General features: G+C 50.0%; 49 protein-coding genes and 1 other annotated feature (2 of these 50 cut by a window edge). Of the genes, 30 read left to right on the top strand and 19 right to left on the bottom strand.

Annotated features, from left to right (window positions below; translation table 11 throughout):
- The 3 genes from DUT67_RS12505 to DUT67_RS12495 form a co-directional block, all read left to right on the top strand.
- Positions 1 to 1,077, top strand: the 3' portion of a protein-coding gene (locus DUT67_RS12505; protein ID WP_113625784.1) for a replication-associated recombination protein A. It extends 267 nt beyond the left edge of the window; 1,077 of the gene's 1,344 nt are visible here — the last part of the coding sequence; the start codon falls outside the window, past its left edge; its stop codon occupies positions 1,075 to 1,077.
- Positions 1,078 to 1,180: 103 nt separating this feature from the next.
- Positions 1,181 to 2,476, top strand: a complete 1,296-nt coding sequence (serS, locus tag DUT67_RS12500; RefSeq protein WP_113625785.1) for a serine--tRNA ligase — start codon at positions 1,181 to 1,183, stop codon at positions 2,474 to 2,476.
- Between the two features lie 314 nt (positions 2,477 to 2,790).
- Complete coding sequence (locus DUT67_RS12495) at positions 2,791 to 3,945, top strand: MFS transporter (protein WP_113625921.1); 1,155 nt, start codon at positions 2,791 to 2,793, stop codon at positions 3,943 to 3,945.
- Here the strand turns inward: DUT67_RS12495 and DUT67_RS12490 are convergent.
- On the bottom strand, positions 3,931 to 4,872 hold the full coding sequence (locus DUT67_RS12490) for a LysR family transcriptional regulator (protein ID WP_113625786.1): 942 nt from the start codon (positions 4,870 to 4,872) through the stop codon (positions 3,931 to 3,933). The genes DUT67_RS12495 and DUT67_RS12490 overlap by 15 nt on opposite strands.
- A gap of 273 nt (positions 4,873 to 5,145) precedes the next feature.
- On the opposite strand from DUT67_RS12490, the gene DUT67_RS12485 reads away from it, so the two are divergent.
- Genes DUT67_RS12485 through DUT67_RS12475 form a run of 3 tightly spaced genes read left to right on the top strand, consistent with a single transcriptional unit; the run spans position 5,146 to position 9,194 of the window.
- Entirely contained in the window at positions 5,146 to 6,453 is a 1,308-nt protein-coding gene (locus DUT67_RS12485; protein ID WP_048260619.1) for a cytosine permease, read from the top strand.
- Positions 6,454 to 6,505: 52 nt separating this feature from the next.
- Positions 6,506 to 7,615 carry a DUF917 domain-containing protein gene (locus DUT67_RS12480; protein ID WP_113625787.1) on the top strand — a complete coding sequence of 370 codons (1,110 nt, stop codon included), beginning with the start codon at positions 6,506 to 6,508 and terminating at the stop codon, positions 7,613 to 7,615.
- 10 nt (positions 7,616 to 7,625) lie between these two features.
- Complete coding sequence (locus DUT67_RS12475) at positions 7,626 to 9,194, top strand: hydantoinase/oxoprolinase N-terminal domain-containing protein (protein WP_113631883.1); 1,569 nt, start codon at positions 7,626 to 7,628, stop codon at positions 9,192 to 9,194.
- Positions 9,195 to 9,304: 110 nt separating this feature from the next.
- Here DUT67_RS12475 and pflA read toward each other — a convergent pair whose 3' ends face one another.
- The 4 genes from pflA to ycaO form a co-directional block, all read right to left on the bottom strand.
- A complete protein-coding gene (pflA, locus tag DUT67_RS12470) occupies positions 9,305 to 10,045 on the bottom strand; it encodes a pyruvate formate lyase 1-activating protein (RefSeq protein ID WP_048259796.1) in 741 nt (246 codons plus the stop codon).
- 269 nt (positions 10,046 to 10,314) lie between these two features.
- Positions 10,315 to 12,597: a formate C-acetyltransferase gene (pflB, locus tag DUT67_RS12465; protein WP_113631884.1), complete on the bottom strand. Its 2,283-nt coding sequence runs from the start codon at positions 12,595 to 12,597 to the stop codon at positions 10,315 to 10,317.
- Between the two features lie 57 nt (positions 12,598 to 12,654).
- On the bottom strand, positions 12,655 to 13,515 hold the full coding sequence (gene focA / locus DUT67_RS12460) for a formate transporter FocA (protein ID WP_113631885.1): 861 nt from the start codon (positions 13,513 to 13,515) through the stop codon (positions 12,655 to 12,657).
- A gap of 452 nt (positions 13,516 to 13,967) precedes the next feature.
- The gene (gene ycaO / locus DUT67_RS12455) at positions 13,968 to 15,731 is read right to left on the bottom strand and encodes a 30S ribosomal protein S12 methylthiotransferase accessory factor YcaO (RefSeq protein ID WP_113631886.1); all 1,764 of its coding nucleotides are present in this window, start codon (positions 15,729 to 15,731) and stop codon (positions 13,968 to 13,970) included.
- A gap of 329 nt (positions 15,732 to 16,060) precedes the next feature.
- Here ycaO and serC point away from each other — a divergent pair, with 329 nt between their 5' ends.
- The 6 genes from serC (at position 16,061) to DUT67_RS12425 (ending at position 23,743) form a co-directional block, all read left to right on the top strand.
- Positions 16,061 to 17,146 carry a 3-phosphoserine/phosphohydroxythreonine transaminase gene (serC, locus tag DUT67_RS12450; RefSeq protein WP_048259800.1) on the top strand — a complete coding sequence of 362 codons (1,086 nt, stop codon included), beginning with the start codon at positions 16,061 to 16,063 and terminating at the stop codon, positions 17,144 to 17,146.
- A gap of 82 nt (positions 17,147 to 17,228) precedes the next feature.
- Positions 17,229 to 18,518 (top strand): 3-phosphoshikimate 1-carboxyvinyltransferase, encoded by a 1,290-nt coding sequence (aroA, locus tag DUT67_RS12445; RefSeq protein ID WP_113631887.1) that lies wholly within the window; start codon positions 17,229 to 17,231, stop codon positions 18,516 to 18,518.
- A gap of 220 nt (positions 18,519 to 18,738) precedes the next feature.
- On the top strand, positions 18,739 to 19,416 hold the full coding sequence (gene cmk, locus DUT67_RS12440) for a (d)CMP kinase (RefSeq protein ID WP_113631888.1): 678 nt from the start codon (positions 18,739 to 18,741) through the stop codon (positions 19,414 to 19,416).
- A 116-nt stretch (positions 19,417 to 19,532) separates the two neighbouring features.
- Complete coding sequence (gene rpsA, locus DUT67_RS12435) at positions 19,533 to 21,206, top strand: 30S ribosomal protein S1 (RefSeq protein WP_039357911.1); 1,674 nt, start codon at positions 19,533 to 19,535, stop codon at positions 21,204 to 21,206.
- Between the two features lie 91 nt (positions 21,207 to 21,297).
- Positions 21,298 to 21,582, top strand: a complete 285-nt coding sequence (gene ihfB, locus DUT67_RS12430; protein WP_005967571.1) for an integration host factor subunit beta — start codon at positions 21,298 to 21,300, stop codon at positions 21,580 to 21,582.
- A gap of 295 nt (positions 21,583 to 21,877) precedes the next feature.
- A complete protein-coding gene (locus DUT67_RS12425; RefSeq protein ID WP_113631889.1) occupies positions 21,878 to 23,743 on the top strand; it encodes an amidohydrolase in 1,866 nt (621 codons plus the stop codon).
- A 61-nt stretch (positions 23,744 to 23,804) separates the two neighbouring features.
- Here DUT67_RS12425 and hisIE read toward each other — a convergent pair whose 3' ends face one another.
- The 9 genes from hisIE to hisL all read right to left on the bottom strand — a co-directional run bounded on the left by hisIE (position 23,805) and on the right by hisL (position 31,102).
- A complete protein-coding gene (hisIE, locus tag DUT67_RS12420) occupies positions 23,805 to 24,368 on the bottom strand; it encodes a bifunctional phosphoribosyl-AMP cyclohydrolase/phosphoribosyl-ATP diphosphatase HisIE (protein WP_043878173.1) in 564 nt (187 codons plus the stop codon).
- A gap of 62 nt (positions 24,369 to 24,430) precedes the next feature.
- Positions 24,431 to 25,207, bottom strand: coding sequence for an imidazole glycerol phosphate synthase subunit HisF (hisF, locus tag DUT67_RS12415; RefSeq protein WP_048259803.1), 777 nt, complete (start codon positions 25,205 to 25,207; stop codon positions 24,431 to 24,433).
- On the bottom strand, positions 25,189 to 25,926 hold the full coding sequence (gene hisA, locus DUT67_RS12410) for a 1-(5-phosphoribosyl)-5-[(5-phosphoribosylamino)methylideneamino]imidazole-4-carboxamide isomerase (RefSeq protein WP_113631890.1): 738 nt from the start codon (positions 25,924 to 25,926) through the stop codon (positions 25,189 to 25,191). Before hisA ends, hisF begins: the two co-directional genes overlap by 19 nt.
- A gap of 6 nt (positions 25,927 to 25,932) precedes the next feature.
- A complete protein-coding gene (hisH, locus tag DUT67_RS12405) occupies positions 25,933 to 26,523 on the bottom strand; it encodes an imidazole glycerol phosphate synthase subunit HisH (protein ID WP_113625796.1) in 591 nt (196 codons plus the stop codon).
- Positions 26,523 to 27,590 (bottom strand): bifunctional histidinol-phosphatase/imidazoleglycerol-phosphate dehydratase HisB, encoded by a 1,068-nt coding sequence (gene hisB / locus DUT67_RS12400; protein WP_113631891.1) that lies wholly within the window; start codon positions 27,588 to 27,590, stop codon positions 26,523 to 26,525. Before hisB ends, hisH begins: the two co-directional genes overlap by 1 nt.
- A 15-nt stretch (positions 27,591 to 27,605) precedes the next feature.
- Positions 27,606 to 28,679: a histidinol-phosphate transaminase gene (gene hisC / locus DUT67_RS12395; protein ID WP_113631892.1), complete on the bottom strand. Its 1,074-nt coding sequence runs from the start codon at positions 28,677 to 28,679 to the stop codon at positions 27,606 to 27,608.
- Positions 28,676 to 30,004, bottom strand: coding sequence for a histidinol dehydrogenase (hisD, locus tag DUT67_RS12390; RefSeq protein ID WP_113632004.1), 1,329 nt, complete (start codon positions 30,002 to 30,004; stop codon positions 28,676 to 28,678). The genes hisC and hisD overlap by 4 nt, the downstream gene beginning before the upstream one ends.
- Before the next feature lie 5 nt (positions 30,005 to 30,009).
- The gene (gene hisG, locus DUT67_RS12385; RefSeq protein WP_039300620.1) at positions 30,010 to 30,909 is read right to left on the bottom strand and encodes an ATP phosphoribosyltransferase; all 900 of its coding nucleotides are present in this window, start codon (positions 30,907 to 30,909) and stop codon (positions 30,010 to 30,012) included.
- Between the two features lie 49 nt (positions 30,910 to 30,958).
- Positions 30,959 to 31,079, bottom strand: a sequence feature (His leader region).
- Positions 31,055 to 31,102 carry a his operon leader peptide gene (hisL, locus tag DUT67_RS12380; protein ID WP_106389040.1) on the bottom strand — a complete coding sequence of 16 codons (48 nt, stop codon included), beginning with the start codon at positions 31,100 to 31,102 and terminating at the stop codon, positions 31,055 to 31,057. Its footprint overlaps the feature before it by 25 nt.
- 278 nt (positions 31,103 to 31,380) lie before the next feature.
- Here hisL and DUT67_RS12375 point away from each other — a divergent pair, with 278 nt between their 5' ends.
- Entirely contained in the window at positions 31,381 to 32,217 is an 837-nt protein-coding gene (locus DUT67_RS12375) for an SDR family oxidoreductase (RefSeq protein ID WP_113631893.1), read from the top strand.
- Between the two features lie 91 nt (positions 32,218 to 32,308).
- Here DUT67_RS12375 and DUT67_RS12370 read toward each other — a convergent pair whose 3' ends face one another.
- From DUT67_RS12370 to DUT67_RS12355, 4 genes are all read right to left on the bottom strand, one after another.
- Positions 32,309 to 34,258, bottom strand: coding sequence for a methyl-accepting chemotaxis protein (locus DUT67_RS12370; protein ID WP_113631894.1), 1,950 nt, complete (start codon positions 34,256 to 34,258; stop codon positions 32,309 to 32,311).
- 303 nt (positions 34,259 to 34,561) lie between these two features.
- Complete coding sequence (locus DUT67_RS12365) at positions 34,562 to 36,496, bottom strand: methyl-accepting chemotaxis protein (protein WP_113631895.1); 1,935 nt, start codon at positions 36,494 to 36,496, stop codon at positions 34,562 to 34,564.
- A 466-nt stretch (positions 36,497 to 36,962) separates the two neighbouring features.
- Positions 36,963 to 37,664, bottom strand: coding sequence for a response regulator (locus tag DUT67_RS12360; protein WP_113631896.1), 702 nt, complete (start codon positions 37,662 to 37,664; stop codon positions 36,963 to 36,965).
- 106 nt (positions 37,665 to 37,770) lie between these two features.
- Positions 37,771 to 39,375, bottom strand: coding sequence for a sensor histidine kinase (locus tag DUT67_RS12355; protein ID WP_113625803.1), 1,605 nt, complete (start codon positions 39,373 to 39,375; stop codon positions 37,771 to 37,773).
- Between the two features lie 418 nt (positions 39,376 to 39,793).
- On the opposite strand from DUT67_RS12355, the gene DUT67_RS12350 reads away from it, so the two are divergent.
- The 11 genes from DUT67_RS12350 (at position 39,794) to DUT67_RS12300 (ending at position 50,688) form a co-directional block, all read left to right on the top strand.
- Positions 39,794 to 41,164: a 2-hydroxycarboxylate transporter family protein gene (locus DUT67_RS12350; protein WP_048259814.1), complete on the top strand. Its 1,371-nt coding sequence runs from the start codon at positions 39,794 to 39,796 to the stop codon at positions 41,162 to 41,164.
- Positions 41,165 to 41,296: 132 nt separating this feature from the next.
- The gene (locus DUT67_RS12345) at positions 41,297 to 42,181 is read left to right on the top strand and encodes a fumarylacetoacetate hydrolase family protein (protein ID WP_113625804.1); all 885 of its coding nucleotides are present in this window, start codon (positions 41,297 to 41,299) and stop codon (positions 42,179 to 42,181) included.
- 88 nt (positions 42,182 to 42,269) lie between these two features.
- Positions 42,270 to 43,334 (top strand): [citrate (pro-3S)-lyase] ligase, encoded by a 1,065-nt coding sequence (gene citC, locus DUT67_RS12340; RefSeq protein ID WP_113631897.1) that lies wholly within the window; start codon positions 42,270 to 42,272, stop codon positions 43,332 to 43,334.
- A gap of 23 nt (positions 43,335 to 43,357) precedes the next feature.
- Positions 43,358 to 43,648: a citrate lyase acyl carrier protein gene (citD, locus tag DUT67_RS12335; RefSeq protein ID WP_113631898.1), complete on the top strand. Its 291-nt coding sequence runs from the start codon at positions 43,358 to 43,360 to the stop codon at positions 43,646 to 43,648.
- Positions 43,648 to 44,523 carry a citrate (pro-3S)-lyase subunit beta gene (gene citE, locus DUT67_RS12330; protein WP_011094117.1) on the top strand — a complete coding sequence of 292 codons (876 nt, stop codon included), beginning with the start codon at positions 43,648 to 43,650 and terminating at the stop codon, positions 44,521 to 44,523. The genes citD and citE overlap by 1 nt, the downstream gene beginning before the upstream one ends.
- Positions 44,524 to 44,576: 53 nt before the next feature.
- Positions 44,577 to 46,106: a citrate lyase subunit alpha gene (citF, locus tag DUT67_RS12325; RefSeq protein WP_113631899.1), complete on the top strand. Its 1,530-nt coding sequence runs from the start codon at positions 44,577 to 44,579 to the stop codon at positions 46,104 to 46,106.
- Positions 46,107 to 46,132: 26 nt separating this feature from the next.
- On the top strand, positions 46,133 to 46,660 hold the full coding sequence (gene citX / locus DUT67_RS12320; protein WP_113631900.1) for a citrate lyase holo-[acyl-carrier protein] synthase: 528 nt from the start codon (positions 46,133 to 46,135) through the stop codon (positions 46,658 to 46,660).
- Entirely contained in the window at positions 46,638 to 47,543 is a 906-nt protein-coding gene (gene citG, locus DUT67_RS12315) for a triphosphoribosyl-dephospho-CoA synthase CitG (protein WP_113631901.1), read from the top strand. Before citX ends, citG begins: the two co-directional genes overlap by 23 nt.
- A 397-nt stretch (positions 47,544 to 47,940) precedes the next feature.
- A complete protein-coding gene (locus DUT67_RS12310; protein ID WP_048259847.1) occupies positions 47,941 to 48,696 on the top strand; it encodes a flagellar brake protein in 756 nt (251 codons plus the stop codon).
- A gap of 410 nt (positions 48,697 to 49,106) precedes the next feature.
- Positions 49,107 to 49,328, top strand: coding sequence for a hypothetical protein (locus tag DUT67_RS12305; RefSeq protein WP_113625809.1), 222 nt, complete (start codon positions 49,107 to 49,109; stop codon positions 49,326 to 49,328).
- The gene (locus DUT67_RS12300) at positions 49,318 to 50,688 is read left to right on the top strand and encodes an APC family permease (RefSeq protein WP_113625810.1); all 1,371 of its coding nucleotides are present in this window, start codon (positions 49,318 to 49,320) and stop codon (positions 50,686 to 50,688) included. The genes DUT67_RS12305 and DUT67_RS12300 overlap by 11 nt, the downstream gene beginning before the upstream one ends.
- A gap of 63 nt (positions 50,689 to 50,751) precedes the next feature.
- Here DUT67_RS12300 and sbcB read toward each other — a convergent pair whose 3' ends face one another.
- A complete protein-coding gene (gene sbcB / locus DUT67_RS12295) occupies positions 50,752 to 52,179 on the bottom strand; it encodes an exodeoxyribonuclease I (protein WP_113625811.1) in 1,428 nt (475 codons plus the stop codon).
- A 281-nt stretch (positions 52,180 to 52,460) separates the two neighbouring features.
- On the opposite strand from sbcB, the gene DUT67_RS12290 reads away from it, so the two are divergent.
- From DUT67_RS12290 to DUT67_RS12265, 6 genes are all read left to right on the top strand, one after another.
- A complete protein-coding gene (locus tag DUT67_RS12290) occupies positions 52,461 to 53,411 on the top strand; it encodes a siderophore ABC transporter substrate-binding protein (RefSeq protein WP_189315136.1) in 951 nt (316 codons plus the stop codon).
- A gap of 21 nt (positions 53,412 to 53,432) precedes the next feature.
- Positions 53,433 to 54,395 (top strand): ABC transporter permease, encoded by a 963-nt coding sequence (locus DUT67_RS12285; protein ID WP_113625812.1) that lies wholly within the window; start codon positions 53,433 to 53,435, stop codon positions 54,393 to 54,395.
- On the top strand, positions 54,382 to 55,389 hold the full coding sequence (locus tag DUT67_RS12280; protein ID WP_113625813.1) for an iron chelate uptake ABC transporter family permease subunit: 1,008 nt from the start codon (positions 54,382 to 54,384) through the stop codon (positions 55,387 to 55,389). The genes DUT67_RS12285 and DUT67_RS12280 overlap by 14 nt, the downstream gene beginning before the upstream one ends.
- Positions 55,386 to 56,144 (top strand): ABC transporter ATP-binding protein, encoded by a 759-nt coding sequence (locus DUT67_RS12275; protein WP_048260530.1) that lies wholly within the window; start codon positions 55,386 to 55,388, stop codon positions 56,142 to 56,144. The genes DUT67_RS12280 and DUT67_RS12275 overlap by 4 nt, the downstream gene beginning before the upstream one ends.
- 329 nt (positions 56,145 to 56,473) lie before the next feature.
- Positions 56,474 to 56,791 carry a PTS system regulator TmaR gene (tmaR, locus tag DUT67_RS12270; protein WP_005967626.1) on the top strand — a complete coding sequence of 106 codons (318 nt, stop codon included), beginning with the start codon at positions 56,474 to 56,476 and terminating at the stop codon, positions 56,789 to 56,791.
- 298 nt (positions 56,792 to 57,089) lie between these two features.
- Positions 57,090 to 57,671 carry the 5' end (the start) of a ComEC family protein gene (locus DUT67_RS12265; protein ID WP_113631902.1) on the top strand. 1,692 nt of this gene lie beyond the right edge of the window, so 582 of the gene's 2,274 nt are visible here — the first part of the coding sequence; the start codon lies at positions 57,090 to 57,092; the stop codon falls past the right edge of the window.

Raw genomic sequence — 57,671 nt, 5'->3', positions numbered from 1 at the left:
GAAATTCGCGAAGCGATTGAGCGTGCCCGACAAAATCGTAATGCAGGACGACGCACCATTTTGTTTGTCGATGAAGTTCATCGTTTCAACAAAAGTCAGCAGGATGCGTTTTTGCCGCATATCGAAGATGGAACGATCACCTTCATTGGTGCGACAACGGAAAATCCTTCTTTTGAGCTTAACTCAGCCTTGTTATCTCGCGCCCGTGTCTATTTGCTGAAAGCGCTGACGGCGGAAGATATCGAGCAGGTTTTACTGCAAGCGATGAGCGACAGCGAGCGTGGCTATGGTGGGCAGAATATTGTTCTGCCTGTCGATACTGGGCGGATGCTAGCTGAATTGGTCAATGGCGATGCCAGACGTGCATTGAATAGCCTGGAAATGATGGCGGATATGGCGGAAATTGACGCGCAGGGCATGCGCATCTTGACGCCAGCACTCCTCAATGAAATTGCTGGCGAACGCAGTGCCCGCTTTGATAACAAGGGCGACCGCTATTACGACCTGATTTCAGCTTTGCATAAATCGGTAAGAGGCTCCGCGCCGGATGCGGCGCTCTATTGGTACGCCCGAATCATCACCGCCGGTGGCGATCCGTTATATGTTGCTCGACGGCTGTTGGCAATTGCTTCGGAAGATGTCGGTAACGCCGATCCGCGAGCGATGCAGGTGGCTATCTCTGCCTGGGATTGTTTCACTCGCGTCGGCCCCGCAGAAGGGGAACGCGCCATCGCACAGGCGATTGTTTATCTGGCCTGCGCGCCAAAAAGCAATGCGGTATATAGTGCTTTCAAAGCGGCGATACAAGATGCCCGCGAAAAGCCGGACTATGATGTTCCCGAACATTTGCGTAACGCACCTACCCGTTTGATGAAAGAAATGGGGCTTGGGGCAGAGTATCGGTACGCACACAATGAACCCAATGCCTATGCGGCTGGCGAGAGTTACTTTCCATCTGAAATGGCGGATACGCACTATTATGCACCTACCTCGCGTGGCCTTGAGGGCAAAATTGGTGAAAAGCTCGCCTGGCTTGCTGCTCAGGATCAAAATAGCCCGACAAAACGCTACCGTTGAACTAAGCGTTGCGGTAAGGTTATTCAGGTATTTTCTGAAACCGGCCGCGTAGCGCGCCGTGTACGCCACTATTTCATTTGATAATCATAAGCACAGGATTAGCATGCTCGATCCCAATTTACTGCGTAATGAGCTAGACGCAGTCGCCGAAAAGTTACTGGCTCGCAGAGGCTTTAAGCTGGATGTTGAGACCCTGCGTAAGCAGGAAGAACGTCGTAAAGTATTGCAGGTAGAAACTGAAAACCTGCAGGCAGAGCGTAACTCCCGATCGAAAGAGATTGGTGCAGCGAAAGCACGCGGTGAAGATATCGAGCCTTTGCGTCGTGAAGTTAATACATTAGGCGAAAAACTGGATGCCGCGAAAGCCGAGCTGGATCAGTTGCAGAATGACATTCGCGATCTGGCGTTAACGATCCCGAACCTGCCGGATGATTCTGTGCCGCTAGGTAAGGACGAGACACAAAATCAGGAAATTACCCGTTGGGGTGAGCCGCGTAAGTATGATTTTGCCGTGCGCGATCATGTTGAACTTGGCGAGATGGCTGCCGGACTGGATTTTGCCGCTGCGGTGAAATTAACCGGTGCGCGTTTTGTCGTGATGAAAGGACAGATTGCTCGTCTGCACCGTGCACTTGCCCAGTTCATGCTGGATTTGCATACACAACAGCACGGTTATCAGGAAGCGTATGTGCCTTATCTGGTAAACCACGCCACGTTATACGGTACGGGTCAGTTGCCTAAGTTTGGTGAAGATCTATTCCATACCAATCCATTAAGCGAAGAAGCGGAAAGCAGCCAATACGCACTGATTCCGACAGCTGAAGTCCCGCTAACGAATCTGGTTCGTGACGAAATTCTGGATGAAGAATCTTTACCGTTGAAAATGACCGCACACACACCTTGCTTCCGTTCAGAAGCAGGTTCGTACGGTCGTGATACGCGCGGGTTGATTCGTATGCACCAGTTTGACAAGGTTGAACTGGTACAAATCGTCCGTCCTGAGGATTCCATGCAGGCGCTGGAAGCGTTGACGACCCACGCCGAAACGGTGTTGCAACTGCTGAACTTGCCTTACCGTAAAGTATTGCTCTGCACGGGTGATATGGGCTTTGGTTCTATCAAAACCTACGATCTGGAAGTTTGGTTACCAGCGCAGGACACGTACCGCGAAATCTCTTCCTGCTCAAACTGTGGGGATTTCCAGGCGCGTCGTATGCAGGCTCGCTGCCGCAGCAAGTCCGATAAAAAGACTCGACTGGTTCATACGCTGAACGGTTCTGGTCTGGCAGTTGGTCGCACACTGGTGGCTGTTCTGGAGAACTATCAGCAGGCCGATGGCCGCATTGAAATTCCTGAAGTACTGCGCCCCTATATGGGCGGACTGGAATTCATTGGCTAATCGCTGCTATTTGAATAAAGCGCCTAAGGGCGCTTTTTTTACGCCTTATCTTCGGTAATATTTTTTCATCGTAAAAGTAATTTATCGACCTAATACCGCTCGTATTGCTTGGTTTTTACGTTTAAAGTGTTTTAAAACCAGTTGGTTATAAGAATTCCTTGCTTAACGGTGACGGCCCTTCTGCGAGTATTGATTAATTCTTTCAATCCATAATTTAAGAAAGGCGTTTTAGCACTTTTTGCCCGGATTGACTTTTATATATGCAGTGGCATGATGCGCTCACTCTTCTCCGGTTGCTTGGTTATCCACTCGCTATGTCTGCTTATTCCCGCCCAGTGCTGTTACTGCTCTGCGGACTTTTGCTGCTGACGGTTTGTATTGCGGTATTAAATACGTTGGTCCCACTTTGGCTAAGTTATCAGTCTCTCCCTGTCTGGCAGGTTGGCCTCGTTGGTTCCTCCTATTTCGGTGGTAATTTGGTTGGAACGCTATTAGCCGGTAAATTAATCAAACTGTATGGGTTTAACCGCAGCTATTATTTTGCGGCTTTATTATTTGGCATCGCGATTGTTGGCCTCGGTATTTCTGCGGATATCGGCAGTTGGCTGTTCTGGCGTTTTTTGGCTGGGATAGGTTGCGCATTAATCTGGGTTGTGGTCGAAAGCGCCTTGTTATGTAGTGGAACCTCGACGCAGAGAGGGCAACTGCTCGCTGCTTATATGATTGCTTACTACCTCGGTAGCGTGGTCGGACAGCTGTTGCTTGGCGTGTTGCCTGCGTCATTATTGGGCGTACTGCCGTGGATGGTCGCATTAGTTATTTTGGCCGTACTACCTCTGTTGTTTACTCGCCTTCCTACGCCGCCAGAACAGTACGAAAAGCATGTCAATATGTGGAAAATGCTGACGTATCGCAGTGCGCGTTTAGGCGTGCATGGTTGTATTATTTCCGGCGCAATTTTAGGTTCGTTGTATGGTCTGATGCCACTGTATCTCTCCCATCAGGGGATGAATGATGCGCAAGTAGGCTACTGGATGGCGCTGTTGATCAGCTCAGGGATTGTTGGCCAATGGCCTGTTGGGCGTATGGCTGACCGTTATGGTCGGTTGTTAGTTCTTCGAGTATTAGTCTTTGTGGTGATTATTGGTTGTGCTGCGATGCTCAGCATTAGTCACTATGCTATGGCACCGTCGCTATTCTTATTGGGGTGCGCAGGGTTTACGTTGTACCCCGTCGCTATGTCGTGGGCATGTGAAAAGGTACGTCCTGAAGAACTGGTGGCGATGAATCAGGCGCTGCTCCTCAGCTACACGCTTGGCAGTCTTTGTGGACCAAGCGTTGCTGCGGTGTTGATGCAGAGTTATTCCGATCGATTACTGTTCGTACTCATCGCCGTTATTGCGATGATCTACCTGATGATGTTGCTCAGAAAAGCCGATCATCATTCAACGCCATTAGCTGCTGCTTGAGTCAGTGGTATCAAGGCCGGCCAATGAACTTTGTCCCGCGTCTACCATATTATTCCACAGCGCCTCGGCTACCGGACTGAGACGTTGTTTTGCGTTTCGCACCAGATAAAATATGCTGGTTAGCTTTAAACGATCTGGAGCAATTGCTGCAAGTTTCCCTTTTTCCACCCAAGAGGCTGCATAATGGTCGGGAAGAAAACCAATATGAGTTCCTGCTAGCAGAAGTAACAAACTTCCTTCTAGATGCCAGGCTGTCTGGTGATAACCTTGCTTTGATACAGACCCTAGCTGTTTAGATATCTCGTTTACGGCATGCCCGCCAATTAGCAGCCTGCGAGGATTTAACTCACCAGCAAGCCATTCACGTTCGATCATTGCAGCATTTTCTGCTAGAGAATAAAAGTAGCTATGTTCAACAAAGACAGGCTGATAGAAAATGTCTGCGGGAATGTCATCGGGCAGGGCGCTTAGAACAACATCGAGGTGCCCATTTTTTAACCGCTCCATGAGCGGAAGATATTCCATAATTTCGATTTCGACGTTGACGTCTGGGCTTTGGTCATAAAGATGAGATATCGCTTGTGATACAACGTTGTTGGGGTGAGTGGCGATATTATCCAAGCAGCCTAGTTTTACTTTACCTATAAGTTGATGTTTGATGCGGGCTAGCCTGTTAGCGAAGTCATCGAGTGTGGAAATGACAGATTTTGCTTCCTGGTAGACAACTTCTCCTTCAGTTGTTAAGGCAAAGCCCCCACGGCCACGTTCACACAAAACAAGTCCAAGTGTATCTTCAAGTCTAGACAGATAGTGGCTTAGGACGGGCTGACTCAATCCAGTTGCAGTTTGTGCGTTAGTAATTCCTTGTTTTTCAACGATTTTACAAAAAAGTTTTAACCAGCGAATCTCCAGTTTATCTAAGCGCATAGCATTTCCTTCGCATACATTACATATCTGAATGTTAACATCAAAATATATCTGTATTAATCGATATGAAACCAATTTATCTTGTTGTCACACCACATTATTGATGTGGTCGCCACAAAAATCGTGGTTTATGCGTCACATCAGGGTTTCTCATAAAGCATAATGGTGTTGTTAGCTTGCTGACAACACCATTGTTCTATACGTCGCCAGACAACCTCTATAAAATATCACAACGATACAATAATTATTTGCTGCTTATTTAATGGAGGAGTTATGTCTCAAGGGAATGCTGTACCTGAAAAAGAAAAACAGGAGCGGCAAATCTATGATTACGAATACGAACCTGTCCCTGCTGAAGCTCGAAAGCGCTGGTATGTAATTACGTTAATATGGCTGGCAATTGGGATTGATATTTCAGGTTTATTCCTTGGTACTTTTTTGAGCGGTGGGTTGCCATTTTCTCAGGCCGTTAGTGCCACGCTTATTGGTTCTGCTTTGCTCGGTGTGCTTGCCGCGCTATGCGCTAATGTGGGTTATGGCTGTGGGCTATCAACGACTCTATTAAGTATCTCGGTGTTTGGCAAATTTGGCGGCAAAGTTATCGGCATATTCTCTGCGATTTCTTTGGTCGGTTGGTTCGCTTTCCAGCTTGATTTCTTTGGTGCCATGCTACAAAAGGCATTGCTTCATTATCATTTTGAACCTGGCCGTTTTCCTATCTTACTATTCGGCATGATACTGATGGCATTAACCGCTATTTGGGGGGTCAGATCATTAGGAAGGCTCAGCATGTTTAGCGTCCCTTTAATGCTGATTCTGATAGTAACAGGGATTTATTTGGCTGCAGTTGATCATTCTACACCACCAATAATAGCTATCAAAAACCCCATTAGCATGGGAAGCGCAATCTCTTATGTTGTTTCTATCTGGATTGTTGCGGCCAGTATTATGTCGCCTGATATTGCACGCTACGCCAAAACACGCAAAGACGCTATCTTGGGAGCTGGATTAGGCTTTTGCTTCGGTAATAGCGCGACAATTTTAGTTGCGCTTTTACTAACCCATCTGGTCGGTAGCGATGATCTTGTCGAAATATTCTTTAGTATTGGACTGGGTATGTCAGCCATTGTGATTTTAATCTTTGCACAATGGACAACAAATAGTTCAAATCTAATCTCCGCATCGTTAGGACTCTCTGTGGTCATTCGGGCATTGTCCCGTCCTAAATTAGTGATTTTGATGGCTTTTGTTGGGTTGTTTTTCGCCTACAATGGGATGATTAATAATTTTACCCAATTTCTCTCATTATTGGGGGTGATAGTCTCACCAATCGCTGGTGTATATCTGGCTGAATATTACTTTTTTGATTTATCACCCTCAAAGATCGATATATCAGAACCGAAGAATCTGAACATTGGCGCAGCTGTAGCCTGGATATGCGGAAGTTTGGTTAGCCTTTTGACATCGACAGATTTTTTCAATGTTCTTACTATTAGCTCGATTTCTGCTTTAGATGGAATCATGGTGAGTATGGCGATATATGTCGCATTGCGTAAGGTATTCCCACGAGTTGGGATGTAATTGCTTGGTCCCCTATTTTTAAATAGGGGTTCTTCGTCTTTCTGGACAAATAATGACCCGCTATATTGATTCTGAAACAATAGATGATATTGCTCTGGGAGCATCGGTTCTTGGCACTGGGGGCGGGGGAGATCCCTATCTTGGCTCATTAATTGCCAAGAATGCATTACGTAACACCCAGCCTATTGTTCTGATGAATCTCGATGATATCGAAGATGATTCGCTTTTTGTCCCATGCAGCACTATGGGGGCACCGACGGTTTCTGTGGAAAAAATTATTTCACAGCGCCAGATTGTTTTGGCTTTTGACACAATGGAAACAGTGCTGGCGGAATCAGCCTCGGGTACGTTTTCAATTGAAGTCGGTGGTATTAACTCGCTGATCCCCTTTGTTGTTGCGGCTAAGAAAGGGTTGCCGGTTATCGATTGTGATGCAATGGGGCGTGCATTCCCCGAAGCACAAATGGTGACCTTTTTCCTTGATGGTTTATCTTCGGCACCAAACACGTTAGCTGATGAGAAAGGTAACTCGGTTATCCTTAATCCTATTGATGGTGTGTGGTCTGAACGGCTAGCCAGAGCGATTACGGAGCAGATGGGTGCTGCCTGTGCGATGTGTGATTATCCACTTCGTGGACATGAGCTCAAACGTAGCGCCATTAAGGGAACGCTAACCCTGGCGCAAAATATTGGAAAAACGCTGCGTGAAGCGCATCAGTCGGGCAGTCATCCTGTGCAGTCTCTACTTACTGTGCTCAATGGCCACGTCATTGCATCGGGTAAAATTGTCGATGTTGATCGGCGCACAACCGGTGGTTTTGCTCGGGGTAAAGTGGTACTGGATGGTATGGGGAGTGATAAAGGCGAATCGTTTACGGTGCTTTTCCAGAATGAACTCTTGCTGGCTTATCGTTCTTCACAGTCAGTAGAACCTACGCAGGATAATCTGCTGGCTGTTGTTCCTGATTTGATCTCCATTGTAGATAGTGAAACCGGGCGTCCGATTATCACGGAACATTTACGTTATGGGCAGCGAGTCGATGTCATTGCCTATCCGTGCAATGAGAAATGGCGAACGCCAAAAGGGATTGACGTCGCGGGGCCGGAATATTTTGGCTATCCGGTGCAGTATGTACCAATAGAACAGCTTGCAAACCGCTGAGGTCTTCCCGATGTTACATAAAAATGATTACCGACTCGGGATTGATGTCGGAGGCACAAACACGGATGCGGCAATTTTAGATGCTGATCTGCGCTGTATTGCGACGGCCAAGTTTCCAACCAGTATGGATATCTATAGTGGCATCGAGCGCGTGATTGCTACGGTATTGGCGCAGTCTGGGATTGCACCGCAGCATATTCGCTACGCGATGTTAGGCACAACCCAATGTACCAATGCGATTGTTGAGCGGAAAGGACTGGATCGCGTTGGATTATTGCGTCTGAGCCTGCCAAGCAGTGATAGCGTCCCACCATTGTTTGGTTGGGATGACGAGTGGCAAAAGACGTTAGGCGAGCATTTCTACCAGCTTCATGGCGGCTATGAATTTGATGGTCGGGAGATTCATCCTGTACGGCGGGATGAAGTACTGGCGGTCTGTGACAAGATGCGTGGTCATGTGGACAGCGTGGCTATCTGTGGCGTATTTTCTCCAGTAAATAGTGAGCAGGAATTGCAGGTTGCCCAGTGGGTGAATGCGGCATTACCTGATGTTTCTCTGTCGTTATCCCACCGGATAGGCAGCACGGGATTGCTGGAAAGAGAAAACGCGACGATCCTGAATGCATCGCTGCAAAGCACCGCAAATCGTTTTGTTAACGGCTTTACACAAGCGCTAATTCGGCACGGAATTAAGGCTACGCCATTCTTCGGGCAAAACGACGGCACCTTGATGTCCGAGAGTATGGTGAAGCAATATCCTATTCTGACGATGGCCTGTGGACCAACAAACTCGATTCGCGGGGCGTGCCACCTTTCTGGATTGGATAATGCGCTGATTATCGATGTCGGCGGCACCACGACAGATATTGGCGTATTAGTGAATGGTTTTCCGCGTGAATCGGCAATCGCCGTTGAAGTAGGTGATGTGCGGACGAATTTCAGGATGCCGGATATTATTTCTATTGGCATTGGCGGTGGAACCTGTGTTCGGCAGTCTCAGGATGGAAAACTCACCCTTGGCCCTGACAGTGTCGGCTATCGCCTTCTTGAGCAGGGCGTCAGTTTTGGTGGAGAGACGTTAACGCTCAACGATATTATGCTGCAACTTCAGCGTGAGCGATGGACTGCGGATCTTCCTCTTCCGTTGCCCGAGTTGGATAAAGTACTTTGTCAGCAGGCTTATCGTCAGATGATTGATAAAGTGGAAAGTGCTATCGATCGGATTAAATCGTCGAGTGCGGCTATTCCCGCTGTGCTTGTTGGCGGTGGCAGTATTTTACTGCCCGACGTTTTATCCGGTGTCAGCCAGGTCATGCGTCCACTGAATTTTGATGCGGCAAATGCGGTGGGTGTGGCGCTAGGGAAGGTAGGAGCACAGATCGAACGCGTGGTTAAAATGTCAGATAACGATCGTGAAAAGATAAAGAGTGAATTGCAGCAGCAAACCATTCGTCTTGCGGAAGAGACAGGAGCCATGCTTGGCAGCGTTGAAATCATCGATTATCAGGAAATCCCGCTGGCCTATCTGCCGGGAAATGCAGTACAGGTGAGAATCAAAGCCGCAGGGAATCTGGTTTAACTCGGTGCTTGTCTACAATGTAGCGGGTCAAGATCAATCGCGATGTTGATCCGCTGAAATGAAAATAGCGCGCCGTGTGAGCGCGCTATTTTTTCAGAAAGCGTCATAGGTTAGTAGATTACCTTGTGACCGTAGCTTTCCAGAATCGATTTAACACGATCCATCGTATCAGCCTTCGGCGGTTTAACACCGTCTAACTTGTACTCTTCCCCCATCGCGATCCACTTGTGTTTACCAAGCTCATGGTACGGTAGAAGCTCAATTTTCTCGATGTTCGTCATATCTTTGGTGAATTCGCCCAGCTTGTGCGCGGATTCATCATCATCAGACCAGCCAGGGACCACCACATAACGTATCCAGGTACGCTGGTTACGTTTTGCCAGATAGCGAGCGAAATCCAGTGTACGGTGATTCGATACACCAACTAAATTCTGATGGATATCATCGTTCATTTGCTTCAAGTCCAGCATCACTAAATCGCTGACGTCCAATAGTTCGTCAATGACGGGATCGTAACGGCGCACGAACCCATTGGTGTCCAGACAGGTGTTGATACCTTCTGCCTTACAGGCACGGAACCAGTCGCGCACAAACTCGGCTTGGAGAATAGCCTCGCCGCCTGATGCCGTTACGCCACCGCCGGATGCATTCATAAAATGGCGGTAAGTCACGACTTCTTTCATGAGTTCTTCAACCGTCACTTCTTTGCCGCCGTGCGTATCCCAGGTATCACGGTTATGGCAATACAGGCAGCGCATCAGACAGCCCTGAAAGAAGATAATAAAACGGATGCCTGGACCATCGACGGTGCCACAGGATTCAAAAGAGTGGATGCGACCGATTACTGACATTGCGAGGTTTTCTCCAAATTTGACCGGACAATAGCGGTCTTTATGAGCGCAGTCATGAGAAAGTAGGTACCGATCTGGCAGGAGTTTCTGACAGAAAAACACCGTGTGACAGATGCTGCGTCGAATCTGTTTTGCAAGCCATCCACATGATTAGGGCAACATAGCGGGCTGGCAAAACAGGTTAACAATCTGAACGACAAGCGAGGGCGAGAAAAAGGCCCCACTGACGTGGAGCCTTTATTTTACGCTTTTTCAGACAGCCATGGAAATTAGATTGACTGTGTGAAGGTACGGGTAATAACGTCTTGTTGCTGTTCTTTCGTCAGTGAGTTGAAGCGCACTGCGTAGCCAGATACACGGATAGTCAACTGCGGATATTTTTCCGGGTTTTCCATCGCATCAAGCAGCATTTCACGGTTCATGACGTTAACGTTCAGGTGCTGACCGCCTTCGATGCTGGCTTCGTGGTGGAAGTAACCATCCATCAGGCCCGCAAGGTTAGCTTTACGCACGTTGTCGTCTTTACCTAACGCGTTAGGTACGATGGAGAAGGTATAAGAAATACCATCTTTCGCGTAAGCAAACGGCAGTTTGGCAACAGAAGTCAGAGAGGCAACTGCACCTTTCTGGTCACGACCGTGCATTGGGTTAGCACCAGGTCCGAACGGTGCACCTGCACGGCGACCGTCTGGCGTGTTACCTGTTTTCTTACCATATACCACGTTAGAGGTGATGGTCAGAACCGACTGAGTTGGTGTTGCGCCACGGTAGGTATTCAGTTTCTGAATTTTCTTCATGAAACGTTCAACCAGGTCACAAGCCAGTTCATCTACGCGAGAATCGTTGTTACCGAATTGCGGATATTCGCCTTCGATATCAAAGTCGATAGCCAGACCATCTTCATCACGAATTGGTTTAACTTTGGCATATTTGATAGCAGACAAGGAGTCAGCAGCAACAGACAGACCAGCGATACCACACGCCATGGTACGGAATACGTCACGATCGTGCAGTGCCATTAGCGCCGCTTCGTAGCTGTATTTGTCGTGCATGTAGTGGATGATGTTCAGAGAGGTGACATATTGCTTAGCCAGCCAATCCATGAAGTGATCCATACGTTCCATCACTTCGTCGAAGTCCAGAACGTCGCCTTTGATTGGTTCTGATTTCGGACCAACCTGCATTTTCAGTTTTTCATCCACGCCGCCATTGATTGCGTACAGCATGGTTTTTGCCAGGTTTGCACGGGCACCGAAGAACTGCATTTGTTTGCCAACGATCATCGGGCTTACGCAACAAGCAATCGCGTAGTCATCGTTGTTAAAGTCAGGACGCATCAGATCGTCATTCTCGTATTGCAGAGAAGAGGTATCGATGGAGACTTTAGCGGCATAGTTTTTAAAGCTTTGTGGCAGTTTTTCAGACCACAGAATGGTCATGTTCGGCTCTGGAGACGGCCCCATGGTGTACAGGGTGTTCAGGAAGCGGAAGCTGGTTTTGCTCACCAGTGTACGACCATCCAGACCCATACCAGCCAGAGATTCTGTTGCCCAGATCGGGTCACCAGAGAACAGCTCATCATACTCAGGTGTACGCAGGAAACGCACCATACGCAGTTTCATGACCAAATGGTCAATCATTTCCTGAGCTTCTTCTTCCGTGATTTTGCCCGCTTTCAGATCGCGATCAAGGTAGATATCCAGGAAGGTTGAGACACGTCCGAAGGACATTGCCGCACCATTCTGTGATTTCACCGCAGCCAAGTAGCCGAAGTAAGTCCACTGAACGGCTTCCTGAGCTGTCACTGCTGGACCAGAAATATCACAGCCATATTTAGCTGCCATTTCTTTAATTTGGCTCAGAGCATGATGCTGATCGGCAATTTCTTCACGCAGACGGATTGTTGCTTCCAGATCTTCACCGTTTTCCAGTTTGGATTGCAGAGAAGTGAACTGAGCAAACTTGTCTTTCATCAGGTAGTCGATACCGTACAGCGCAACGCGACGGTAGTCACCGATGATACGGCCACGGCCGTAAGCATCTGGCAGACCAGTCAGAACACCAGACTTACGACAACGCATAATGTCTGGGGTGTAAACATCGAACACGCCCTGATTGTGCGTTTTACGGTATTCGGTGAAGATTTTTTTCAGTTGAGGATCCAGTTCACGACCGTAAACTTTGCATGAACCTTCAACCATTTTGATGCCGCCGAACGGAATTAACGCACGTTTCAACGGAGCATCAGTCTGAAGACCAACGATTTTTTCCAGACCTTTGTTGATGTATCCCGCGTCGTGAGACGTGATAGTTGCAGCAACATTGGTATCAAAATCAACAGGCGCGTGAGTGCGGTTTTCCTGTTTGATGCCTTCCATGACGCTGTCCCACAGCGCTGAGGTCGCTTTGGTTGCGCCAGCCAGGAAAGACTCATCACCTTCATACGGCGTGTAGTTTTTCTGGATAAAGTCACGAACGTTGACGTTATCCTGCCATTCACCTTTGCTAAAGCCTTGCCATGCATTGGCCAATTTTTCATTCAGCTCGGTCATTTTACACCTACCTTTGATATGGATTTCTTAAAACCCGACGTTGCGGCCGATTGCACCTTAGTGGTGCTTGTCTCCACCGCGCAAATAAATTACCCAATATGTTAAACCGACCATTATGCCGCCGCCGATAATGTTCCCTAGGGTGACAGGAATCAGGTTATCGGTAATGAAGTGGCTAACGGTTAAATGTTCAAACTGAGACGGCGCCATGCTAATGGCATTCCAGAATTCCGGGGCCGCAAAATTTTTGATAACGATGCCCATAGGAATCATGAACATGTTGGCGATGCTGTGTTCAAAGCCGCTGGAAACGAACATGGCGACAGGCAGAATCATGGCAAACATTTTGTCTGTCAGTGTACGGCCAGAATAGCTCATCCATACGGCCAGACAGACTAGCAGGTTTGCCAGAATACCCAGACACAATGCTTCAACAAACGTATGTTCAAGTTTGTGTTCAGCTGTTTGCAGGACGTTCAGACCCCACGCACCGTTTGCGACCATATGCTCTCCCGAGAACCAAATAAGTCCAACGAAGAAAAGCGCGCCAATCAGGTTGCCGACATAAACATTAGCCCAGTTCAAGGCTAGTTGTTTCCAGGTAATACGTCCACTGGCTTTGGCAATCACGATGAGAACGGTTGAGGTAAACAAGTCTGCACCGCAGACGACAACCAACATGAGGCCAAGGGAGAAACAGATGCCCCCGATCAATTTCGCGATACCGAAAGGAATCGTCGCGGTCCCAGTAGTGGCAGTAATATAAAAGACGAAAGCGATCGAAATAAATACACCCGCTGTGATCGCTAAATAAAACGTCGTACACGGTTGTTTGGTAGCTTTATAGACTCCGGCGTCTTCAGCAACTTTTGCCATAGCGGCCGGTAGTAATAGAGTGAAGGGGTTGTCAGCTTTCACACTAACTCTCTCTTAAAATTTATCAGCGTTGAGATACTAACAAAGCAGTATACGGTAAAATTTGACGTGGATCATATTGCAAGAAATTAACAGGCCGGTAAGCAGGGTGGAATAGTAGGGTTTTGTGGTTAATTTATTGAATTTTATGATAAAAAAATATTTTAAATTTTACAAAAAGAGTTGAATGGCATACGTTAAACCTACCGATTTAGCGTTAATGAAAATCATGTTTTGTAGAATTTCAGTACCACCTTGTCGAGGTAATTTAATTAAAAATTCACTATTCAATAACAATATTCTGATTATGCATCACGGATAATAAATATTGCCCGTTGGATAATAAAATAGCCCTTTAAAATAAAGGGCTATTAGAGGTGGAGATGTGCAGTTTGCTATTTGTCATAGATCGCACGCATCGATATAAGACACGTGCTGACTGCATCACTCAGACATTACTTGGCTTGCCAATAACGACGTTTAGCCTGTTGCAATTTTTCATAGGCGGCTAGCAGCGACTGGTGCGCAGGTAAAGACGTAAAGGTGTCATCCACGGCAAACAGGCCGTAGAAACAGGTTTCGCCAGCAACAGCAGCACTGGCAGCCTCGAGCGTCTCGCTGCCGTACATTTTGGTAAAGGCATCGTAATATTCTGCTGGATCGCGCTCAGGCTCTTGTGCCAGTAACAGCAGGGTTTGCAGGCAGCGGTAGTAATTGCTGCGCTGTGCCGTAAAGACGGAGTCGTTGAAATCCTGCGTCCATTCTGTCCAGATCAGCGCCTGATCCAGATCGCCACCGGCCAGACCCAGCATGGCTTTCAATTCGCCAACGCGTAGAGTGAGCCAGCCATTATCTTTTCCTGTGGCAATACCAAGCAGCTCACGTACGCGGGTGAAATCATCCAGCCCTTCGTCGTCCAACTGTTGCAACAGTGCCAGATAATCTTCTTTTTCCCATTTGCTGTCCGGCAGCGCCAGCAGTGTGTCACGCAGATGAGCGCCCATGCTGTTGTTAGCTAACAGCAGATCGTCGGCAGGGTAGATGTCTGACATTCCCGGCACGATGATGCGGCAGGCATAAACGGCCAGATGCTCATAGTCAGCAATGTAGACTTCTTTATCTTCCTGCTGGAAGATCGCCATCAACGTGGCGAATTCTTCTTCTGTCGATCCTTTAAAACTCCAGTCGGCAAATTCATAATCCGCTGTTTTCTTGAACGTATCCCAGGAGATCAGACCGCTGGAATCGATAAAGTGGGTTTCCAGATTGGCGTGTTCAGCAACTTCTTCATCATCGAACGTCGGTGGAGTAAACACGTCCAGATCTTTCAGACCACGACCCTGCAACAGTTCAGTGACGGTACGCTCCAGCGCCACGCCGAAGTCAGGATGCGCGCCGAATGAGGCGAAGCAAGTACCGTTAGCAGGATTAAACAATACTACGCAGATGACCGGATATTTCCCGCCCAGTGAGGCATCATAAGAGAAAATCGGGAAACCTTCTTTTTCCAGTGTCGCAATTGCTTCGACCACGCCTGGGTAGCGGTTCAGGACCTCTTGTGGGATTTCCGGCAGGCTGATGGATTCAGCAATGATTCGGTTTTTGATGCTACGTTCAAACACTTCAGACAGCCCCTGAACACGGGCTTCGTTGGCGGTGTTACCAGCGGACATCCCGTTAGAGACGTACAGGTTACCGATGATATTCATCGGAATATAGACGGTTTGCTGATCGGACTGACGAGTAAACGGCAGTGCACAAATACCTCTGCCGGCATTACCGGATTGCAGATCGATCAGATCGCTGGCGCTCAGTTCCTGCTCTGGGTCGTAAAATTGGTGCAGACGGGCATCCAGAATGCCTTCCGGCAGCGCATCATCTTCCGGAATAGGGAACCATTTTTCATTCGGATAGTGAACGAAATCGCCGTTAGCGATAGTTTTGCCGAGGTAGAAGTCAGCAAAGAAATAGTTGGTGGACAGACGCTCGAAATACTCGCCTAACGCAGAGGCCAGTGCCGCTTTCTTACTGGCGCCTTTGCCGTTAGTGAAACAGAGTGGGCAATCGCGGTCCCGAATATGGACAGACCAGACGTTTGGCACTGGGTTCAGCCATGACGCTTCTTCGATGTTAAACCCCAGGTCCTGGAGTTGCTGTTGAAAACGGGCGATGGAATCTTCCAGGGCGGCGTCTTTGCCTGGGATAAACGTTTGAGTCATGGTGTTCACTCTTATCGAGATTAGCGGAAGCGGCATGATACGGATTTTTCTGTCTGGACTCTATTTATTCATAACAGATTGGCAGCAGCGAAAAAGAACAGACTACCTAACGTGTCGTTTTGCATAATGAAAGCGCAATAAGCGTTGCAGCCGCGATGGACGAGTGATAAAACCGATAGCAGGGTAAAAGTAGTGTGGTTATGGCGGTCGTTCCGTTATAACTACGATCTTGTAACAGCGGTATTTTTATAACCGGTAGGTTTATAAAAATGGTATTTGTAACAACGGTGATAAAAACAGCCGCTATTTTTCAGGTGTGGTGAGGGGAAATGACTCAGATTTTTAATTTTAGCGCCGGTCCAGCAATGCTGCCGGTTGAAGTACTGCGTCGTGCTGAACAGGAATTATGTAATTGGAATGGCCTGGGAACATCGGTCATGGAAATCAGCCACCGCAGTAAAGAGTTTATGCAGGTTGCCGCTGAATCCGAACAAGATCTGCGTGATTTGCTGAAAATCCCCTCCAACTACAAAGTGCTTTTTTGCCACGGTGGTGCGCGTGCGCAATTTGCGGCAGTGCCGTTAAATCTCTTGGGTGACCGCTCAACTGCGGATTACATCGACGGTGGATATTGGGCACACAGCGCAATCAATGAAGCAGAAAAGTATTGCACGCCTAACGTGATTGACGTGAAAACGCGTATAGACGATCTGCGTGGCATCAAGCCGATGCGTGAGTGGAAATTGTCTGATGATGCCGCGTTTGTGCATTACTGCCCGAATGAAACCATTGACGGTGTTGCGATTGAAGAAGAGCCGGATTTTGGCGATAAAATTGTGGTCGCCGACTATTCTTCCAGCATCCTGTCTCGTCGCATTGACGTTAGCCGCTACGGTGTGATCTATGCCGGTGCGCAGAAAAATATCGGCCCTGCTGGCCTGACGCTGGTTATTGTGCGTGAGGATTTGCTGGGTAAAGCGCGCCGTGAACTGCCATCGATTCTGGATTATCAGGTTCTGGCGGACAATGACTCTATGTTTAACACGCCACCGACGTTTGCCTGGTATCTGTCCGGCATGGTCTTCAAATGGCTGAAAGAGCATGGCGGTCTGGCTGAAATGGAAAAACGTAACCAAGAGAAAGCTGACCTGCTGTATAGCGCGATTGACGGTAACGACTTCTATCGTAACGACGTTGCAGTAGCGAACCGTTCTCGCATGAACGTACCGTTCTTGCTGGCGGACTCCGCGCTGGATAAAGTCTTCCTTGAGGAGTCAGTCGCTGCGGGTCTGCACGCGCTGAAAGGCCATCGTGTTGTAGGCGGCATGCGTGCTTCTATCTATAATGCGATGCCGTTGGAAGGCGTGAAAGCGCTGACTGAGTTTATGGCCGACTTCGCACGTCGCCACGGTTGATTCACGCCAACCTCGCTACACATTTTGATCAACCCCGGGCTTTCCGGGGTTTTTATGTCCACGTTGAAAGAATAGGCTTCACATGCAGGAATCCCTGACCTTACACCCCATCAAGCTGATTAACGGCACCCTTAACCTTCCAGGGTCTAAAAGCGTCTCTAACCGTGCGCTTTTGCTCGCTGCCTTGTCCGAAGGAAAGACCCGACTGACTAACCTGTTAGACAGTGACGATGTTCGCCATATGTTGACAGCGTTAACGGCGTTGGGGGCGGAATATCATCTGTCATCTGATCGAACCGTGTGTGAAATTATTGGGCTGGGTGGTGCGTTTACAGCATCGCAGCCGCTGGAACTGTTTTTAGGGAACGCGGGTACCGCGATGCGGCCACTGACTGCGGCTCTGTGTCTGACCGACGGAGATATTGTTCTGACAGGCGAACCCCGCATGAAAGAGCGGCCGATTGGACATTTGGTCGACGCACTACGTCAGGGGGGGGCGAAAATTGACTATTTGGAACAGGAAAACTATCCGCCGCTTCGTTTGCACGGTGGTTTCCAGGGTGGCGAAATCAGCGTAGATGGCAGTGTATCGAGCCAGTTCCTGACTGCTCTCTTGATGACCGCGCCATTGGCCGCGCAGGATACGAAAATCAGCATTCAGGGCGATCTGGTTTCCAAGCCGTATATCGATATCACGCTGCATATGATGAAAGCGTTTGGTATTGACGTGCGCCATGAAAATTACCAACACTTCTTCGTTGCGGGTCGCCAGCAGTACCGTTCACCGGGTGATTATCTGGTTGAAGGCGATGCGTCGTCGGCTTCTTACTTTCTGGCAGCAGCGGCGATTAAAGGTGGCGTTGTACGTGTGACTGGCGTGGGCCGTAATAGCGTACAAGGTGATATCCGTTTCGCTGATGTCTTGGAAAAGATGGGCGCAATCGTGCGTTGGGGTGAGGATTACATTGAATGCGAACGCGGTGAACTGCACGCGATCGATATGGATATGAACCATATTCCTGATGCTGCGATGACTCTTGCTACGGCGGCGCTTTTCGCTCAGGGCGGTACCACCACACTGCGTAATATCTATAACTGGCGCGTGAAAGAAACCGACCGTTTAGCGGCGATGGCGATTGAACTGCGCAAAGTTGGCGCAGAAGTGGAAGAGGGCAACGACTACATTCGCATTACGCCGCCAGCCAAGTTGAAAGCGGCAGAAATCGGTACGTATAACGATCACCGTATGGCGATGTGTTTCTCTCTGGTGGCCTTGTCGGATACGCCGGTCACGATTTTGGATCCGAAGTGTACGGCTAAAACCTTCCCTGACTACTTCGAGCAATTGGCACGTCTCAGCGAACTGGCTTGATTCCCTTCCAGGCACGGTTTCCGTGCCTTTTTTCCTCGATCGCCTTCCACTACATCCCACGCTGTTTTTCCTCCAAAATTGCGTAGCACGTTCAGAGAATGTCTTATTTTTCCCGCCATTCCGGCATTGGGGTAACCTTTCTTTGTATTGATGCGTATAATGAGGCTCCGTGATGCCATAAACGGCATAAGCGGAACTTCCCAGTATTAAGGAGAGAGAAATGACGGTGATGGCACCGGTAGTTACGGTTGACGGACCGAGCGGCGCAGGCAAAGGTACCTTATGTAAGGCATTGGCTGAAGCTTTACAATGGAACCTGCTGGACTCGGGGGCTATCTATCGTGTTTTGGCTCTGGCGGCGTTACACCACCATGTGGATATCAGTTCTGAAGATGCGCTGGTCCCGCTAGCCTCTCATCTTGATGTACGCTTTGTTGCAGAAGATGGGCAGTTGAAAGTCATTCTGGAAGGCGAGGACGTTAGCCACGAAATTCGTACCGAAGCGGTGGGTAACACGGCTTCTCAGGCAGCGGCTTTTCCTCGTGTTCGTGAAGCATTATTACGTCGGCAGCGTGCTTTCCGTGAGGCTCCGGGGCTGATTGCCGATGGCCGTGATATGGGGACTGTGGTCTTTCCTGACGCACCGGTGAAGATTTTTCTGGATGCCAGCGCGGAAGAACGCGCACAACGTCGCATGCTACAGTTGCAGGGGAAGGGCTTTAATGTTAACTTTGAACGTCTTTTGTCTGAGATAAAAGAACGGGATGAGCGCGATCGCAATCGCCCCGTTGCGCCGTTAGTGCCTGCTGCCGATGCGTTGGTGCTGGATTCAACGGAAATGACAATCGATGAAGTGATAGCGCGCGCGTTGGCTTATGCCCGCGAAATTTTAGCGTAATCACAGAAAACTGAATTTTTACCTCGTTGTAAGGATGCACAGCGGGGCATGTTAAACAACCCCATCGAGCAGGATGCCAGATGGACGTTAAATTGAAACCCTTAAGATTATCAAACATGACTGAATCTTTTGCTCAACTCTTTGAAGAATCCCTGAAAGAAATCGAAACCCGTCCTGGTTCCATCGTACGTGGTGTTGTTGTTGCTATTGATAAAGATGTCGTACTGGTTGACGCCGGTCTGAAATCTGAATCTGCCATTCCGGTAGAGCAATTCAAGAACGCACAGGGCGAACTGGAAATTCAGGTTGGTGATGAAGTAGACGTTGCTCTGGACGCTATCGAAGATGGCTTCGGCGAAACTCTGCTTTCTCGCGAAAAAGCTAAACGTCATGAAGCATGGCTGACGCTGGAAAAAGCCTACGAAGAAGCTGCAACTGTTACCGGTATTATCAACGGTAAAGTTAAAGGCGGTTTCACTGTTGAGCTGAACGGCATTCGTGCGTTCCTGCCAGGTTCTCTGGTAGACGTTCGTCCGGTTCGCGATACACTGCATCTGGAAGGCAAAGAGCTTGAGTTCAAAGTTATCAAGCTGGATCAGAAACGCAACAACGTTGTTGTTTCCCGCCGTGCAGTTATCGAATCTGAAAACAGCGCTGAACGCGATCAACTGCTGGAAAACCTGCAGGAAGGCATGGAAGTTAAAGGTATCGTTAAGAACCTTACTGACTACGGTGCATTCGTTGATCTGGGTGGCGTTGATGGCCTGCTGCACATCACTGATATGGCTTGGAAACGTGTTAAACATCCAAGCGAAATCGTCAATGTGGGCGACGAAATCACTGTTAAAGTGCTGAAATTCGACCGCGAACGTACCCGTGTGTCTCTGGGTCTGAAACAGCTGGGCGAAGATCCATGGGTCGCTATCGCTAAGCGTTACCCAGAAAGCACGCGTCTGACTGGCCGCGTAACCAACCTGACTGATTACGGCTGCTTCGTTGAAATCGAAGAAGGCGTTGAAGGTCTGGTACACGTTTCCGAAATGGATTGGACCAACAAAAACATCCACCCATCCAAAGTTGTTAACGTTGGTGATGTAGTGGAAGTTATGGTTCTGGATATCGATGAAGAACGTCGTCGTATCTCCCTGGGCCTGAAACAGTGTAAATCTAACCCATGGCAGCTGTTCGCAGAAACCCACAACAAGGGCGACCGCGTTGAAGGTAAAATCAAGTCAATCACTGACTTCGGTATCTTCATCGGTCTGGACGGCGGCATCGATGGTCTGGTGCACCTGTCCGACATCTCTTGGAACGTGGCAGGCGAAGAAGCCGTTCGCGAATACAAGAAAGGTGATGAAATCGCCGCTGTTGTTCTGCAGGTTGATGCAGAGCGCGAGCGTATCTCCCTAGGCGTGAAACAACTGGCTGAAGACCCGTTCAATAACTACCTGTCTGTTAACAAGAAAGGTGCTATTGTTACTGGTAAAGTTACAGCAGTTGACGCCAAAGGTGCTACAGTTGAATTAGCAGACGGCGTAGAAGGCTATCTGCGTGCTTCTGAAGCCTCTCGCGATCGCATTGAAGACGCAACGCTGGTACTGAACGTTGGCGACAGCGTTGAAGCGAAATACACCGGTGTTGATCGTAAAAACCGCGTTGTTAGCCTGTCTGTCCGTGCGAAAGACGAAGCTGACGAGAAAGATGCAATCGCAACTGTTAACAACAAGCCTGAAGAAAACAATTTCTCCAGCGCGATGGCAGAAGCGTTCAAAGCAGCTAAAGGCGAGTAATCACAACGGTAGAATGAGCAACGTAAGTTGCTCATTCTTGTAACGGTAGTCAGTTATCCTGGCTATTGATAGCCACGCATTTGGAGGCGCTATGACCAAGTCTGAACTTATTGAAAGGCTTGCTGGACAGCAATCTCATATCCCGGCCAAAGTGGTTGAGGATGCAGTGAAAGAAATGCTTGAACAAATGGCCTCTACGCTAGCCGAAGGCGACCGTATTGAAATCCGTGGGTTTGGCAGTTTTTCACTTCACTACCGTGCACCGCGTGTAGGTCGTAATCCGAAAACGGGTGATAAAGTTGAGCTGGAAGGTAAGTATGTCCCTCACTTTAAGCCAGGTAAGGAACTTCGCGACCGTGCTAACATTTATGGCTAATCAATAGTCATAAATATAAGCCTTATAAAAGCACCCACTTGGGTGCTTTTTTACATTTATCGATCTTACCTCTCTAAACTTCCGCATTACTGATGATCTGATTACTTATCAGAGCGCCATCTGCCACGTAATACGCTTTTCTTATCGTTCTTAGGCCTGCCAGATAGCCATCTACATACAAAATGTGAATTTTTGGTTTTCAACCGTTTGCATGTTGAAATTTTGAATGTCGTTGCCTATTTTCTAGTCTGAGCATTAACATTTCTAATGCGTTATCTCTAAATAAGGAAAGTGTATGAGTGAAGCGTGTAGTCATTCCGGCAGCATCAGTTGTTCCTGCTGTAGCCCTCTGTGGAAATCATTTCTTCCCGATATACCAATTGATATTCCGGAAATAGAGAACAGCCTACAGATAGAAACGAAATTATTCCGTTCTACGCCAAATAAGGATGGTAGCCCTGGAAAAGCGATTCTGACATTGGAAGATGGACAGGAAATTGCGGTAGAAGCCATGGGAATTCATGGCGGGTTGGTGGTAGCAACAGGTGCATATGAAGATGTGAAGGCCAAAATGCCGAAAAGCACGGTGGAGCATCAATTATCAGGCACGCAAACGCTATTACCGGGGCTGATTGAACCGCATGTGCATATCGTTAACACCGCGATGTTATCTGCCATTGGACATGATGTCAGCCCATTTGAAGAGCAGATATTACGCAAAGATTATAACAGGAACAGTGTGACATCCTGCTTGGCTGAGAAAGTGGCGGGAAAACCGGATACGGGCTGGCTTATTGGATTTGGTGCCGATCCCTCATTGTTTATTGGCGGAGATAAGGAATTTAATGCCACTATTCTTGATGAGCGTGTGACGGATAAAAGACCCGTTTTTGTCATCAATGCCTCAATGCATCTAGCCTATATCAATCATAAGGCTATCGAAACCGTTAAAGCATTCTATCAAACTCAGGGACTTCCGGTTCCCGATATTTCACCAGATGGCATCCTGAAAGAAATCGTGGGTATACAACCTGTCGTGAATGCCATGGTTAGCAGTTATCCCAAAACAGAATTAGCGGTAAGGTTAACCGCTTCAATTCACAAACTATTTGGTGTGGCAAGCAAGCGTGGTGTGACTTATATGCTCGATGCTGGCGTTGAACCTAAAGGCGGTCCGTCTGCTTTTGATCAAGTGAGTTTGCTGGAAAAATGGGCACATTTGCCGGGTTGTCCGGTGCGGATAGGTGGTGCGCTGATCGTTACGAGTGATGATGATTTCAATAGTAAGGTGGTCGATTCTTACACCCCAGGCTACGGCGATGAGCACTTTCACTTACCGTACATCAAAATTATTTCGGATGGCTCTAATCAGGGGCTGACGGGGTATCAGTCCACGCCGTATTGTTGTAACAACCGCTATGAAAAAACGCCGAGTGAGACGAATACCGGCGCTTTCAATTTCGATCCTCTCACGGATATCAATACGCTGGTGGATAGTGTTGTGCAGCATAAATGGCCGCTAATGATTCATACCAATGGCGATGAAGCCATTAGGCTGACGTTAGCGTCATTTAAACTGGCTGGCGTAACCTCAGATACCTACGAGCAGCGTCGAGATCGTCTGGAGCATGCGTCACTGCTGACTGACGATCACCTGTTGGAAATGAAGCAGCTTGGCATTTCACCTAGTTTCTTAATTGGCCATGTCGGATATTGGGGCTGGGCATTTCAGCAAACCATATTGGGAGAGGATCGGGCTAATCACCTCGATCGCTGCCAATCCGCTATTAATCATGGGATGAGAATCACGCTGCACAGCGATAACGGTGTTACACCGCTTGGGCCTCTGCGTATGATGGAGCAGGCTATTTATCGCGTGATGGAAGGTGAGCCTAAAGATACGGTTTCTGATGTGTTGAATGGGCAAGAACGGATTTCCCGTTTCGCCGCGCTTAAAGCAGCGACCTATGATGCCGCCTGGCAATGCCATGCAGAACAATGGGTTGGATCGCTAGTCGCCGGGAAATGTGCCGATTTTGTTATTTTGGCAGATTCTCCGCTAACCTATAACCCGATAGTAAAAGATAACAAAATACTCACTATGCGTGATATCTCGGTTCTGGAAACCTGGAAAGGGGGGCGTAAAGTGCATCATTCTTAACACCGTGATACCGTCATGCTAAAGCCCCGCGTTATCGATAGCCGATAACGCGGGGAAAGGCTTATTTATTGTGACGTTCTTTCAGGCGATTGATGATAGTCGCCAGATCTAAATCCTGATCTTGTAGCAGCACTAGTAGGTGATACATTAAATCAGCCGCTTCGTTAGTCAGCTCTTCACGGTCATGCACCGTTGCCGCTAATGCCGCTTCCAATCCTTCTTCGCCGACCTTCTGCGCAATGCGTTTGGTACCGCTGGCATACAGACGCGCGGTGTAAGAACTGTCTGGATCGGCATGCTTGCGTTCGGCCAGCAGTTGCTCCAACTGATAGAGGAACGTCCAGTCGCTGGCAGCAGGCGAGAAACAACTGCTGGTGCCCAGATGGCAGGTCGGCCCAATAGGGTTAACCAGAATCAGCAGCGTATCGTTATCGCAGTCCGGCGTGATAGAGACAACATTGAGGAAATGGCCAGAAGATTCGCCTTTCGTCCACAACCGTTGTTTGGTACGCGAGAAAAACGTTACCTTGCCGCTCTCTTCGGTAGCCTGCAACGCATCCTGATTCATGTAGCCCAGCATCAGCACTTCACCGGATACCGCATGTTGCACGACAACCGGCAGCATGCCGTCTGTTTTTTCCCAATCGAGTTGGTTTCGTTGTTCGTCGTTTAGAAAACACTCTGCGCTTAACACACTCGAATCTCCACACCTTGTTGCTTAAGATATTGTTTCAGTTCGCCAATATTAATAATTTGCTTGTGAAACACCGATGCTGCCAGCGCGCCATCGACGTGAGCGGTCTGGAAGGCATCCAGAAAATGTTCCATGGTGCCTGCGCCGCCAGAAGCAATCAGCGGGACGTTGCAGACAGCACGCACCAGATTTAACTGGTGTAAATCATAGCCGTTGCGTACCCCGTCCTGATTCATCATGTTCAGGACAATCTCACCCGCACCGCGCTTTTGCACTTCCTCTACCCAATCCAGCGTTTCCCACGTGGTGACCTTAGTCCGTGTTTCATCACCGGTGTATTGATTCACATGGTAGCGGCCAGTGGCGGCATCGTGCCAGGTATCAATCCCAACAACGATACACTGCACACCATAGCGATCGGCCAATCGGGTAATCAACTCTGGGTCAGCCAATGCCGGTGAATTGATGGAAATCTTATCTGCGCCGAAAGAGAGGATTTGACCGGCTTCTTCCACGCTTTTAATGCCGCCCGCCACACAGAAGGGAATATCGATGACTTCCGCAACGCGTGACACCCAGCTTTTGTCGACCACGCGACCATCGGAAGAAGCGGTGATATCATAAAACACCAGCTCATCAGCGCCTTCCTGCGCGTAGCGCTGCGCCAGCGGCACAATATCACCGATGATTTCGTGGTTGCGGAACTGCACGCCTTTGACGACCTGACCGTTACGCACGTCCAGACAGGGGATTATCCGTTTTGCCAGCATGAAATAGCCTCCGCGACGTTAAATTTACCTTCCAGTAGCGCACGACCAACGATAACGCCTTGCACACCGCTGTCGCGCAAATTGGCGATATCAGTCAGATTGCCGATGCCGCCGGATGCCTGAAAGGCAATCTGCGGGTAGCGCTGGCTGATTTCACGATAGAGATCGACGTTGGAGCCGCTCAGCGTACCGTCACGGGAAATGTCGGTGCACAGGACATGCTTCAGGCCGAACGGTAGATATTGTTCAACGACCTGCTCAAGTGTGGCGTCTGAATTTTCCTGCCAGCCGCTGATGGCGACAAACTTCGTGCCGTTAGCGTCGATACGCACATCCAGCGCCAACACCAGTGCTTCTGCACCGTAACGGGTGAACCATTGCTGAACGAGTTCCGGTTGCTTAACGGCGGTAGAGCCGATGACAACACGGCTGGCACCGGCTTTTAGCAACGCTTCTACGTCCTGCTCAGTACGAATGCCGCCGCCGATCTGTACCGGTACGCTAACGCCAGCCAACAGCGTGGTTAACAGTGGAATCTGTCGGGCTGATGGGTCTTTTGCTCCGGTCAAATCCACTAAGTGCAGCACACCTGCACCTTGTTGTTGGTAATCTTGCAAGCGGGGAAGCGGATCGCTTCCGTATTGGCGCTGCTGGCCATAATCACCCTGATGCAGACGGACAACCTGTCCATCAATCAGATCTAATGCGGGAATAATCATGACGCTCTACATCTCCAGAAAGTTTTTCAGCAACTGTGCGCCCGCAGCACCAGAACGCTCGGGGTGGAACTGCACGCCAAAGAAGTTATCTTTTTCCAGCGCTGCGGTGAAGGCTTCGCCGTAGTTGGCTTGTGCAATCGTGTTTTCGCAAACTGGCATGGCATAGCTGTGAACGAAATAGAAATAAGCACCGTCATCAATATCGCGGAACAAACGATGTCCGGCCTTCGGAATCACCTGATTCCAGCCCATGTGTGGCAGAGGCAAGCCGTGGTCTATCATCTTTTTCACTGGCGTATCGACAATTCCCAGCGTGGGGATGCCACCATTTTCGTCGCTGTGTGTCCCCAACAATTGCATGCCGAGGCAAATACCGAGAACCGGCTGGGTACAGGCCTTGATCAACGCGATCAGATCGCGTTCTTCCAGTTGATTCATTGCGGCCTGCGCGGTGCCGACGCCCGGCAGAAATAGCTTGTCGGCTTGCAGGACAATCTCAGCCTCGCGGCTGACAACAGGCGTATACCCCAACCGCTGCACGGCGTAGGTCACCGAAGAGAGGTTGGCGCAGCCAGTATCAAGAATGACGACCTTCATCAGAGCACTCCTTTCGAACTCGGCAGCGTGTCACCCTCGACGCGAATTGCTTGACGTAGCGTGCGTCCGAAGACTTTAAACAGGCTTTCCACACGGTGATGATCGTTACGTCCTTTGGTTTTCAGGTGTAACGTACAGGCCATGGAATAAGACAGTGAGCGGAAGAAGTGTTCGACCATTTCCGTACTCAGATCGCCTACGCGCTGATAGTTGAATTCGGCTTTATATTCCAGATGCGGACGTCCTGAAATATCCAGCGCACAGCGTGCGAGGCACTCATCCATTGGCAGAACGAAGCCAAAACGGCCAATGCCGCGTTTGTCGCCCAGCGCTTTATTCAGGGCTTCGCCCAGCGCCAGACCGGTATCTTCCACCGTGTGGTGATCGTCAATGTACAGATCGCCTTTCACTTCAATGTTCATGCGGAAGCCGCCGTGAGTGGCGATTTGATCCAGCATATGATCGAAGAAGCCGACGCCGGTGTTGATTTTGCTACCGCCTTCCTGATCCAGCCAGACGTTCACATCAATCGCGGTTTCACGCGTGACGCGGTTGACGTGTGCATGGCGGTTACGCTTGGTCAACTGGTTGGTAATCGCTTGCCAGTTCAGCCCGCCACGCTGGTAGAGCAGGCCAGCTATTCCCATATTTTGCGCCAGTTGAATATCGGTCTGGCGGTCGCCGATGACGTAGCTATTTGCTGTATCCATCAGGCCATCGTTCAAATAGGCTGTCACCAGTTCGGTCTTGGGCTTGCGGCAGGTGCAGTTATCTGCCGGTAAATGCGGGCAGATCAGCACGTGCTCAAAATGGATGCCCTGCGATGTCAGAATCTGCATCATCAGGTTGTGCGGTGGATCGAAGGTGTCCTGTGGAAAACTATCAGTTCCCAGCCCATCCTGATTCGTGATCATCACCAGCGTATAACCAGCCTTTTGCAGCGCCAGCAGCGAGGGAATGACATCTGGTTCCAGCGCCAGTTTATCCAGACGGTCAACCTGAAAATCCTCAGGCGGTTCAGCAATCAATGTTCCGTCACGGTCGATAAAGAGGTATTTCTGGCCCACGTGAGCTCCTTAAAATTAAGCGTTGATGCCCGGCAATGATTGTAATGCAGCAACAACGCGTTCACATTCGTAGCGGTTGCCGATAGTAATGCGCAAACAGCCTGCGAGGCTGGGTTGCTTATTTTGGTCACGCAGAATAATGCCTTGATCCCACAGCGTTTTAAATACAGAAGGGGAGGCGGTAAAGCGTACCAGCAAGTAATTACTCTCGCTGTGAAAGACTTCCTCAATGCAGGGAATATTTTTCAGAATATCGCTCAGCCAGCGGCGGTTGGCCGTTACTTCTGCAACATTCGCCTTCATTTTGGCGATCCCTTCGTGGCTCAATGCCTGAGCCGCGATGTCCGCTACGGGGGTGGACAGCGGATAAGGCGCAATGACTTTCAACAGGAGCTGAATCACTTCAGGGTTCGCCAGGGTGAAGCCACAGCGCAATCCAGCAAGTGAAAAGGCTTTGGACAAGGTACGCAGAATCACCAAGTGAGGGAACTCGGCCAGCCAGCTAGCAGTGGACGCTTGCGGACAGAATTCGATGTAGGCTTCATCGATAACAACCAGCGCTTTTCCCTGTGCCAGCGTAAGCAACTGGCGTAAATCATCCCGTGCAATCAGGTTGCCGGTTGGGTTGTTTGGGCTACAAACGTAAACGACCTTCGTGCCATCCAGCTGTGCTTCAATCGCATTAAGATCCAACTGCCAGTCTGATTTACTTGCCGCCGTGCGGCGTTCGACGCCAAACGTCTCAGCGCTGACAGCATACATACCGTAGGTCGGAGGACAGAAAAGAATGGCATCTTTCCCCGGCTCGCAGAATGCGCGAATCAGCAATTCGATACCTTCGTCGGCACCACGGCTGACCAAAACCTGTTCCGGCGTTACGCCTGCGTACTCGGCGTAGCGGTTGATCACCATGACCGGCTGACATTCTGGGTAGCGGTTCAACGTCTGCAACGTTAACTGAAATTCTGGCGCTTGAGGATATTCATTGGCATTCAGCCAGACATCGCCGTTGCCACCCAGACGGCGGGCAGACTGATATGGTGTCAATGCACGGACGTTGGCGCGTGCCAGTTCTTCAATGCTGCTCATGCTTGCTCCTTCAGTGCTGCAACTCGCAGGGTAACGGCGTTTTTGTGGGCGGTCAGCTGTTCAGCCTGTGCCAAAATTTCTATTGTTGGTGCCAGTTGCAGTAACCCCTGCGGCGTGAGCTGCTGTACGGTCATGCGCTTCTGGAAATCTGCCAGACCCAGACTTGAGTAGGTCGAGGTATAGCCATAGGTCGGCAGAACATGGTTAGTGCCGGAGGCATAGTCCCCTGCGGATTCCGGCGACCAGTCACCAAGGAACACTGAACCGGCGCTGGTAATGCTATCAACCAGTGATTCGGCATCGCGAGTCTGGATGATCAGGTGTTCCGGGCCATATTGATTGCTGATTTCAATACACTGCGCCAAATCACGTGCGACGATGACACGGCTGCTGGCAAGCGCCTGACGCGCGATATCTGCACGAGACAACTGAGTGAGCTGCTCTTCAACGGCGTCAGCGACGGCTTTGGCCATGGCGGCATCGGGCGTAAGCAGGATGACCTGTGAATCCGGGCCGTGTTCAGCCTGCGATAGCAAATCGGACGCAACAAACGCAGGCGTTGCACCGCTGTCGGCGATAACCAACACTTCGGATGGTCCTGCCGGCATATCAATGGCGGCACCATCAAGCTGCTGGCTGACCTGACGTTTGGCTTCGGTGACGTAGGCATTACCCGGACCAAAAATTTTATCAACTTTCGGCACGCTATCGGTGCCAAACGCCATCGCGGCAATCGCTTGCGCACCACCGAGCTGAAAGACTTCTTTAATACCGCACAGCTGTGCGGCATACAGAATCTCATCGGCAATCGGCGGCGGTGAACACAGCACCACGCGACCGCAGCCAGCGATGCGTGACGGTGTTCCCAGCATCAGTACGGTTGACGGCAGCGGGGCAGAGCCCCCAGGAATATACAGGCCGACAGTTGCGATAGGGCGAGTAAGCTGCTGGCAACGTACACCCGGCTGCGTTTCGATATCGACAATCGGCAACTTTTGCGCGTTGTGGAATGTCTCGATATTACGCACGGCGATTGCCATAGCCTGTTTTACCTCATCACCCAGACGGGCGGAGGCGGCGGCAATCTCGGCATTGGTGACGCGAATCGCACCCACCTGAACCTTGTCGAACTGTGCGCTGTAGTCGCGTAAGGCACTATCACCACGGCTTTTCACGTTGGTCAGAATATCGCTTACGACGGCGGTAATGCGGTCTGACGCAGAAATGGCTGGGCGAGTCAGCAACTGGCGCTGTTCTTCTGTCGAACAGCGCTGCCAGTCGACAAGCGTGCTGAAACTGCCGGTGCTATTGGTGTTGTCAGCCATGGTCATCACTCCATCATTTTTTCAATGGGCAGGACCAGAATGGAGCTGGCACCCAACGATTTCAACTTTTCCATGGTTTCCCAGAATAGCGTTTCGCTGCTGACCATGTGCATGGCAACACGACTTTGGTCGCCAGCCAGCGGCAGAATGGTTGGGCGCTCTGCACCTGGCAGTAGGGCAATGACTTCGTCCAGACGTTCGCTAGGCGCGTGCAGCATGATGTATTTGGATTCACGCGCCTGAATCACACCTTGCATACGGGTCAGCAGTTTATCGATTAGCTGTTGTTTCTCTGCAGGCATCTCGCCGTCGCGCTGAATCAGGCAGGCCTTGGAGCGGTAAATCACTTCGACTTCACGCAGACCGTTGGCTTCCAACGTGGCACCGGTTGATACCAGATCGCAGATGGCATCAGCCAAACCCGCGCGCGGTGCCACTTCAACGGAACCGTTGAGCAGACAGGATTTGAAATTAACGGATTGTCTGTCGAGATATTGTTTGAGCAGGTGAGGATAAGAGGTGGCAATACGTTTGTTTTGCAAGCATTCAGGGCCGGTATAAGCCTCGTCTAACGGCATTGCCAACGACAGGCGGCAGCCGCCAAAATCCAAACGACGCAGCGTGAAGTAACGCGGATCTTCGCCTTGAGCACGACGGTTTAACAGCTCTTCTTCCAGCACGTTTTCACCGATGATACCCAGATCGACCACGCCATCCATCACCAGACCGGGGATATCGTCATCACGTACGCGCAGGATATCAATTGGCATATTTTCTGCGAACGCGATCAGTCGCTGTTGCTGTAAGTTGATTTTGATACCGCAGCGTGCCAGCAGCTCGCGTGAATCGTCGCTCAGGCGGCCTGACTTCTGCATTGCAATCCGTAAACGTGTTTTATCCAGCATGGAAACCTCATTAACCTGTCAAATTTAAATTTCTAGAAATATAGCGAGCATAAAAAAACCCTCGGAAGGTGATCTTCCGAGGGCTCTCTTTGTGTTCTGCGCCACTGGAAGATCTGAACGTCTTCCAGCACCAACTGCCCGAAGACTAATCAGGATGATGGTGATGATGGTGGTTAAACAGAACGCGTGTCATAAAATGTCTCTTTGTTGTGTCAGTGTTTATGAAATCAATAGCGATTTATCTGTCGAATAACCTAAACCATGTCTGGCCCGTTGTGCAACATTTTTTTAGCAGATAAGGGAAGTTCGTTTTGGTTGGGCGATGCGCCAGCATAATCGCGCTGGATATCGGTTCTTGATAGGCAGAAAAGTCTGCTGAAATCAGGCAGGCTCCGTAGCGATGGCGGTAAAAGCCGTTTACTCTGTAGGCATGGGTGTTTATCACAAGCTCCTTGCAGGGGAGAACGGCAGATGAAAAAGGTATCGATTGTGGGATTGGGCTGGCTGGGAATGCCGCTGGCTCTGGCGCTGAATGGACACGGTTACCATGTGACGGGAACCAAAACCACTCAGGATGGCGTTGAGGCGGCGCGGATGAATGGGATTGAATGCTATCAATTAACGCTGACGCCTGAGCTGGAATGTGATGCTGACGAGCTTAGTGCATTACTACAGGTTGACGTATTAATCGTGACGTTACCCGCTAGCCGAACGGCGGAAGGCGGTGAAGGATATGTGCAAGCGGTGCAACAGTTAGTGAATATGGCGCGCGTGTTTCATGTTCCGCGCATTATCTTCACCAGTTCAACCTCGGTCTATGGCGATAACGACGGTACAGTAAAAGAGACCTCGCCGCTACAGCCGACGACGGTAGCAGGGCAAACGCTGGTGTCCCTCGAACAGTGGTTGCAGCATTTACCCGATACCTCTGTCGATATCTTGCGTCTTGCGGGGTTGGTGGGGGGCGATCGCCATCCCGGCCGTTTCCTGGCGGGTAAAACCAATCTGCCGCGTGGCAATCATGGCGTGAATCTGGTGCATCAGGAAGATGTGCTGTCGGCGATCCTGTTACTACTTAAGCTACCTAACGGTGGGCATATTTATAACCTATGCGCGACAGAACATCCTGCCAGACAGGACTTTTATCCTGAACAGGCGCGCAGATTACACGTGTCTCCGCCGCAGTTTGCACCCGCAACCGATAGCTCTCAGGGCCGGATTGTGGATGGACAGCGCATTTGCCATGAGCTTGGGTTTGACTATCAGTATCCCAATCCTTCGACGATGCCGTTGAACGAGGATGCGTAGGGCTAACCGCAGTGCGTGACCACAAGATTTTACTTCGAGACGGTTCTGATACGCCCGGATGAGCGCGAGGCTATCCGGGCGGAGGGGCGTGTTAAAACGACGTCCAATCACTTTCTGATGAAGCCGCTTTTTTGTCTGCCGTCTGCACACGTTTTGGTAGTGCGTGTTGTTGCGTAGAGGATGACGCGCGTCGGGCTGTGTGGTTGTCAGACTGAGACACGCGGAAGTGTTCAAGCAGCTTCTCCAACAGCACCGCCTGTTCTTCCAGCGAATTGGCGGAAATGGAGGATTCCATCACCAGCGAGGCGTTCTGTTGTGTGGTGGTGTCCAGTTCGCTGATAGCCTGCGCGATTTGCCCAATTCCTCGGCTCTGTTCCTCAGAGGCGGATGAAATTTCCCCCATAATGTCGTTCACGCGGGAAACGGAATCGACGATTTGCTCCATGGTTTCTCCGGCAACCGCAACAAGATGGCTGCCCGCATTGGTGCGTTCGACTGATTCTGCGATCAGGGCTTCGATGTCTTTGGCAGCTTGAGAGCTACGTTGTGACAAGCTGCGTACTTCTCCTGCAACCACGGCAAAGCCACGGCCTTGTTCACCGGCGCGTGCAGCTTCTACCGCGGCGTTCAGCGCCAGAATGTTGGTCTGGAAGGCAATGCTGTTGATGACGGTGGTGATATCGGCGATTTTCCTGGAGCTAGCGGCGATATTGTCCATCGTCGTGACGACCTGCTTCACAACCTCACCGCCTTTAAGCGCGTTCTTGGATGCATCGGCAGCGATCTGGCTGGCATGCTTGGCGTTGTCGGCATTGTTTTTCACCGTTGAGGTGAGCTCTTCCATGCTGGCTGCGGTTTCAACGACTGCGGCTGACTGCTGCTCGGTGCGTGACGACAGATCGCTATTGCCCGTGGCAATTTTGCTCGCCGATTGGCTGACGCTACCTACGCTGTCCCGTACTTCGGAAATAACGTGACGTAACTGTTCATTCATCGTGCCCATCGCGTGGGTGAGCCTTCCCAGTTCATCGTGGCGATCGGTATGAATCGTCGTGGTCAGGTCGCCACTGGCAATGCGTTCCGCCAGCGACAGGTTATGGATAATGGGTCTGGTGATAATCCGAGTAATGTAGATTGAAATGATGATGCCGATAATGACGGCGATGAGACCGATGATCATCGTAATCGTGGCAGAGTTATAGGCCAATTCATCGTTTTTCGCTTTTACGACGGTAATGAGTGATTTGATGTCGGCGCTGCTCCGAGTACCGGCTTTCATCACGTCATTTTCCGCTTTTTTTACATCATTCAATGCCGCGTAATAGGCCGTATTAAGCTGCATGTATTGGCCAATGTAACGCCATAACGTATCGGTTTGCGTTTTAACGTCGGCTGGTAATGAAGGAGATAATGACTGATAGGTTTTTTCTGCGTCCTTATAGCGCGAATCCAGAGCGGCTAAGGCGCTATCGGTTCCTTTCATCTGTAGCTCATAGGACCGATGCTGCATATCGGTTAACAGAAAAGCAATATCGCTTGCGTGATGATAGGTTTCACCGTCGATGAGAGCATTGCTGAGCGCTTGTCGGAAGTTATCAATGACCGTGTTTGCATTTTCTGTATTAATGGCTTCGCGTGCTCCGACCATTTTTTGCGTCGCGGTAGACATCGCAGCAACCGACTGTTGGAAATCTTCTAAGTTATTATGCAGGTTTTTAATAAAACCTAATTCTTCATCACTCCAGGAAAGCGTGTTGGCACTGTTGGTTAACGTTGATGCACTTTTTACAAAATCGGCGAGTATGTCTTTGGTTTTTTCGTCTGCGGTGTAAAAATATTTAACGCGATTAATCTTGGCCTGGAAAACTTCAATATTAATGTTGTAAATAAGGTTCGTTTTCTCATAAATGTCCCGAATGGCAACGAATCTATTCATGCTAAGCGATGACGCAATAATAACGAGTAATAAGATAATGCCAAACCCAGCATACAGTTTATGTGCGATTTTTGTGTTACGAATTCGACTAGCAAGATGCTGCATTATAACTCTCCATGTATGACTCTTTTTTTAATAAAATAACGATCACGATTTCATTCCTAACGGCTGTTTATTACTACCTCCTATGAGTTATCGGATTTTGTTATCGCTATGTTAGTGTCGATATCGGAGATAATAACATTCTGTGATGGATATCAAGGTGAGCTGTGCAAATGCATAGTGTTTTATGGTAATACTGCCAAAATAACGTAGCGTACTGATTATTTAACGATTTATTTATTGCCGAGATATCATTAGGTCATTAAATCCCGCCCTGACGTAATATCAGAGCGGGGCGATTAACTATCAGAATGTCGTCCAGCCGGAATCCTGTGTTTGTTTTGATGCCGGTGGCAGATGCTTTTGCTGTGGTGGTAAACCAGGGATATTCGTTTTTGGCTTACGTCCATCGTTATCAGACAGGCGGAAGTTCGCGACCATACTTTCCAATATTGCTGACTGCTCTTCCAGAGAGTTAGCGGAGATTGACGATTCCATCACCAGCGCCGCATTCTGCTGCGTAGTGGTATCAAGTTCGCTGATGGCGCGGGAAATTTGCTCAATGCCACGGCTTTGCTCATCGGAGGCGGAAGCGATTTCTCCCATGATGTCGTTAACCCGTGAGACGGAGGAGACGATCTCATCCATTGCCGTTCCCGCATTGGCTACCAGTTGTGTCCCTACGTTGATACGTGATACCGATTCAGATATCAGGCTGGCGATCTCTTTCGCGGCCTGAGATGTACGCTGAGAAAGTGTCCGAACCTCGCTGGCTACCACGGCGAATCCACGGCCTTGTTCCCCGGCTCGCGCGGCTTCTACTGCGGCGTTAAGCGCCAGAATATTGGTCTGGAAAGCAATACTATTGATAACGGCAGTAATGTCGGCAATCTTCCGTGAACTGTCTGAAATACCTGACATCGTATCCACCACATTTCGTACCACTTCGCCGCCTTTGTGCGCATTTTGTGAGGCTTCGGTACTGATTTGGCTCGCCTGTTTGGCATTCTCGGCGTTGTTTTTCACAGTAGACGTCAGTTCTTCCATGCTGGCGGCGGTTTCGACTACGGCGGCAGATTGTTGCTCGGTGCGTGAGGAGAGATCGCTATTACCTGCAGCAATCTTGGCCGCAGAGGTTGAAACGCTGTCCACACTGTCCCGTACATCACTGATCATATGGCGCAGCTTTTCGTTCATTCTCCCCATGGCGGCCGTTAACTGCCCCAGTTCATCATCACGGTCAACGGTGATGGTTGAGGTCAGATCGCCAACCGCGATTTTTTCCGCCAGAGAGAGGTTATAAATCACAGGGCGGGTAATTTGGCGAGTAATTAGCAGTGAGATAATGATGCCGATGACCACAGCAATAAGGCCAATGATCATCGTGATCGTGGCAGAACCGTATGCTAGCGCGTCATTCTTCTCTTTGACGATAGTGATAATCGCTTTAATGGAAGCGCTACTTTTGTCTCCGCCAACCTTCACGCCGTCTTCTGCTTTTTTCAGGTCGTTGATACTCTGGAAGTAGTCGTTGTTGAGCTTTTTATAACCGGTGGCATAGCTGCGCAGGCTTTCTACAGCCGCCTTTTGTTCAGGTGTTAACGCCGCAACAGCGGCCTGATAGCTGCTGTCAACGCGACTAAAAGCTGCATCGAACTGCTTCGCCGCATCGGCATTTTGCTTCAGTTGCAATTCATAGGAAGCCTGCTTCAGTTCTGAAACCTGCGTTGCCAGATCCTCTGCCTGATATAGCGTGGCGCTATCCGAAGGTTGCTGGCGCAGTTTGGCGTAAAAATCAGTCGTTATGCTCTGTCCGTTAGCGGCGCTGATTTTGTCTCGATTTTCTACTACGCGCTGCGTGGCTTTGCCCATATCGGTGATGGCGTTCTGGAATTCGGTCAGGTGCTGGCCGAGATCATTGACGAGCGTTGCCCCTTCCGAGCTCCATGAGAGCGTTTTTGCTTCAGTAGTTAATTCTGAGGCGTGTTTAACAAAGCCTGCCATCGTTTCGCGTGACTTTTCATCATAGGAATAAAAATATTTCAGGCGGTTTATTTTTGCCTGAAAGACCTCAATATTAATGTTGTAAATCAGGTTGGTTTTCTCATAGATATCACGAATTTCTCTGAAGCGACCTGCGCTGAGTAGCGATGCAATAATGACCAGTAGCAGGATGACCCCGAACCCAAGATAAAGTTTTTGGGATATTTTAAGATTTCTGATTTTTTTGGCTAAGAACATGACGTCTCTCCGGGGATAAATTACTGGTGTCGGATATTAATAACGATATGACCCGATAATGCTTATCGGATTCATGGTGGCTTTTTTTAGTGTGGGTGAAGAAATTAATAATAATTTGTGAGGGTTATCTCTCGCTGTTGGACAACTGCACAGCAGGTGCCGGTTGAATTACCAATAAGCGGAAGTGTTAATTGAATTAGGAATAAACACAGGTAATTGTGATTATTTTTTTAATCTTTAAAAAATAAGGAAGGAAAATACTATTGTCAGAAATAAATTGAAATATAAATGAGATGAAAAACATGAATAGTTAACTTTAGTCTTAATGTTGGCGCATCTGAGCAATTGATTAATGACGTTATTGCTTTTATTGATTTGTCGGACTTTTTATCGTGCATTGTCGTCTGGCTGTGCCGGATACCCTATGTCGGCTAATGTCATCGCCATAGGGTATGGGCTGCGGCACCTAGTGGTTGCTCTTTGTTCGATACAGCCGACGTGGGTGGCCAATCTTTCCGTAACGCATTTCGATATCGAGGAATTGGTTTTCAACGCAGAACTCCAGATAGCGGCGCGCCGTCGTTTTGCTGAGTCCGGTTTTTTCGACGATATCATCGACAGAATAGAGCGTATCGCCACCATCACTGGCAAAAATCTGTTTGATCAACCCGAGCGTGTTCTCCTCAATGCCTTTTGTGGACGATGAGGAAGCCGCGCCGGACGATTGCAGCTGGTAGAGAATATCGACGTTCTGCTGATCGACAATTTTGTACGTGTGCTGGGTTTTCACGAATTGAATAAATCGCTCCAGCGAAGAACGCAGCCGTGGGTAAGAGAGCGGCTTGATTATGTAGTCAAAGGCCCCGCAGCGAATCGCCTGAGCGCAGGTATTCATATCGCTGGCGGCGGTAATAAAGATAACGGAACAGTCCATTCCTTTGAGCACTTGGCTCTCAATCAACGAAACCCCTTCGCCATCGGGCAAATAGTTATCAAGTAGGATGAGACGAGGTTTGTGTTGCTGAAGGAGTTTTTTGGCTTCAAAAAGCGTAGCGGCAATCCCTACGACACGCAGATTGAAATGTTTTTCAATAAATTCAGCATGAATAGTGGCCAGCTTACTTTCATCTTCAACGATTAAGACATCGAAATGTTCAGTGTGCGGCATGGTGTGAATCCCTGTTAGTGTCTGAAGCATAAAAGAAGATCTCGTATCCGTTATACCCGCCATATCTCATGCTGCCTATGCGTTGCTCAGCATGCGACAACGCAAATTATTGGGGGGATAGCGGGATAAATAGGGAAAATATGCTGCCATTCGGCTGATTGGCCGAGACTTCAACGATTCCCTGCGCCTGATTAAGGTAGCTGGCGACCAAATGCAGCCCCAGTCCGTGGTCGCCCTGTGTTTTACTGGTTACGCCCATCTCAAACAGACTATCGGCAATCGCTGGATCGATTCCTGTTCCCTGATCGGCGATTTCAATGACCAGCTCTTGTTCGCTGTTATAGATGTACACTTCGACAGGATAATGTGGCGCGGTGGTGGCCAATGTGGCTTCCATGGCGTTATCCAGCAAATTACCAATGATGGACATCAACTCTGTTTCACTCAGTGCGGCCGGAATATGCGTGAGCTGGCAGCGTGGGTCGAAAACAATTTCAATGCCTTTTTCCCGAGCGGTGGCGTACTTGCCCAGTAGCAGCCCGCACAGCGCGGGTGAACAGAAGCGACTGGAAACAAAGTCCAGCACCACCTGCGCGCTTTCCGACTGCGCCTCAATATATTTGATGGCTTCGTCATAGCGCTTTAAGTGCAACAGCCCAGCCAGCGTCGCCGTCCAGTTCAACTGCTCGTGACGCAGGATGCGCAGGCTGTTCGCGTAACGCTTCACCTGACTGAGCTGCATGCTGAGCGTATGAATGTCGTTTTTACTACGGAAGCTGATGACCCAGCCCTGAAGTTCATCCTCCAGCATAATCCGTACCCGACTGGCAATGACGGTGGCATGGTTAAAGCGGCAGATCTCATCGTGGGTGTCGCTGCTCCACATGGCTTCGCCGGAGAAGAAGGGCACGGGTTTAATCACGGTATCAATTGGTTTGCCACGCAGCAGGTGGGAAGGTTCATTTAACCCGAGTATCTCTTTGGCTGCATGATTAATGGCGGCAATGCGGTGTTGTTTGTCGATAGCGATGACCCCTTCATAGATCGATTCGAGCAGCGCCTTCTGCTGCCTGACCAGCATGCGGATTTCAAGGGGTTCAAGGCCAAACATCTGTTTCTTCAGATTACGTGAGAACCACCAGGAAAAGATAAACAGCGCGACGAACATCGCGACAATCGCCAGCAGAATATGCGCCAGTTTACTGAACGTTAGGTTGTCGATGTGTGTCTTCAGATAGCCCACAGAGACAATGCCGATCACCTGACCATCAGCGATGATAGGCGCTTTGCTGCGGAGCGAGATGCCGATGCTGCCATGGCGCACGGTAATCACGCTTTTTCCGGCTAATACGTCGAAGTTATCTCCGCCAACCATCTGTGTGCCGACGAGTTTGTCACTTTCTGAGTATTCAGAATGAAACAGGTGACGTGCCTGATCGTCGCCGATGACGATATAGCTGGCATCGCTGCGCTGTTTCAATTGTTGCGAAAGAGAGTATATCTGTTTGATATCTCTATTCTTTACCGATTCAATCAGCGTCGGGATGATGGCGATTTCTCTGGCTTGCACCTGTGCTCGTGTACCCAGCTCGGAATACAGCTGCTTATCGATATCATGATAATAATAGATACCCGTCATTAGCAGCAGTGAAGAGAAGAAGACGATCAAATAGATAAATAATTTGATATGAAAGGAAAGTCTCAATCTCATGATGTGCGGTAGCCTGCGGATAAACGAAAATAGCTGCTGAATTTATCACGAATGGTAATAAGAATGGACTGAGAGAAAAAAACTTGTGAGCAATAACACGTTTAAATATGTTGTTACCAATACGACCATAAAAATAAATAGATAAAATTAAACGACTCTGCTTTCTTTAATAAACAACTTAATTACTTTTTATCAACATGATCATGTTTAGGAAATAAAAACCATAAACGCCATAAAAACCTTAAAGTTTATTCTGAGCGTAAAATCAGCTAATAGCCTGCGTAATAAACGATTTTTGAATATAAACCATAGAAACCATAAACGCCTTTAAAACTCGTTTTTTAATTTGAAGGGAATCACATAATAATATGATCCTGTTCCCTATGATGTGCGGACAAAATAAAACGGGGGCTGAGTTATGAGTACGACTGATGATTCATATATTGTGGTAAATAATGAGGCGGCTGGGAAGGCCTCATTAAAGGAAAAATGGTGGCATGTTCTGGATACCTACAAAGTAGGTATTATTCCTGTGCCACTCTTCGTGTTAGCGGGTGTATTAATCGGCATTGATTGCCTGAGTGGCAAGTTGCCGAGCGACATCGTCGTGATGGTCGCGACGCTGGCATTCTTCGGATTTGCCTGTGGTGAATTTGGTAAGCGTCTACCGATTATCGGCAAGATGGGGGCGGCGGCAATTTGTGCGACCTTTATCCCTTCTGCGATGGTGCATTACGGCCTGCTGCCGGACGTTGTTGTTGAATCTACGACCAAGTTCTACAAAAGTACCAACATTCTGTATCTCTACATCTGTTGCATTATTGTCGGCAGCATCATGAGTATGAATCGGCAGACGTTGATTCAGGGCTTCATGCGTATTTTCTTCCCTATGCTGTGCGGTGAGGTTGCCGGGATGCTGGTGGGCATGGGCGTGGGTATTGCACTGGGCCTGGATCCGTTCCAAATCTTCTTCTTCCTGATTCTGCCGATTATGGCGGGTGGGGTGGGTGAAGGTGCAATCCCGCTGTCTATCGGCTATGCCACGATTCTGCATATGGATCAGGGTGTTGCTCTGGGGCGCGTTTTGCCTATCGTCATGCTGGGCAGTCTGACTGCGATCATCCTTGCTGGTGTTCTGAACCAGTTGGGTAAACGCTATCCACACCTGACCGGCGAAGGTGAACTGATGCCGAATAAAGGCAATAGCCTAGGTGGCAGCGAAAGCAGCGCCCCAGCTTCTGGCTTTAGCGGTAAAGCAGACGTAACGACCATTGCCTCTGGCGCTCTGCTGGCAATCCTGCTGTATATGGTGGGTATGCTAGGCCACAAAATGATTGGCCTGCCTGCACCGGTTGGCATGCTGTTTGCCGCTGTACTGGTGAAGCTGGCTCACGGTGTTTCACCGAAAATGTTGGAAGGTTCTCAGGTTGTTTACAAGTTCTTCCAGACCTCGGTGACGTATCCGATTCTGTTTGCCGTTGGGGTAGCGATTACGCCGTGGCAGGAACTGGTGAACGCCTTCACGATTCAAAACCTGCTGGTAATTATTTCGACTGTAGTGACGCTGGTTGGGACCGGTTTCTTAGTGGGTAGAAAGATTGGTATGCACCCGATTGATGTTGCCATTATTTCCTGCTGCCAGAGTGGACAGGGCGGTACTGGTGATGTCGCGATTCTGACGGCGGGTAACCGTATGATGCTGATGCCATTCGCGCAGATTGCCACGCGTATCGGCGGTGCTATTAATGTTTCTATTTCACTACTGGTACTCGCCAACTTTTTAGTCTGATGTCATTCAGAAAATAAAAATCGGTTGAGCCAAATAAATAGTGTCTTGAGAAATAGAGTGTTGAGAGAAGTTGCGTTGAATTAACGAAATAAAACTGCCATCGGCATGAGTTTATTTTGCATAGGAAATATTATGAAACTTGCAAGCTATCGTTATAACGGTAAGGACAGTTACGGCATTTATACACCAACGGGATTAATCGATCTCGGCGGTAAAGTTGGTCACCGTTACCCTGACCTGAAAACGCTGCTGGCGCAGAATGCATTACACGTCGCGCATGAATTCAGTATGAGCACGCCGGATATTGCGGTTGCGGATGTCACGTTCTTACCTGTTATTACGGCACCAGGGAAAATACTGTGTGTGGGGATGAATTATGCCGCTAAGCGTCAGGAATTCAATGAAGAGAATCCTGCGCCAACATTATTTGTCCGCTTTGCGGATTCGCAAACCGGACACGCTACCCCCGTCATCAAACCGCATTATTCCAGCGAGTTTGATTATGAAGGTGAACTGGCGGTGATTATCGGTAAAGGCGGACAGAATATTTCTCGGGATGTGGCGCTGTCTCATGTCGCAGGCTACAGCTGCTACATGGATGGATCGGCGCGTGACTGGCAGCATAGCTGGTTTACTGCTGGCAAAAACTGGCAGAAAACCGGTGCGTTCGGTCCGTATCTGACCACCACGGATGAAATTCCCGATCCGCATGTATTGGCAATCCGCACGTATCTGAATGGCCGCATGGTTCAGGACGACAATACCAGCAGCATGATCCACAAAGTTGCTGAATTGATTGAATACATCAGTACTTTTACCGAGCTGAGTGCGGGTGACGTGATCATTACCGGTTCACCGGGTGGCGTGGGTAAAAAACGCAATCCGCCGTTGTTTATGAAAGCGGGTGACTGCATTGAAGTTGAAATCGAAAACATTGGCCATTTGCGCAACACAATTGTGGATGCTGCAGCGCCGTTGAAGTCGATTCCGGTAGCCGCTGAAGCTGCTGTGCACTAAGTACCAGGTAAGTACAAGGCTGCCGGCGTTAAAACCGGCAAGCCTGCAATGATTGCCCTAAATAATTCGAGTTGCAGGAAGAACCGTGATGTATGCCAATGATTCCGTCTTTTTTGACACGCTGGATGTGCGCCTTCGGGAGCAGGAGAGGGACGCTGTGCGGCAGTTCCTTGCACACTGCCAGCTCGGCATGGATGACGATATTGACATCGTTGTTGTTGGCAAACTGGGCGGGCGGCTGATCGCTTGCGCGGGGCTTGCCTCCAACACCATTAAATGTGTTGCGGTCGATCCTGAATTCAGACACCTCAACCTGGGCGTGCAGGTGGTGAATGAAGTGATGCAGCAGGCGGCACAGCGCGGCCACTTCCATCTGTTTCTTTATACCCGACCGGAAAATGTCGACATCTTCCGGGGATGTGGGTTCTACCCGCTGGCGTGCTTCCAGGACAGCGCGGTGCTGATGGAAAACACACCGATTGGTATTCAGCAGTATTGTCAGTCTTTGGCGGCGTTTGCGCAGCCCGAAGCGCTCGCGATACGGGCAGATAAAAAGATTGGCGCTATTGTCATGAATGCGAACCCTTTCACGTTGGGCCACCGCTATCTGGCGGAACACGCGGCGCAGTCGTGCGATTGGCTACACGTATTCGTGGTGCGCGAAGACGTTTCGTTTTTCCCCTTCAGCGAACGTCTGGAGATGGTACAACGCGGCGTGGAGCACATTCCCAATCTAACGGTGCATGCTGGCTCGAACTACATGATCTCTAAAGCGACGTTCCCCGCTTATTTCCTGAAGGAAGAAAAACTGATCACCCGCGCTCATGCTGCGCTGGATTTAATCATTTTCAGGAAATATATCGCGCCAGTGCTCGGTATTACCCAGCGCTTCGTCGGCACCGAACCCTTTTGCCCGGTGACGTATCAATACAATCAGGACATGCACTACTGGCTGGAGAAAGACCAGACGGTGTCTTCCCCTGCGTTAAGCGTGGTTGAAATTGAACGTAAACGGCAAACCTCAGGACTGGCAATTTCCGCTTCGGAAGTCAGGAAATTACTCAAACTTCGGCAGTACAGCCGTATTCAGGACATCGTGCCAGCCTCAACCTTTGAGCATTTACAGCGCTATTACGAACCTGAATACGCGTAATTAAAATTAATCAGGATAAGTCTATGAAGATTATTAAGGAGTCCCTGGCGGGTACCTTTGAATCCAGTGATTTGCTGGTCAAAGTGGCACCGGCAGACGGGAAGCTCACCGTGGTCATCAACAGTGAAGTGATTAAACAGTTCGGTCATCAAATCAAACAGGTCGTGAATGACACGCTGAAAGAACTGGGCGTACAGGAAGGGACGATCATTGTGGATGACAAAGGCGCATTGGATTGTGTCATCCGTGCCCGCGTGCAAAGCGCGGTGCTGCGCGCCACAGACGGACAGCAGATTGAATGGGAGAAATTATAATGAATAAACTTCGCCGCAGTATGTTATTCCTCCCAGGCGCGAACGCCGCCATGCTGTCCAATGCGTTTATCTACAAGCCTGACTCCATCATGTTCGATCTGGAAGATGCGGTTTCCCTGCGGGAGAAAGACACCGCACGCCTGCTGGTTTTCCATGCGCTCCAGCATCCGATGTATCGCGACATTGAAACCGTGGTGCGTATCAACCAGCTCAGTACGCCGTTTGGCCTGCTCGATCTTGAGGCTGCTGTTCGCGGTGGTGCTGACGTTATTCGTTTGCCAAAAACCGATTCCACCGATGATGTGGATGAGCTGGAACGCCATCTGGTTCGTATCGAAAAAGCCTGCGGCCGTGAAGTCGGTTCCACTCGCATTATGGCGGCAATTGAGTCTGCGGTGGGCGTGATTAACGCCGTTGCCATTGCTCGCTCTTCCGAACGCATGATCGGGATTGCGCTGGCGGCGTTTGACTATGTGATGGATATGCAAACGGAACGCGGCGATGGTACTGAGCTGTTTTATGCTCGCTGCGCCGTGTTGCATGCGGCTCGGGCTGCCGGAATTGATGCGTTCGACGTGGTTTATCCCAACGTCAATGACGATGCGGGCTTCCTGAAAGAGGTCGATCTGATCCGCAGACTGGGCTTCAACGGTAAATCCCTGATTAACCCACGCCAGATTGAGCTGTTACACAACGCCTACGCCCCTACACAGGATGAAGTGGACTATTCCCATCTGGTGATCAAAGCCGCCGAAGAGGGCGAACGTGCCGGTTTGGGCGTCATTTCCCTGAACGGAAAAATGATCGACGGGCCAATTATCGACCATGCAAGAAGAGTACTGGAACGTGCTCAGGCCTCCGGCGTTCGCAAATAGCCGTTGCGTGATTACACCGCAATTGCCGCTCTCAGGAATCACAGGATTAGACAATGAGTCATTTTATTGAAGCACTGCAAAAGCAGTTCCCGGAAAAACGTCATCTGCAACCCTTCGTCAACGCCAATCAAAACACGCCCTGGCTGAATGATGTTGAACAAAAACATGAACGCAAACTGTGTGCCGATCTGGAAGATGCGATTCGTCACAGCGGACTGAAAGATGGGATGACGATCTCTTTCCACCACCATTTCCGCGAAGGCGATAAGGTCATTAACCGAGTGATCGATACGCTGGCGCGCATGGGTTTTCGCGATCTGACGCTAGCATCCAGCTCGCTGATGAGCTGTAACGCGTCGCTGATCGAGCACATTAAAGCGGGCGTGATTAGCCGAATTTACACCTCTGGGATGCGCGGCAAGTTGGCCGATGCCATTTCTCACGGATTAATGAAAGAACCGGTACAGATTCACTCTCACGGCGGTCGCGTCCATCTACTGCAAAGCGGTGAGCTGAATATCGATGTCGCTTTCCTGGGCGTCCCGTGCAGCGATGAATTTGGTAACGCCAACGGCACCGCTGGGAAATCCAGCTGTGGTTCGCTGGGCTATGCCATGGTCGATACGCAGTTTGCCCGCAAAGTGGTGTTGCTGACCGAAGCGCTGGTGCCGTTCCCGAACATGCCTGCCAGTATCGTGCAAGATCAGGTGGACTATATCGTTCAGGTCGATGAAGTGGGCGATCCGGCCAAAATCAGCGTCGGTGCTGCGCGCGTCACCAGCAACCCGCGTGAACTGCTGATCGCTCGTTCTGCGGCGGACGTGATTGAACATGCGGGTTATTTCAAAAATGGTTTCTCGATCCAGACAGGTTCCGGCGCGGCTTCTACCGCCTGTACGCGTTTCCTCGAAGATAAAATGCGTCAGCAGAACATCGTGGCGCGTTTTGCGCTCGGTGGTATCACTGGCGGTATTGTCGACTTGCATGAAAAAGGGCTGATCGAAAAGCTGATCGACACCCAGTGTTTCGATGCCAATGCGGCCGCATCGCTGGCGAAGAATCCGAATCATGTTGAAATTTCCACTAACGTCTATGCCAACCCAAGCTCTAAAGCAGCCTGCTGCGATCAGTTGGATATGGTGATCCTCAGCGCGTTGGAAATTGACACCGATTTCAATGTTAACGTAATCACTGGTTCAGACGGCGTGATGCGCGGTGCGTCCGGCGGACACTGTGATGTTGCGACGGCAGCGAACCTGACCATCGTCGTTGCGCCGCTGATTCGTAGCCGTATCCCGACTGTAGTGCGTCAGGTGACGACGCGCGTTACGCCGGGAGAGAGCATCGACGTACTGGTGACCGATCACGGCATTGCCGTAAACCCGGCTCGTCCAGAGGTTGCTGAACGTCTGCAACAGGCGGGGCTGAATGTGATGACGATTGAGGCACTTTATCAACGTGCGATTGCGCTTGTTGGTGAACCACGCGCTATCGAATTTCACGATCGCATCGTCGGCGTTATTCGTTATCGCGATGGTAGCGTGATTGACGTTGTTCGTCAGGTTAAAGAAGCCAACGAATAAGCGCTAAACGCATGAGGGAATCGACGATGACAAATGCTGTTTCCATCACTCTGGAAACCTTACTCGCGGCGAAGGAACGCCGCGCAGTTCGCCAGCAAGAATGGCTTGCTCGGCACGGTGCGACGCTGGTGTCGCTGACGCTGGTCACGCCAGGGCCGGTAAAAGATAGAGAAAGCTATCGGCAGGTGATGGCGGAAGCCGTCAAGGCATTCACCTTGTTGTGCCAGACGCGCGGCTGGACGGTGCTGGAGCAGCAAACATTCTGGCTGGCAACAGGAGCGGAAGGGATGTGGGCCATCACCAAGGATGCGCTGTCGGTGAAAGCGGCGACCATTGTGCTGGAAGATAACCACGAACTGGGGCGGTTATGGGATTTCGACATCTTCAGCCCAGAAGAAGGATCGATTGGTCGATCAATGCTGGCGCACAGTGGGCGCACCTGTCTGTTGTGCGATCAAATGGCACATGCCTGTAGTCGTTCGCGTCGTCATTCACTGCCTGAACTGCTTGAACACATTGAGGACAAGGTCAATGCCTACTTTACGCCAGCCTGACGGTGTACGGTCGGTCGCGGTCTCTCGTTCCGCTGCCTGCGAGTCTCGGGAACGTTACCCGTTACCGGATATCGACCAACGGGTAGCGCACGCGCTGACGATGGAAGTCATGTTGACGCCGAAGCCTGGACTGGTGGATCGCGCCAATAACGGATCTCATCGCGATATGGATGTCGCGCTGTTTCAAACCAGCATTCAGGCGATTTCTCCCTGGTTCCGACATTTTACCGATGCGGGCTATCAGCATGCTAGCGTGCCTCTTGCACAGCTGTTGTCCCAAGTTCGCCCTATTGGCATCGCCTGTGAGCAGGCTATGCTGTCAGCAACGAAAGGCGTGAATACCCATAAAGGTGGGATTTTCGCGTTTGGTCTGCTGTGTACCGCGGCTGGTTGGCTGGCAGGGCGGGGAGAACGGGTGACGCAGCGTAGCCTGTGCGACAGCGTTGCCACAATGTGTCACGATTTGGTGCGTAATGAACTGGAGACGTGCTCTGGAGCTGCAACAGCGGGTGAACATCTCTATCAGCGCCATGGCTTAACGGGCGCGAGGGGAGAGGCCGCCAGCGGTTTCAATACCGTATGCCAGCACGCCTTGCCCGCTTTGCAGCAGGCTATTGCTGCGGGGATGGACGACGAAACGGCGCTGTTGCGGACGCTGCTGGTGCTGATGACCTACAATCCTGACACCAATGTCGTGTCGCGCGGCGGAATGGACGGATTAACGTTTGTGCAGGATTACGCGCAGAAATTGCTGGCTGGCCCGCTGGATCGTCAGGCGCTGATAAAAATGGATGAAGCGCTAATTGCCAAAAACCTTAGTCCAGGCGGTAGTGCCGATTTATTGGCCTTAACTTGGCTGCTGTATCACTATCCTACTGAGTAGTTAACGTATGTTGTAAAACAGCGAGCTGGCTTTGTGATGGTTAGCGTCGATGATTTTCATCATTTGACAGCTCGTTGACACTTTTCCGATTGTTCCACTAAAGTTATTGAGAAAATTGCCGATATCGTTTTCACCAACTTCTACCCGTCATACTTCGAGTTACCTATGTGCTGGCTAGTCAAATTCGTTCTCGGCGAATTTGCTCTTGGCTTGCAATCATCTTGTCACTCGGATTATTTAGGGTATGTATCATGCTATTTAGGTACTCCGAGTAATCGTTTTCAATATGCAGCCAGTGCTGTGGCATCGTATGTGGCACACATGGGACTTGAAAGATAACGGAGAGGCGTGCATCAATATAAGCCATTGACACATAATCCATGTAAATATGGTGGAGATGAGAGCGGTGAATGAAAATTTAAAAGAGCAGTTTGTTAAGCGCAACAAACTGGCTATCTGTGCAACGTTGCGCGAGTTAAAGAAGAATGATACGTCTCTACTGGTTCATCATTCTCACGGACAGTTCATCAGTAAAATTCTTGACGTCGTACCCGATAACAACCTGTTTGTCTTCGATTTAGGCGGCATTGAGCGTGAAAATAACCGTGCGCTGTATGCGGGCGCGTTGTCTTTCGTGGCAGAACCTGCTGGTGCGAAAGTTGAATTTAATGCTGAAATTGCGAAAACGGTGAATCACGACGGGCTGCCAGCTTTTAGCGCGCAGATTCCTGAACTCCTTTATCTTATCCAACGCAGAACCTATTTCCGTATCAACACGCCGCTGTGGCCGCCGTTGACGTGCCGTGGCGAGCTGCCGGATGAGAGTGTTTTCACGTTCACTATCAAAGATCTCTCTTTGGGGGGATTGAGCCTGTATACCGACCGTGATACCACGGGGCTGTTGACCGACGGCGACATTATTAAGAGCGTGGAAATGGATCTTGCTGACCACGGTTTCTTCTGCGTGGATTTGCAGTTTGTCGGTCAGGCAATGGTGAAGATTGTCGATAACAAAGGCGAATTGAAACTGACGCAACGTTTGAGCTTCAAATTCCCGTCACTAAACGCGACACAGGAACGGGATCTTCAGCAGGTGATTTTTGAGCTGGAAAGATTACAAAACGAAAAGAAAAAGCGGTTTCAGGAGTTGTAATTTTTAAGTGCAACCCTTTGTTTGGGCTTCACACATAACAGCAACGTATTTCATTACGAGTATTAACGTATTACCTGACTTATTTACCCATAAGTAATACGAAAGCCCGCGTATAGGCGGCCTGAAGTATCATGGGGATAAATAAATTGTTTCCAACGTTCTCAGAGCCTTGTCAGATGAGATCGTCTGGGGCAGAATACGCGCCTTGCAAATAACCGACGTCTAATAGCGTCGGTTATTTTTTTACATTTATGCTCGTCATACTTCAGGTTACAGGGGTATTGGTGTGGTTCTTACCTTCTCTCTGTCGCTCAGGTTTGCTGGGTATAGGGTCTTCAACCAAAGAGGCCGGACAACGATCCGGATAGATAATTTTGTGTGTGCCTGTGAGCACAGTGAGGAAAGGAAAGATGGGTCAATTAGCAAGTTTCGCACCGGTGCCCGCCGGTTTGTGCTGCAAAGGTATTGGTTATGGCGCGACGCAGTCGCAGGTTATCTCTGGTGCTGTTACAGCCACCTCTTCTCATCGTGATTCAGGCGAGACCTGTATCCACTCCCTTATTTTCAGTACGTTTGAGTACGATAATGCCGCGCCTGCCGTGATGAACGGAGGTGTGCGTCATGTCGCTTGATACTCATCTGCCTAATGCTGGCACCAAACGTACTCAGCTCAAAAGAACGCTCACGCTGTGGCCCGTTGTCATGATGGGGCTGGCGTACATGCAGCCGATGACCATTTTTGATACCTTCGGTATCGTGTCTGGCCTGACCGACGGTCATGTGGCGACTGCCTACGCGTTTGCTCTGGTCGCCATTCTGTTCACGGCGTTGAGCTATGGCAAACTGGTAAAACGTTTTCCATCCGCCGGTTCGGCTTATACCTATGCGCAGAAAGCGATCAGCCCACACGTTGGGTTTATGGTCGGCTGGTCGTCACTGTTGGACTATTTGTTCATGCCGATGATCAACATCCTGCTGGCGAAAATCTATCTGGAAGCGATTTTCCCCGGTGTTCCGTCATGGATTTTTGTGGCGGTGCTGGTCGGGCTGATGACGCTGTTTAACCTGCGTGGCATCAATCTGGTTGCTAACCTGAACTCCATCATCGTGGTGGTACAGGTTGCTATCATGGCTGTATTCCTGGGGCTGGTGATTCATGGTGTTTATCTGGGTGAAGGTGCGGGTACGCTGACCAGTATGCGTCCGTTCTGGTCTGAGAACGCCCACGTTGTGCCTATGATCACTGGGGCTACCATTCTCTGCTTCTCGTTTCTCGGTTTTGACGGCATCAGCTCTCTGTCGGAAGAAACGCAGGATGCGGGTCGGGTGATTCCCAAAGCTATCTTTCTAACCGCGCTGATCGGCGGTGTGATCTTTGTTGCCGTCGCGTATTTCCTGCAACTGTACTTCCCAGATATCTCGCGCTTTAAAGAGCCGGACGCGTCTCAGCCAGAAATTATGCTGTATGTCGCGGGTAAATTCTTCCAGTCCGTCATTCTGGTGTTCTCCTGTGTCACGGTGTTGGCATCGGGTATGGCTGCACATGCGGGCGTGTCTCGCCTGATGTATGTGATGGGACGCGATGGTGTGTTCCCAGAACGTTTCTTCGGCTATATCCACCCGAAATGGCGTACGCCGTCTTTGAACGTCTTATTGGTTGGCGTGATTGCACTGTCGTCGGTTTCGTTCGATCTGGTGACGGCCACGGCGCTGATTAACTTCGGTGCGCTGGTGGCATTTACCTTCGTGAATCTGTCGGTGATTTCGCAGTTCTATATTCGTGAACGCCGTAACCGCACCGTGAAAGACACCATTAACTTCCTCGTACTGCCTGTGATGGGCGCGTTGACGGTAGGCGCGCTGTGGGTCAATCTGGAAGCTAGCTCGATGACGCTGGGTCTGGTGTGGGCAACGATCGGATTGTTATATCTGGCGTTTGTGACGCGGAGCTTCCGTCAACCAGTGCCGCAATGCAGTGAAGAACTAGTGTAAGTCAATTGATGGCTTACCTATGAAGAAGAAGCGGAGCCAATGCGCTCCGCTTTTTTTTGTGCCTTATCCCACCAATTCCTGCGCATAGGCGTACAGCGCTTTGAGCTGTGCCATCTTCTCTTTATCGTCTTCATGAAGCTGATACAGGTCGCTGAGTTCTGACAGATAGGACTGCAAGCGTTCCGGCGTAAATACCGCACGCCGATGTTGCAACCAGCGCTGTTGCTCGCGGTCATCCAGCGTACCGGGGAAATTGCGGGCGCGATAACGGAAGAACAGCGGTTCCAGACGATTATCGGCAAACGTGAGATCCAGCGCGGGGAGATTCTGCGGCGCGGTCTCCTGAATAATCTTCATCGCCATGCGGTCGGCATCGCCAAAGAAGCCATCATAAAGCCGTAAATCGACATCATCAGACGCGGCAAAGGCGGGGGCTTCGGCAAACAACGCTACCACTTTTTCCCTGATGTCTGTGTTGTTACGCAGCAGCGTCAGATTATCCAGACAGCGTTGACGGTCGATGCCCAACCTTGCCGCATCCTCCGGCCGTAAGGTATTGGCTGGCGCTAATACTGGGCATTTATTGATGTGCACCAGCTTGAGCGGAACTGCGCTTTGATCGGCAGTCAGCGCATCTCGGCGCGTATATAACCGCTCACGTAATGCCTCGCTGTCTAACTCCAGCAGCGGTGTCATATCGCCAGCCAGATCGCACATGATGACCGCATTACGGTTATCCGGATGCCAGGCGAGCGGCACAATCCAACTGGTGTTGCTTCTCGCCGCGCCAAACATACCGGAGACGTGAACGAGCGGCTTCATTTGTGGGATATCGATCAGCGCGGAAATTTTGTTTTTATTGCGCAGCGGAAACAGATACTCGAAAAGCTTGGGTTGCGCCTGCTTGAACAGTTTCGCCATCGCGATGGTGGCATAAACATCAGACATCGCATCATGCGCCTGCTCGTGCGCGATGCCGTTGGCTTTCGTCAGATGTTCAAGGCGGAAACTGGGTAAACCGTCATCATTTTCGGGCCAGATAATGCCTTCTGGCCGCAGGGCATAGCAGGCGCGTAGCGCATCCAGCAAATCCCAACGGGAATTACCGTTCTGCCAGCTATAAGCGTAAGGATCGTAGAAGTTACGATAGAAAATATTGCGGCTGACTTCATCATCAAAGCGAATATTGTTGTAGCCCATAATGCAGGTGCCGGGCACGCTGAATGCCTCGTGGATCTGACGGGCGAACTCGGCTTCATTGACGCCTTTTGCCAATGCGATCTGCGGTGTGATTCCGGTGATCATCACCGCTTCTGGTTCCGGCAGGTAATCATCGGTCGGGCGACAATAAATAACTAACGGCTCACCGATAATATTGAAATCCATATCGGTACGGACACCCGCAAACTGCGCGGGGCGGTCACGCGCTGGGTGTTTGCCGAATGTCTCGTAGTCGTGTATGAAAAAAGTGGGTTGTGTTTTATCGGCCATATATGCAGTTAGCTACGTGTATGCGCTGAGCCTGAAATTAGGCAAAACAGGCTGGAAAGCGGCAAGGATACCATCGAATCGAATTTTCTGCGGTGCTTTCCTGATTTACACCACTTCCCTGACTTACATCAATAGGAAGGGAGACATAATCACTAGGCATGTGTGTGTCCATTCGGTTACAATTTTCGTTTTAATGCGAATGATAATTAAATTCTTTATTACCTCATCGATTACTCTGTGAGGCGCATTCGGCAACAAACAGCGAAATGGAGAACACACTTATGCGGTTAAATGCAGCGTTTGCAGTGAAGGCGACGTTATTGGCATCTATGTTTGTCTTGGCTGGTTGCGATCAGCAGGCATCGTCCCCAGAAGGGAGTCACACGGTAAGCATTGAGCATGCGCAGGGAACCACTCAGGTTCCGCAGCCGCCGAAGAAAGTGATTGTGTTTGATCCTGCGTCGTTGGATACGTTGGACGCGTTGAAAGCTGAAGGGATTGCTGGCGTACCAAAAAGCAGTACGCCGCTGCCTGCATTTTTATCAAAGTACAACGGCGATAATTACCTGAACGCTGGGACGCTGTTTGAACCTGCCTATGAAGCGCTTAGCAGCGCTAAACCCGATCTGATTATTGCCGGTGGACGCACGCGCGATGCCTACGACAAACTGAGCGGCATTGCACCGACGATCTCAATGGACGTCGATGAACACCAGTTTATGACGAGCTTTATCCAGCGCATCGAGCAGTTGGGCACCATCTTCGGCAAAGAAGATGAAGCGAAAAAACAGATAGATGACTTTAAACAGCACATCGTCCAAACGCGCGCCAAAACGGAAAACGCGGGCAATGCGTTGGTATTGATGATCAGTGGTGGAAAAATGTCTGCCTATGGTCCCAAATCGCGCTTTGGCTTCGTATTTGATGAGTTGGGCTTCAAACCCGCGACCGAGTTCCCTGATTCAGGCCGTCACGGCAACGTCGTGACATCAGAGTTTTTGTTGAGCGTGAACCCAGAATGGCTGTTTATCCTTGACCGTGACAGTGCGATTGGTCGTCCCGGTGGAGAATCTGCTCAACAGGTGCTGGATAACCCACTGATTCACAAAACCAACGCCTGGAAAAACAATCACGTGGTCTACCTGGATTCTGCATCGCTGTATATCGCTGGGGGGCTGCAAAGCTACAAAAACCTCGTGAGTACCGTCAGTGACGCATTGGATAAGAAATAACGGCAGATTACGGCAGAATCAATGAAGTCTTTTTACTATTCACTGGGTCTTTTGTTTCTGGCCTGCATGGTCGTTGTCAGCCTGTTTGTTGGGGCCGGGCAGCTAAACATGCAGGCAGTCTGGAACGACCCAGAAATGCGCGATATTTTCTTTATCAGCCGCGTTCCTCGCACTCTGGCTTTGCTGCTGGCAGGCAGCGCGATGAGTGTTGCCGGTCTTATCATGCAGTTGCTGACACAAAACCGTTTTGTCGAACCGTCTCTGGCGGGAACCACACAGTCGGCCAGCCTTGGCCTTCTGGTGGTGATGATTGCCGTGCCTGGCGCGACGATTTTCACCAAAATGGTGGTGGCGAGTCTGTTTGCGTTGGCAGGCACGTTCCTGTTCATGATGCTGCTACAGCGGATTGTGCTGAAATCTGCACTGGTGGTGCCGCTGGTCGGCATTATGCTGGGCGCGGTCATCAGTTCAATCACCACGTTTGGCGCGATGTATTTTGATCTGTTACAGGCGTTGGGCAGTTGGGAATCGGGTGATTTCTCTGGTGTCTTGCAGGGGCGTTACGAGTTGCTCTGGCTGGTTGGTGTGTTAACGCTGGTGGCCTGCTGGATTGCTGACCGTTTCACGGTTGCCGGAATGGGGCGCGAGTTCTCCGTCAATGTCGGCCTTAACTATCGGCAGGTGATGCTGATGGGGCTGAGCATCATTGCCATCGTCAGTGGCGTCGTGGTGGTGGTGGTCGGTAGTCTGCCCTTTATCGGACTGATTGTCCCGAACCTGATCAGCATGATGCTGGGCGACAATGTGCGCAAAACGATTCCGTGGGTGTGTCTGCTCGGCGGCGGTCTGGTACTGTGCTGCGACATTATCAGCCGCGTGATTCGTTATCCTTTCGAGATTCCGGTGAGCGTGATTCTCGGCGTCATTGGTGCTGCCGTTTTCCTTCTCTTATTGCTAAGCCAGAAACGCCATGTCAGTCAATGAACGTAATACGGTGCTGACCGGTACAGTCAGCGAAAAACGTGCGGGACTATCGCCTGTCCAGCGATTGCTGTGGCTGACGGGTGTGGCTGTCGTGGTGATCGTACTGTTTATGACCATCAATCTAGGCAGCAACTTACGCTACATTTTGACGCACCGTGGGCTGATGCTAACGACGATGCTGCTGGTGGCGTTTGCGGCCAGTGCATCGACCGTGCTATTCCAAACTGTGACGAACAACCGCGTATTGACGCCGTCGATTATGGGGTTTGAAGCCCTGTTTATCCTGATTCAGACGTCGCTGGTCTTTACTTTCGGCATTAGCGGTATTCCGGGGCTGGGTATTGAGGGCAAATTTGTTCTTGAGACGCTGCTGCTTATTCTTTTCTCCGCGCTGCTATATCGCTGGCTGTTTACCGGTAGCCGCAATAACCTGCATCTGGTCTTGCTGGTCGGCATTATCTGCGGCACGTTGTTTCGCAGCATGGCGGGCTTAATGCAGCGTCTGTTGACCCCAGGCGAATTCGCTATCTTACAGGGGCGGATGTTTGCCACCTTCACCCGCACCGTTCCTGAACTGGTTGCGCTGTCTGTCGTGATTACGCTGGTGGTCGCGGTGGTGATCTGGCGTATGCGCTTTCGTTTTGACGTACTGGCGTTGGGGCGCAATAACGCGATTAACCTTGGCATCGATTACAAACGCAGCGTCACGGTCATTCTGCTGTTGGTTTCCGTGCTGGTCGCCATTTCAACGGCGTTGGTCGGCCCGCTGACCTTCTTAGGTTTTATGGTCGCAAACCTTGCCTATTTGGTCATCGGTTCCAGCCAACACCGTCTGTTATTACCTGCGGCTTTCCTGCTGGGCGTCATTTCACTGGTTGGCGGACAACTGGTGCTTGAACATCTGCTGGATATGTCTGGCGCGCTGTCGGTCGTTATCGAATTTGTGGGTGGATCGCTGTTTATTGTGCTGCTACTGAAAAAGGTTTCCGTGTGATTGAGATCGGCAATGTAACTAAAACGTATAATAACGTGACAGTATTGAACAATGTCACCGCGACGGTGCCTCGTGGTGGCGTCACGTCGATTATCGGCCCGAATGGTGCAGGGAAGTCGACATTGTTGTCCATTATCAGTCGCTTGCTGGAAGCCGATTGCGGGCAGGTAAAAGTTAACGGCATGGATGTGATGACAACGCCAAGCGATAAGCTGGCGACGTGTTTGTCCGTGCTACGGCAGGAAAATCAGTTTACCAGCCGCTTGACGGTGGCGGAATTGGTGGGTTTTGGGCGCTATCCTTATACCAAAGGACGACTGAACGCTGACGATCGTGAACGTATCAGCGCTGCGCTGGCTTTCCTCAACTTGACCGAATTGAAAGATCGGTTTTTGGATGAACTTTCTGGTGGTCAACGCCAGCGAGCCTATGTCGCGATGGTGCTGTGTCAGGACACTGAATACGTGTTGCTGGATGAACCGTTGAATAACTTGGATATGAAACACGCTGTGGCGATGATGAAGCAAATTCGCCGTGCGGCCGACGAGTTAGGTAAAACCATCGTGCTGGTTATCCACGACATCAACTTTGCTTCCGCCTATTCGGATTACATCATTGCGATGCGCAAAGGGCAGATTATCTATACGGGAAAACCCGAAGACATAATGGTGTCCGATGTTCTGGAGGATATTTTCGACACGGAAGTGGCCATCGAAGAGGTTCATAACCAACGTATCGCAGTATATTACCGCTGAATACCCGTCATACTTCAAGCCGCATGTACGTTGGCAATACTCAGCTCATATTCGAGCCTCGCCCTAAAGGGCCGCCGCAAGCGACGTTCAAATCGACTAAGTCAATTTGTCCTTGCTCACCCCAGTCACTTGCTTGAGTAAGCTCCTGGGGACTCGTGCGGTCGCCGCCTGCATGCAACTCGAATTATTTAGGGTATGGTTTGGTGACAGAGTATCCGCTTAGCGATGCGTTAGCGCAAAGGGCGTAAGCACTGCTTGAAAGACGCTGGGTATAACCTGTATGGTGAATGCATAAAGAATTTATGTATGACTTAAGGTAAGGGCTAAAGATGGATAAGGACACTAAGCCGTGTTTCCAGGATGTGCTGGAATTCGTGCGCATGTTTCGTCGTAAAAATAAACTTCAACGTGAAATCGTCGACAACGAAAAGAAAATTCGTGATAACCAGAAGCGCGTTCTGCTGCTGGACAACCTGAGCGAATATCTTAAACCTGGCATGTCCATCGAGGACGTGCAAAATATCATCGCTAACATGCGCGGTGATTATGAAGACCGTGTTGATGACTACATCATCAAGAACGCCGACCTGTCTAAAGAACGTCGTGAACTGTCTAAAAAGCTGAAAGCGATGGGCGAAGTTAAGTAACTCAACGCACCGTTTTCTAGCATGAAAGGATCGCTTCGGCGGTCCTTTTTCTTTTTAATTGCCTCATTATCCACCTCCTTCTTTATCATCACTTTTTTCTGTCAATTATGGTGGTATCAAACGCCTGAAAAACTGGAACCTCGTTCGCACGACGGATGCCATTTTTTGCAATTCTGCCGTTTTCTTGCGAAGCGTCTCCCTGCCTGAGTTTTCTGTGCTGTTGCATCAACCTGAATGCCTGCAACATCGCGATTGTGAACCACAGGGAAAGAGAGAAGGTGCATCATGGTAATGGACGATGTCGGTAAATAGTCTGGCGTGGGCGAGCGTGCTCGGCATCCTGCCGCTGCTTTTTTTACCGCAGATCCCTGGGGCAACGCTGCTGTGGTGGGGAATGGTGCTTTCTATCTGCGTGATGTTCGTGGCGGGGCATCATGCTGGAATTCGCTTTGGGGCTTTTGTTGTTGTGAGTTTTTGCTGGGCGCTATTGAATGCTCAAACCCTGCTGCTGCAAATTGATCGTATCACGCAGAATTCAGTTAACGCCGTCGTGACGATAAGCAGCATACGATTCAGTGAACACAATGACGCCTTGCTTACCGTTCGGCTCGAAGAGGTCAATCAGCGCCGAGTCTTCCCACCATTATATGCCCAATTGACCTTATCATCGGCTATGGAACACTGGTGCGGAGGTCAACGTTGGGCAATCACTGCCAATTTTCGACCCATTCATAGTCGATTAAATGAAGGCGGCTTTGATAGCCAACGTTGGGCAGTAGCCAAGCGGCAACCGCTATCGGGTCGTGTACTAGCGGCAAGTCTACTTGATGGTCGCTGCGATTTCCGCCAGCGCACGATTGCGCAGGCAGAGCAGCAGGTG

Source organism: Pectobacterium peruviense (assembly GCF_003312355.2).
GTDB classification, from domain to species: Bacteria; Pseudomonadota; Gammaproteobacteria; order Enterobacterales; family Enterobacteriaceae; genus Pectobacterium; species Pectobacterium peruviense.
The sequence above is the reverse complement of the archived record's forward strand: the minus strand, read 5'-3'. Positions and strand labels throughout refer to the sequence as shown.

Excerpts from the sequence above, each read along its gene's own strand:
- serS (WP_113625785.1), top strand. The coding sequence starts at position 1,181 with ATGCTCGATCCCAATTTACTGCGTAATGAGCTAGACGCAGTCGCCGAA.
- DUT67_RS12495 (WP_113625921.1), top strand. The coding sequence starts at position 2,791 with ATGTCTGCTTATTCCCGCCCAGTGCTGTTACTGCTCTGCGGACTTTTG.
- DUT67_RS12490 (WP_113625786.1), bottom strand. The coding sequence starts at position 4,872 with ATGCGCTTAGATAAACTGGAGATTCGCTGGTTAAAACTTTTTTGTAAA.
- DUT67_RS12485 (WP_048260619.1), top strand. The coding sequence starts at position 5,146 with ATGTCTCAAGGGAATGCTGTACCTGAAAAAGAAAAACAGGAGCGGCAA.
- DUT67_RS12480 (WP_113625787.1), top strand. The coding sequence starts at position 6,506 with ATGACCCGCTATATTGATTCTGAAACAATAGATGATATTGCTCTGGGA.
- DUT67_RS12475 (WP_113631883.1), top strand. The coding sequence starts at position 7,626 with ATGTTACATAAAAATGATTACCGACTCGGGATTGATGTCGGAGGCACA.
- pflA (WP_048259796.1), bottom strand. The coding sequence starts at position 10,045 with ATGTCAGTAATCGGTCGCATCCACTCTTTTGAATCCTGTGGCACCGTC.
- pflB (WP_113631884.1), bottom strand. The coding sequence starts at position 12,597 with ATGACCGAGCTGAATGAAAAATTGGCCAATGCATGGCAAGGCTTTAGC.
- ycaO (WP_113631886.1), bottom strand. The coding sequence starts at position 15,731 with ATGACTCAAACGTTTATCCCAGGCAAAGACGCCGCCCTGGAAGATTCC.
- serC (WP_048259800.1), top strand. The coding sequence starts at position 16,061 with ATGACTCAGATTTTTAATTTTAGCGCCGGTCCAGCAATGCTGCCGGTT.
- aroA (WP_113631887.1), top strand. The coding sequence starts at position 17,229 with ATGCAGGAATCCCTGACCTTACACCCCATCAAGCTGATTAACGGCACC.
- cmk (WP_113631888.1), top strand. The coding sequence starts at position 18,739 with ATGACGGTGATGGCACCGGTAGTTACGGTTGACGGACCGAGCGGCGCA.
- rpsA (WP_039357911.1), top strand. The coding sequence starts at position 19,533 with ATGACTGAATCTTTTGCTCAACTCTTTGAAGAATCCCTGAAAGAAATC.
- ihfB (WP_005967571.1), top strand. The coding sequence starts at position 21,298 with ATGACCAAGTCTGAACTTATTGAAAGGCTTGCTGGACAGCAATCTCAT.
- DUT67_RS12425 (WP_113631889.1), top strand. The coding sequence starts at position 21,878 with ATGAGTGAAGCGTGTAGTCATTCCGGCAGCATCAGTTGTTCCTGCTGT.
- hisIE (WP_043878173.1), bottom strand. The coding sequence starts at position 24,368 with ATGCTGCCGGTTGTCGTGCAACATGCGGTATCCGGTGAAGTGCTGATG.
- hisF (WP_048259803.1), bottom strand. The coding sequence starts at position 25,207 with ATGCTGGCAAAACGGATAATCCCCTGTCTGGACGTGCGTAACGGTCAG.
- hisA (WP_113631890.1), bottom strand. The coding sequence starts at position 25,926 with ATGATTATTCCCGCATTAGATCTGATTGATGGACAGGTTGTCCGTCTG.
- hisH (WP_113625796.1), bottom strand. The coding sequence starts at position 26,523 with ATGAAGGTCGTCATTCTTGATACTGGCTGCGCCAACCTCTCTTCGGTG.
- hisC (WP_113631892.1), bottom strand. The coding sequence starts at position 28,679 with ATGAGCAGCATTGAAGAACTGGCACGCGCCAACGTCCGTGCATTGACA.
- hisD (WP_113632004.1), bottom strand. The coding sequence starts at position 30,004 with ATGGCTGACAACACCAATAGCACCGGCAGTTTCAGCACGCTTGTCGAC.
- hisG (WP_039300620.1), bottom strand. The coding sequence starts at position 30,909 with ATGCTGGATAAAACACGTTTACGGATTGCAATGCAGAAGTCAGGCCGC.
- DUT67_RS12375 (WP_113631893.1), top strand. The coding sequence starts at position 31,381 with ATGAAAAAGGTATCGATTGTGGGATTGGGCTGGCTGGGAATGCCGCTG.
- DUT67_RS12370 (WP_113631894.1), bottom strand. The coding sequence starts at position 34,258 with ATGCAGCATCTTGCTAGTCGAATTCGTAACACAAAAATCGCACATAAA.
- DUT67_RS12365 (WP_113631895.1), bottom strand. The coding sequence starts at position 36,496 with ATGTTCTTAGCCAAAAAAATCAGAAATCTTAAAATATCCCAAAAACTT.
- DUT67_RS12360 (WP_113631896.1), bottom strand. The coding sequence starts at position 37,664 with ATGCCGCACACTGAACATTTCGATGTCTTAATCGTTGAAGATGAAAGT.
- DUT67_RS12355 (WP_113625803.1), bottom strand. The coding sequence starts at position 39,375 with ATGAGATTGAGACTTTCCTTTCATATCAAATTATTTATCTATTTGATC.
- DUT67_RS12350 (WP_048259814.1), top strand. The coding sequence starts at position 39,794 with ATGAGTACGACTGATGATTCATATATTGTGGTAAATAATGAGGCGGCT.
- DUT67_RS12345 (WP_113625804.1), top strand. The coding sequence starts at position 41,297 with ATGAAACTTGCAAGCTATCGTTATAACGGTAAGGACAGTTACGGCATT.
- citC (WP_113631897.1), top strand. The coding sequence starts at position 42,270 with ATGTATGCCAATGATTCCGTCTTTTTTGACACGCTGGATGTGCGCCTT.
- citD (WP_113631898.1), top strand. The coding sequence starts at position 43,358 with ATGAAGATTATTAAGGAGTCCCTGGCGGGTACCTTTGAATCCAGTGAT.
- citE (WP_011094117.1), top strand. The coding sequence starts at position 43,648 with ATGAATAAACTTCGCCGCAGTATGTTATTCCTCCCAGGCGCGAACGCC.
- citF (WP_113631899.1), top strand. The coding sequence starts at position 44,577 with ATGAGTCATTTTATTGAAGCACTGCAAAAGCAGTTCCCGGAAAAACGT.
- citX (WP_113631900.1), top strand. The coding sequence starts at position 46,133 with ATGACAAATGCTGTTTCCATCACTCTGGAAACCTTACTCGCGGCGAAG.
- citG (WP_113631901.1), top strand. The coding sequence starts at position 46,638 with ATGCCTACTTTACGCCAGCCTGACGGTGTACGGTCGGTCGCGGTCTCT.
- DUT67_RS12310 (WP_048259847.1), top strand. The coding sequence starts at position 47,941 with ATGAGAGCGGTGAATGAAAATTTAAAAGAGCAGTTTGTTAAGCGCAAC.
- DUT67_RS12305 (WP_113625809.1), top strand. The coding sequence starts at position 49,107 with ATGGGTCAATTAGCAAGTTTCGCACCGGTGCCCGCCGGTTTGTGCTGC.
- DUT67_RS12300 (WP_113625810.1), top strand. The coding sequence starts at position 49,318 with ATGTCGCTTGATACTCATCTGCCTAATGCTGGCACCAAACGTACTCAG.
- sbcB (WP_113625811.1), bottom strand. The coding sequence starts at position 52,179 with ATGGCCGATAAAACACAACCCACTTTTTTCATACACGACTACGAGACA.
- DUT67_RS12290 (WP_189315136.1), top strand. The coding sequence starts at position 52,461 with ATGCGGTTAAATGCAGCGTTTGCAGTGAAGGCGACGTTATTGGCATCT.
- DUT67_RS12285 (WP_113625812.1), top strand. The coding sequence starts at position 53,433 with ATGAAGTCTTTTTACTATTCACTGGGTCTTTTGTTTCTGGCCTGCATG.
- DUT67_RS12280 (WP_113625813.1), top strand. The coding sequence starts at position 54,382 with ATGTCAGTCAATGAACGTAATACGGTGCTGACCGGTACAGTCAGCGAA.
- tmaR (WP_005967626.1), top strand. The coding sequence starts at position 56,474 with ATGGATAAGGACACTAAGCCGTGTTTCCAGGATGTGCTGGAATTCGTG.